The organism is Erwinia sp. GW821-FHT03D09 (genome assembly GCF_059420805.1).
On sequence record NZ_JBWKUK010000005.1, the window covers coordinates 61,564 to 119,234 of the forward strand.

At 55.8% G+C, this 57,671-nt stretch carries 46 protein-coding genes and 1 riboswitch (2 of these 47 only partly in view); of the genes, 26 read left to right on the forward strand and 20 right to left on the reverse strand.

The window, feature by feature from the left end:
* The 5 genes from AC07U6_RS06125 to nhaR all read left to right on the forward strand — a co-directional run.
* On the forward strand, positions 1-1,116 hold the 3' portion of the coding sequence (locus tag AC07U6_RS06125; protein WP_494761512.1) for an MFS transporter. It extends 189 nt beyond the left edge of the window; only the last 1,116 of its 1,305 coding nucleotides appear in the window; its start codon lies off the left edge, out of view; its stop codon occupies positions 1,114-1,116.
* A 235-nt stretch (positions 1,117-1,351) separates the two neighbouring features.
* Positions 1,352-3,259, forward strand: coding sequence for a molecular chaperone DnaK (gene dnaK, locus AC07U6_RS06130; RefSeq protein WP_494761513.1), 1,908 nt, complete (start codon positions 1,352-1,354; stop codon positions 3,257-3,259).
* Between the two features lie 110 nt (positions 3,260-3,369).
* The gene (gene dnaJ / locus AC07U6_RS06135; RefSeq protein WP_494761514.1) at positions 3,370-4,506 is read left to right on the forward strand and encodes a molecular chaperone DnaJ; all 1,137 of its coding nucleotides are present in this window, start codon (positions 3,370-3,372) and stop codon (positions 4,504-4,506) included.
* Between the two features lie 267 nt (positions 4,507-4,773).
* A complete protein-coding gene (gene nhaA, locus AC07U6_RS06140; RefSeq protein ID WP_494761515.1) occupies positions 4,774-5,934 on the forward strand; it encodes a Na+/H+ antiporter NhaA in 1,161 nt (386 codons plus the stop codon).
* A gap of 18 nt (positions 5,935-5,952) precedes the next feature.
* Positions 5,953-6,843 carry a transcriptional activator NhaR gene (gene nhaR / locus AC07U6_RS06145; RefSeq protein WP_494761516.1) on the forward strand — a complete coding sequence of 297 codons (891 nt, stop codon included), beginning with the start codon at positions 5,953-5,955 and terminating at the stop codon, positions 6,841-6,843.
* A gap of 57 nt (positions 6,844-6,900) precedes the next feature.
* Here the strand turns inward: nhaR and rpsT are convergent, their stop codons facing one another.
* Positions 6,901-7,164 carry a 30S ribosomal protein S20 gene (rpsT, locus tag AC07U6_RS06150; RefSeq protein ID WP_123336463.1) on the reverse strand — a complete coding sequence of 88 codons (264 nt, stop codon included), beginning with the start codon at positions 7,162-7,164 and terminating at the stop codon, positions 6,901-6,903.
* A 317-nt stretch (positions 7,165-7,481) separates the two neighbouring features.
* Between rpsT and ribF the strand changes: the two genes are divergently transcribed.
* The 10 genes from ribF to AC07U6_RS06200 all read left to right on the forward strand — a co-directional run bounded on the left by ribF (position 7,482) and on the right by AC07U6_RS06200 (position 21,830).
* On the forward strand, positions 7,482-8,420 hold the full coding sequence (gene ribF / locus AC07U6_RS06155; RefSeq protein WP_494761517.1) for a bifunctional riboflavin kinase/FAD synthetase: 939 nt from the start codon (positions 7,482-7,484) through the stop codon (positions 8,418-8,420).
* A 35-nt stretch (positions 8,421-8,455) separates the two neighbouring features.
* Complete coding sequence (gene ileS, locus AC07U6_RS06160; RefSeq protein WP_494761518.1) at positions 8,456-11,275, forward strand: isoleucine--tRNA ligase; 2,820 nt, start codon at positions 8,456-8,458, stop codon at positions 11,273-11,275.
* Positions 11,275-11,775 carry a signal peptidase II gene (gene lspA, locus AC07U6_RS06165; RefSeq protein WP_494761519.1) on the forward strand — a complete coding sequence of 167 codons (501 nt, stop codon included), beginning with the start codon at positions 11,275-11,277 and terminating at the stop codon, positions 11,773-11,775. The genes ileS and lspA overlap by 1 nt, the downstream gene beginning before the upstream one ends.
* Positions 11,776-11,784: 9 nt before the next feature.
* The gene (gene fkpB / locus AC07U6_RS06170; RefSeq protein ID WP_494761520.1) at positions 11,785-12,255 is read left to right on the forward strand and encodes an FKBP-type peptidyl-prolyl cis-trans isomerase; all 471 of its coding nucleotides are present in this window, start codon (positions 11,785-11,787) and stop codon (positions 12,253-12,255) included.
* The gene (gene ispH / locus AC07U6_RS06175) at positions 12,236-13,189 is read left to right on the forward strand and encodes a 4-hydroxy-3-methylbut-2-enyl diphosphate reductase (protein ID WP_494761521.1); all 954 of its coding nucleotides are present in this window, start codon (positions 12,236-12,238) and stop codon (positions 13,187-13,189) included. Before fkpB ends, ispH begins: the two co-directional genes overlap by 20 nt.
* Positions 13,190-14,180: 991 nt before the next feature.
* On the forward strand, positions 14,181-15,002 hold the full coding sequence (dapB, locus tag AC07U6_RS06180; RefSeq protein WP_494761522.1) for a 4-hydroxy-tetrahydrodipicolinate reductase: 822 nt from the start codon (positions 14,181-14,183) through the stop codon (positions 15,000-15,002).
* Positions 15,003-15,469: 467 nt separating this feature from the next.
* Entirely contained in the window at positions 15,470-16,618 is a 1,149-nt protein-coding gene (gene carA, locus AC07U6_RS06185; RefSeq protein ID WP_494761523.1) for a glutamine-hydrolyzing carbamoyl-phosphate synthase small subunit, read from the forward strand.
* Positions 16,619-16,635: 17 nt separating this feature from the next.
* Positions 16,636-19,860, forward strand: coding sequence for a carbamoyl-phosphate synthase large subunit (gene carB / locus AC07U6_RS06190; protein ID WP_494761524.1), 3,225 nt, complete (start codon positions 16,636-16,638; stop codon positions 19,858-19,860).
* A 204-nt stretch (positions 19,861-20,064) separates the two neighbouring features.
* Complete coding sequence (locus AC07U6_RS06195) at positions 20,065-20,808, forward strand: acid phosphatase (RefSeq protein ID WP_494761525.1); 744 nt, start codon at positions 20,065-20,067, stop codon at positions 20,806-20,808.
* Between the two features lie 419 nt (positions 20,809-21,227).
* The gene (locus AC07U6_RS06200) at positions 21,228-21,830 is read left to right on the forward strand and encodes a FadR/GntR family transcriptional regulator (RefSeq protein WP_494764592.1); all 603 of its coding nucleotides are present in this window, start codon (positions 21,228-21,230) and stop codon (positions 21,828-21,830) included.
* Between the two features lie 3 nt (positions 21,831-21,833).
* On the opposite strand, the gene AC07U6_RS06205 is transcribed toward AC07U6_RS06200, so the two are convergent.
* Positions 21,834-22,448 carry a LysE family translocator gene (locus AC07U6_RS06205; protein ID WP_494761526.1) on the reverse strand — a complete coding sequence of 205 codons (615 nt, stop codon included), beginning with the start codon at positions 22,446-22,448 and terminating at the stop codon, positions 21,834-21,836.
* A 189-nt stretch (positions 22,449-22,637) separates the two neighbouring features.
* On the opposite strand from AC07U6_RS06205, the gene folA reads away from it, so the two are divergent.
* Entirely contained in the window at positions 22,638-23,132 is a 495-nt protein-coding gene (gene folA, locus AC07U6_RS06210) for a type 3 dihydrofolate reductase (RefSeq protein WP_494761527.1), read from the forward strand.
* Between the two features lie 63 nt (positions 23,133-23,195).
* Here folA and apaH read toward each other — a convergent pair whose 3' ends face one another.
* From apaH to lptD, 6 genes are all read right to left on the reverse strand, one after another.
* Complete coding sequence (gene apaH / locus AC07U6_RS06215) at positions 23,196-24,023, reverse strand: bis(5'-nucleosyl)-tetraphosphatase (symmetrical) ApaH (protein WP_494761528.1); 828 nt, start codon at positions 24,021-24,023, stop codon at positions 23,196-23,198.
* Positions 24,024-24,096: 73 nt separating this feature from the next.
* A complete protein-coding gene (gene apaG / locus AC07U6_RS06220) occupies positions 24,097-24,474 on the reverse strand; it encodes a Co2+/Mg2+ efflux facilitator ApaG/CorD (RefSeq protein ID WP_494761529.1) in 378 nt (125 codons plus the stop codon).
* A gap of 2 nt (positions 24,475-24,476) precedes the next feature.
* Positions 24,477-25,298 (reverse strand): 16S rRNA (adenine(1518)-N(6)/adenine(1519)-N(6))-dimethyltransferase RsmA, encoded by an 822-nt coding sequence (gene rsmA / locus AC07U6_RS06225; protein WP_494761530.1) that lies wholly within the window; start codon positions 25,296-25,298, stop codon positions 24,477-24,479.
* The gene (pdxA, locus tag AC07U6_RS06230) at positions 25,291-26,283 is read right to left on the reverse strand and encodes a 4-hydroxythreonine-4-phosphate dehydrogenase PdxA (RefSeq protein ID WP_494761531.1); all 993 of its coding nucleotides are present in this window, start codon (positions 26,281-26,283) and stop codon (positions 25,291-25,293) included. The genes rsmA and pdxA overlap by 8 nt, the downstream gene beginning before the upstream one ends.
* Positions 26,273-27,568: a peptidylprolyl isomerase SurA gene (gene surA, locus AC07U6_RS06235; protein WP_494761532.1), complete on the reverse strand. Its 1,296-nt coding sequence runs from the start codon at positions 27,566-27,568 to the stop codon at positions 26,273-26,275. Before surA ends, pdxA begins: the two co-directional genes overlap by 11 nt.
* Before the next feature lie 55 nt (positions 27,569-27,623).
* Positions 27,624-30,002, reverse strand: a complete 2,379-nt coding sequence (gene lptD / locus AC07U6_RS06240) for an LPS assembly protein LptD (RefSeq protein WP_494761533.1) — start codon at positions 30,000-30,002, stop codon at positions 27,624-27,626.
* Positions 30,003-30,213: 211 nt separating this feature from the next.
* On the opposite strand from lptD, the gene djlA reads away from it, so the two are divergent.
* Positions 30,214-31,038 carry a co-chaperone DjlA gene (djlA, locus tag AC07U6_RS06245; protein ID WP_494761534.1) on the forward strand — a complete coding sequence of 275 codons (825 nt, stop codon included), beginning with the start codon at positions 30,214-30,216 and terminating at the stop codon, positions 31,036-31,038.
* A 65-nt stretch (positions 31,039-31,103) separates the two neighbouring features.
* On the opposite strand, the gene rluA is transcribed toward djlA, so the two are convergent.
* From rluA to polB, 3 genes are all read right to left on the reverse strand, one after another.
* Positions 31,104-31,763, reverse strand: coding sequence for a bifunctional tRNA pseudouridine(32) synthase/23S rRNA pseudouridine(746) synthase RluA (rluA, locus tag AC07U6_RS06250; RefSeq protein WP_494761535.1), 660 nt, complete (start codon positions 31,761-31,763; stop codon positions 31,104-31,106).
* A gap of 41 nt (positions 31,764-31,804) precedes the next feature.
* Positions 31,805-34,711 carry an RNA polymerase-associated protein RapA gene (rapA, locus tag AC07U6_RS06255; protein ID WP_494761536.1) on the reverse strand — a complete coding sequence of 969 codons (2,907 nt, stop codon included), beginning with the start codon at positions 34,709-34,711 and terminating at the stop codon, positions 31,805-31,807.
* Between the two features lie 139 nt (positions 34,712-34,850).
* Complete coding sequence (polB, locus tag AC07U6_RS06260; RefSeq protein WP_494761537.1) at positions 34,851-37,214, reverse strand: DNA polymerase II; 2,364 nt, start codon at positions 37,212-37,214, stop codon at positions 34,851-34,853.
* Between the two features lie 171 nt (positions 37,215-37,385).
* On the opposite strand from polB, the gene AC07U6_RS06265 reads away from it, so the two are divergent.
* The gene (locus AC07U6_RS06265; RefSeq protein WP_494761538.1) at positions 37,386-38,147 is read left to right on the forward strand and encodes a DedA family protein; all 762 of its coding nucleotides are present in this window, start codon (positions 37,386-37,388) and stop codon (positions 38,145-38,147) included.
* A gap of 12 nt (positions 38,148-38,159) precedes the next feature.
* Here the strand turns inward: AC07U6_RS06265 and thiQ are convergent, their stop codons facing one another.
* The 4 genes from thiQ to sgrR form a co-directional block, all read right to left on the reverse strand.
* The gene (gene thiQ / locus AC07U6_RS06270) at positions 38,160-38,861 is read right to left on the reverse strand and encodes a thiamine ABC transporter ATP-binding protein ThiQ (protein ID WP_494761539.1); all 702 of its coding nucleotides are present in this window, start codon (positions 38,859-38,861) and stop codon (positions 38,160-38,162) included.
* Positions 38,845-40,455, reverse strand: a complete 1,611-nt coding sequence (gene thiP / locus AC07U6_RS06275) for a thiamine/thiamine pyrophosphate ABC transporter permease ThiP (RefSeq protein WP_494761540.1) — start codon at positions 40,453-40,455, stop codon at positions 38,845-38,847. The genes thiQ and thiP overlap by 17 nt, the downstream gene beginning before the upstream one ends.
* Positions 40,431-41,414, reverse strand: coding sequence for a thiamine ABC transporter substrate binding subunit (gene thiB / locus AC07U6_RS06280; protein ID WP_494761541.1), 984 nt, complete (start codon positions 41,412-41,414; stop codon positions 40,431-40,433). Before thiB ends, thiP begins: the two co-directional genes overlap by 25 nt.
* Before the next feature lie 38 nt (positions 41,415-41,452).
* Positions 41,453-41,570, reverse strand: a riboswitch (TPP riboswitch).
* Positions 41,571-41,606: 36 nt separating this feature from the next.
* On the reverse strand, positions 41,607-43,271 hold the full coding sequence (gene sgrR, locus AC07U6_RS06285; RefSeq protein ID WP_494761542.1) for an HTH-type transcriptional regulator SgrR: 1,665 nt from the start codon (positions 43,269-43,271) through the stop codon (positions 41,607-41,609).
* Positions 43,272-43,521: 250 nt separating this feature from the next.
* Between sgrR and AC07U6_RS06290 the strand changes: the two genes are divergently transcribed.
* Positions 43,522-44,706: an MFS transporter gene (locus tag AC07U6_RS06290; protein WP_494761543.1), complete on the forward strand. Its 1,185-nt coding sequence runs from the start codon at positions 43,522-43,524 to the stop codon at positions 44,704-44,706.
* Between the two features lie 430 nt (positions 44,707-45,136).
* Here AC07U6_RS06290 and leuD read toward each other — a convergent pair whose 3' ends face one another.
* From leuD to leuL, 5 genes are all read right to left on the reverse strand, one after another.
* Entirely contained in the window at positions 45,137-45,742 is a 606-nt protein-coding gene (gene leuD, locus AC07U6_RS06295) for a 3-isopropylmalate dehydratase small subunit (protein ID WP_494761544.1), read from the reverse strand.
* Between the two features lie 9 nt (positions 45,743-45,751).
* The gene (gene leuC, locus AC07U6_RS06300) at positions 45,752-47,152 is read right to left on the reverse strand and encodes a 3-isopropylmalate dehydratase large subunit (RefSeq protein WP_494764434.1); all 1,401 of its coding nucleotides are present in this window, start codon (positions 47,150-47,152) and stop codon (positions 45,752-45,754) included.
* Positions 47,152-48,240: a 3-isopropylmalate dehydrogenase gene (gene leuB / locus AC07U6_RS06305; protein WP_494761545.1), complete on the reverse strand. Its 1,089-nt coding sequence runs from the start codon at positions 48,238-48,240 to the stop codon at positions 47,152-47,154. Before leuB ends, leuC begins: the two co-directional genes overlap by 1 nt.
* A gap of 2 nt (positions 48,241-48,242) precedes the next feature.
* Positions 48,243-49,811, reverse strand: a complete 1,569-nt coding sequence (gene leuA, locus AC07U6_RS06310) for a 2-isopropylmalate synthase (RefSeq protein WP_494761546.1) — start codon at positions 49,809-49,811, stop codon at positions 48,243-48,245.
* Between the two features lie 94 nt (positions 49,812-49,905).
* Positions 49,906-49,989, reverse strand: coding sequence for a leu operon leader peptide (gene leuL, locus AC07U6_RS06315; protein ID WP_105595400.1), 84 nt, complete (start codon positions 49,987-49,989; stop codon positions 49,906-49,908).
* A 731-nt stretch (positions 49,990-50,720) separates the two neighbouring features.
* Between leuL and ilvI the strand changes: the two genes are divergently transcribed.
* From ilvI to AC07U6_RS06350, 7 genes are all read left to right on the forward strand, one after another.
* Positions 50,721-52,445: an acetolactate synthase 3 large subunit gene (gene ilvI, locus AC07U6_RS06320; protein ID WP_494761547.1), complete on the forward strand. Its 1,725-nt coding sequence runs from the start codon at positions 50,721-50,723 to the stop codon at positions 52,443-52,445.
* Positions 52,446-52,447: 2 nt separating this feature from the next.
* Positions 52,448-52,939, forward strand: coding sequence for an acetolactate synthase small subunit (gene ilvN / locus AC07U6_RS06325; RefSeq protein WP_494761548.1), 492 nt, complete (start codon positions 52,448-52,450; stop codon positions 52,937-52,939).
* Between the two features lie 197 nt (positions 52,940-53,136).
* The gene (gene cra / locus AC07U6_RS06330; RefSeq protein WP_205066710.1) at positions 53,137-54,147 is read left to right on the forward strand and encodes a catabolite repressor/activator; all 1,011 of its coding nucleotides are present in this window, start codon (positions 53,137-53,139) and stop codon (positions 54,145-54,147) included.
* A 562-nt stretch (positions 54,148-54,709) separates the two neighbouring features.
* Complete coding sequence (mraZ, locus tag AC07U6_RS06335) at positions 54,710-55,168, forward strand: division/cell wall cluster transcriptional repressor MraZ (RefSeq protein ID WP_494761549.1); 459 nt, start codon at positions 54,710-54,712, stop codon at positions 55,166-55,168.
* Between the two features lie 2 nt (positions 55,169-55,170).
* On the forward strand, positions 55,171-56,112 hold the full coding sequence (gene rsmH / locus AC07U6_RS06340; protein ID WP_494761550.1) for a 16S rRNA (cytosine(1402)-N(4))-methyltransferase RsmH: 942 nt from the start codon (positions 55,171-55,173) through the stop codon (positions 56,110-56,112).
* Entirely contained in the window at positions 56,109-56,429 is a 321-nt protein-coding gene (ftsL, locus tag AC07U6_RS06345; protein ID WP_105595345.1) for a cell division protein FtsL, read from the forward strand. Before rsmH ends, ftsL begins: the two co-directional genes overlap by 4 nt.
* Positions 56,430-56,444: 15 nt before the next feature.
* On the forward strand, positions 56,445-57,671 hold the 5' portion of the coding sequence (locus AC07U6_RS06350; protein ID WP_494761551.1) for a peptidoglycan glycosyltransferase FtsI. The gene runs 540 nt beyond the window's last position; only the first 1,227 of its 1,767 coding nucleotides appear in the window; its start codon is at positions 56,445-56,447; the stop codon falls past the right edge of the window.

The window sequence follows — 57,671 nt, forward strand, 5'->3', positions numbered from 1 at the left end:
GCTGCCGGCTATCTTGCCCGCCCGTTAGGCGGCCTGATTATGGCCCACTTTGGTGACAGTAAAGGGCGCAAGAAAATGTTCAGCCTGAGCATTCTGCTGATGGCACTGCCAACGCTGGTGATGGGGCTTCTGCCCACCTACGCGACGCTGGGGATCGCTGCGCCTGTTCTGCTGCTGTTAATGCGTGTGCTGCAGGGAGCAGCTATCGGCGGTGAGGTTCCCGGTGCCTGGGTGTTTGTGGCCGAGCACGTGCCGCAAAAGCGCGTGGGCTTTGCCTGCGGCACGCTAACCGCCGGGCTGACCTTTGGTATTCTTCTTGGTTCATTGATTGCCACATTGATTAATACCAGCATGACCCCGCAGGCTATTGCTGAGAACGGCTGGCGTATCCCATTCCTGCTCGGTGGTGCCTTTGGCCTGCTGGCGATGTACCTGCGCCGCTGGCTGCATGAAACGCCGGTATTTACCCAAATGCAGCAGCGCAAGACCTTATCGGATGAGCTGCCGCTGAAAACGGTTATTGCCAGTCACCGCCAGAGCGTGGTGGTGTCCATGCTGCTGACATGGCTGCTCTCAGCCTGCATTGTGGTGGTTCTTTTAATGGCACCCGTGCTGCTGCAAAAACTCCACGGTCTGCCCGCGGCACTGACCTTACAGGCCAATAGCCTGGCGACGATAATGCTGATTTTCGGCTGCATTATCTCCGGCGCGTTGGTCGATCGCATTGGTGCAGCAACCACGCTGATTATCGGCAGCCTGCTGCTGGCGGTGGCCAGCTGGACGTTCTTCACCGTTGCCGCCGAGTTTCCCGCCTGGCTGTTCAGCGCCTATGCGCTGGCCGGTCTGTGCGTTGGCGTCGTGGGCGTGGTGCCTTTCGTGATGGTGTCGGCCTTTCCACCCGCGGTCCGTTTTACCGGTATCTCCTTCTCTTATAATCTCTCGTATGCCATTTTTGGCGGGCTGACGCCGATCATGGTCACGCTGATGATGAAGCTGACGCCGATGGCACCGGCTTATTACGTGCTGGGGCTGGCCGGTGTCGGTGTACTGGTGGGTTTATGGCTCAAACGGGAGTCGGTGCAGCGTGTCCTGTTAAAGCAGGTGAACGCGCAGTAACCGCTTTTTTACCGTAGTTAATGCGGACTGGCCTGCGCCGGTCCGTTTTTTTTCAATAAAAACGATTTTTTTTTGCTGTTGCCCCTTGATGCGGCGGCTGGCGGCCCCATCTTATTTGGCATCCGAGGCTACGGACCTGGAAAAAAGAGCGGGATGAGCAGTTGAAACTGTGAAAAATGCCCGCATTTAAGGTTCATAACCTGATTTGAAATGAATTTAAGTGGGAGACGTTTAGATGGGTAAGATTATTGGTATTGACCTGGGTACGACTAACTCTTGTGTAGCTATCATGGATGGCGGCAAGGCGCGTGTACTGGAGAATGCGGAAGGCGATCGCACCACGCCATCTATCATTGCTTACACTCAGGATGGTGAAACGCTGGTAGGTCAGCCTGCTAAACGTCAGGCTGTGACTAACCCGCAGAATACCCTGTTTGCGATTAAGCGCCTGATTGGCCGTCGCTTCCAGGATGAAGAAGTACAGCGTGATATTAAAATCATGCCGTTCAAAATCGTTGGTGCAGACAACGGTGACGCATGGCTGGACGTGAAAGGCCAGCGCGTAGCACCTCCGCAGATCTCTGCAGAAGTGCTGAAAAAAATGAAGAAAACGGCGGAAGACTATCTGGGTGAGCCAGTGACCGAAGCGGTCATTACCGTACCGGCTTACTTCAACGATGCGCAGCGTCAGGCAACCAAAGATGCCGGCCGTATCGCCGGTCTGGAAGTCAAACGTATCATCAACGAACCGACCGCAGCCGCGCTGGCATACGGCCTGGATAAAGGCCAGGGCAACCGCACCATCGCGGTGTACGACCTGGGTGGTGGTACTTTCGATATCTCTATCATCGAAATCGATGAAGTTGACGGTGAAAAAACCTTCGAAGTTCTGGCAACAAACGGTGATACTCACTTGGGTGGTGAAGACTTCGACAGCCGTATGATCAACTACCTGGTGGGTGAGTTTAAGAAAGATTCAGGTATCGATCTGCACAACGATCCGCTGGCGATGCAGCGCCTGAAAGAAGCCGCTGAAAAAGCGAAAATCGAACTGTCTTCTGCACAGCAGACCGACGTCAACCTGCCGTACATCACAGCGGATGCGACCGGTCCTAAGCACCTGAACATCAAAGTGACTCGTGCAAAACTGGAATCACTGGTAGAAGACCTGGTTGCTCGCTCTATCGAGCCGCTGAAAGTTGCGCTGCAGGATGCGGGTCTGTCCGTTTCTGATATCAACGACGTGATCCTCGTTGGTGGTCAGACTCGTATGCCAATGGTGCAGGCGAAAGTGGCCGAGTTCTTCGGTAAAGAGCCGCGTAAAGACGTTAACCCGGACGAAGCCGTTGCCGTGGGCGCAGCCGTTCAGGGTGGCGTTCTGGCCGGTGAGGTGAAAGACGTTCTGCTGCTGGATGTTACCCCGCTGTCGCTGGGTATCGAAACCATGGGCGGCGTGATGACTTCACTGATCGCTAAGAACACCACGATTCCAACCAAGCACAGCCAGGTGTTCTCTACTGCAGAAGACAACCAGTCTGCCGTAACCATCCATGTTGTGCAGGGTGAGCGTAAACGCGCTGCGGATAACAAGTCACTGGGCCAGTTCAACCTTGATGGTATCCAGGGTGCACCGCGCGGTATGCCGCAGATCGAAGTCACCTTTGACATTGATGCTGACGGTATTCTGCACGTATCCGCTAAAGACAAAAACAGCGGTAAAGAGCAGAAAATTACCATTAAGGCCTCCTCCGGTCTGAACGACGAAGAGATCGAAAAAATGGTGCGTGATGCGGAAGCCAACGCTGAGTCTGACCGCAAGTTCGAAGAGCTGGTGCAGACCCGTAACCAGGGTGACCAGGTTGCGCACAGCACCCGCAAGCAGCTGACTGATGCCGGTGACCAACTGCCAGCAGACGTGAAAGCGCCAATCGAAGCGGCTCTGGCCGAGCTGGATACTGCGCTGAAAGGCGAAGACAAAACTGAAATTGAAGCGAAAATCCAGGCGCTGATGGAAGTGTCCGGCAAGCTGATGGAATTTGCTCAGCAGCAGCAGGCCGCTGGCGGCGCAGCAGATGCAGCCGAAGGTAAAAAAGATGACGACGCCGTAGACGCCGAATTCGAAGAAGTTAAAGACAAGAAATAATCGCCCTTGAGCGGGCATGATGCTCCCCCGGTGGAGCATCGTATTAACCAGCACGGGCGTGGAGATTTCTCCCCGCCCGTGCACGCATGTTAAGGGCAGGATCAATAACAATGGCGAAGAAAGACTATTACGAGGTTTTAGGCGTTTCCAAATCTGCGGAAGAGCGTGAAATCAAAAAGGCTTATAAACGTCTTGCGATGAAGTTCCACCCTGACCGCAACCAGGGCGATAAAGAAGCCGAAGGGAAATTCAAAGAGATCAAAGAAGCGTACGAAATTCTGACCGATGCGCAGAAACGTGCGGCTTACGATCAGTACGGCCATGCTGCCTTTGAACAGGGCGGAATGGGCGGCGGCGGTGGTTTCGGCGGTGGCGGTGCAGATTTTAGCGATATCTTTGGCGACGTATTCGGCGATATCTTCGGCGGAGGACGCCGTCAGCAGCGCGCCGCACGTGGAGCTGATTTGCGCTACAACATGGAACTGACGCTGGAAGAAGCGGTACGCGGCGTGACCAAAGAGATCCGCATTCCAACGCTGGAAGAGTGTGAAGTTTGCCACGGCAGCGGAGCGAAAGCGGGAACCAAGCCGCAGACCTGTTCAACCTGTCATGGTGCAGGCCAGGTGCAGATGCGCCAGGGCTTCTTCACCGTTCAGCAGGCGTGTCCGACCTGTCACGGTCGCGGTTCAGTCATTAAAGATCCGTGCAACGCCTGTCACGGCCACGGCCGCGTAGAGAAGTCTAAAACGCTGTCGGTGAAAATTCCGGCTGGCGTGGATACCGGCGATCGCATTCGTCTGAGTGGCGAAGGTGAAGCGGGCGAGCATGGCGCACCGTCGGGCGATTTGTACGTTCAGGTGCAGGTGAAAAAACACCGCATCTTCGAACGTGAAGAGAACAACCTGTACTGCGAAGTGCCGATCAACTTCGCGATGGCAGCCCTGGGCGGCGAGATTGAAGTGCCGACCCTTGATGGCCGCGTGAAGCTGAAAGTGCCTGCGGAAACGCAGACCGGCAAGCTGTTCCGCATGCGCGGTAAAGGCGTGAAATCCGTACGCGGTGGCGCGCAGGGCGACCTGCTGTGCCGCGTGGTGGTGGAAACCCCGGTCAGCCTGAACGAGAAGCAGAAAACATTACTGCGCGAACTTGAAGAGAGCTTTGGTGGGCCGAGCGGCGATCAGAACAGCCCTCGCTCTAAAAGCTTCTTTGACGGCGTGAAAAAGTTTTTTGACGATCTGACGCGCTAATCTGGTTTACCCTTTACGGCGCAGTATTCGATGGGCGGTCTCAACAGGACCGCCCATTTTATTTATTCGGTAGCTCGTATTCATCTACACATTTTCTTCCACTTAACGGTATTTTCCGCCTCAGATTACGTACGGATTCATTGTAGCGGATATCCATGCTTCGGAAATTCCGATCGGTTAACCATTTATAATCTGTTTTTTACGAAGAGTTAAAGCGGGTATGCTGTGTGTCTCGTTACGCTCACACTCGAATTAATGGAATCTTCGATGAAAACAGCTCTTAAGCGTCTGCTTAACAATGACGCCACCGGCGGTGTGGTACTGATCGTGGCTGCGGCCATTGCGATGTTTCTGGCGAACAGTAGCGCTACCCAGCAGGGATATCAGGCGCTGCTGACGATGCCGGTGCAGTTCCGTTTTGGGGAACTCGACATCAACAAAGATCTGCTGCTGTGGATCAATGATGCGCTGATGGCACTGTTCTTCCTGCTGATTGGTCTTGAGGTGAAACGCGAACTGGTCACCGGCTCGCTGAACAGCCGCGAGCGGGCGATGTTCCCGCTTATCGCCGCATTGGGCGGGATGCTGGCTCCGGCCCTGATCTTCACCGCCTTTAACCATAGCGATCCTCTGGCGATCCACGGCTGGGCAATCCCTACTGCCACGGACATTGCCTTTGCGCTGGGTATCCTCGCGCTGCTGGGTAGTCGGGTACCGGTACAGTTAAAAATGTTCCTGATGGCGCTGGCGGTCATTGACGATCTCGGGGCGATCGTGATTATCGCCTTCTTCTACACCAGCAACCTTTCGCTGCTCTCGCTGAGCGTGGCTGCTGCTTGTGTTGTCGCGTTGGCGCTGTTGAATCTGTGCGGTGTACGTAAGACCTCGCTGTATCTGCTGGTCGGCGTCGTGCTGTGGGTGGCCGTGCTGAAGTCCGGTGTTCATGCCACGCTGGCCGGGGTGATCGTCGGCTTCTTTATCCCGTTGAAGGGAGAGGGAGACGTTTCACCGTCTATCGATCTGGCGCACGGGTTACAGCCCTGGGTCAGCTGGATCATCCTGCCGCTGTTCGCTTTTGCTAACGCCGGTGTGTCGCTGAGTGGCGTTTCACTTAACGGTCTGTACTCCGCCGTGCCGCTGGGGATTATCCTTGGCCTGTTTATCGGCAAACCACTGGGCATTACGCTGATCTGCTGGCTGTCGGTAAAGCTGAAAATTGCCGCGCTGCCCGAGCGTACCAAAATGGTTGATATTGCCGCCGTCGGCATGCTGTGCGGGATTGGTTTTACCATGTCGATTTTTATCGCTTCACTGGCCTTTGATGCGCAGCATGAAGAGATGGTCACGCTGGCGAAACTGGGTATCCTGACCGGCTCGGTGGTTTCCGCCGTGGTGGGCTATCTGCTGCTGCGGGTTAAGCTGAAGTAGCGCGTTGCGGGGGATGAAATGTCGCAGATGAACTTTAACCACCTCTATTACTTCTGGCAGGTCTGTAAAACCGGCTCGGTGGTTAAAGCCGCTGAGGTACTCAACCTCACGCCGCAAACCATTACGGGCCAGCTGAAGGCGCTGGAGGAGCGTCTGCAGGGCCGCCTGTTCAAACGACAGGGAAGGGGGCTGGTGCCTTCAGAACTGGGACAGCTGGTGTTCCGCTACGCCGACCGAATGTTTACCCTGAGTCAGGAAATGCTGGATATCGTTAACTACCGCAAAGAAGCGAGCCTGCTGTTTGACGTTGGCGTGGCCGATGCGCTGTCCAAAAAGCTGGTCAGCCAGATTCTGGCCACCGCCGTACGGGAAGCGGAGCCTATTCATCTGCGCTGCTTTGAATCCACCCATGAGCTGCTGCTGGAGCAGCTCAGCGAGCACAAGCTGGATATGATCCTCTCCGACTGCCCGGTGGATTCCTCGCAGCAGGCGGGGTTGTTTTCCATCAAGCTGGGTGAATGCGGCGTCAGCTTCTGGTGCCACGATGTCCTGGCCGATAGCGGATTTCCGACCTGTCTGACCGCGCATAATCTGCTGGTCCCCGGCCGGCGTTCAATGTTGGGGCGTAGGCTACTAAACTGGTTCCAGTCGCAAAACCTGGACGTGACCATTCTCGGTGAGTTCGATGATGCGGCGTTGATGAAGGCTTTTGGTGCCGCGAATCGGGCTATTTTTGTGGCGCCTACGCTGTACGGTAAGGAAAGCTATTATGATGAAGGGATTGTCGAACTGGGACGACCGGAAGCGGTGGTGGAAGAGTACCATGTGATTTTTGCTGAACGGATGATCCAGCATCCTGCGGTGCAGCGTATCTGCAATAAGGATTTCAGCGCGCTGTTTGCCGTTTAACAGGCATAAAAAAACCGCCGTAAGGCGGTCTTTTTAACGCGGATCAACAAGCAGGCATTACGCCAGGTTGCCGATCTGTGCAGCCAGGTTTGCTTTATGACGAGCAGCCTTGTTTTTGTGGATCAGGCCTTTAGCTGCCTGGCGGTCCACGATAGGTTGCATTTCATTGAATGCAGCCTGTGCAGCTGCTTTATCGCCAGTAGCGATAGCTGCGTATACTTTCTTAACAAAGGTACGCATCATTGAACGACGGCTAGCGTTGTGCTTACGACGCTTCTCAGACGTTACGGCGCGTTTCTTAGCTGATTTGATATTAGCCAAGGTCCAACTCCCAAATAGTTCTATGAGGACAATTCAAAGGCCGAGGAATATGCCCTTTTCGCCTTCGGTTGTCAATGGATTTGTGCAAATAAGCGCCGATGAAACTTTGGCACTTGGTTACGTTTCGATGGCGCAAGATTCTACCAGCATAAGCCTGGCGAATACAGCTTATTCACAAGAAAAAATATAATCCCATGGCCAGCGAGTACCATACAGAATGAAATGGTAGTAAGAAAGCGCGAAAGCCCGCAATCGCGGGTTAACCTTCATCGCTGTACAAGGTATAATCCGCCGATTTCCACAAATTTGAGCCAGCCATGAAGTTTATCCGCGGTATACATAACCTGAGAGAGCAGCATCGCGGCTGCGTACTGGCTATCGGTAATTTCGATGGCGTACACCGCGGTCACCAGGCGCTGCTGGCGCGCTTGTGCGAGGAAGGGCGACAGCGCAATCTGCCGGTGATGGTAATGCTGTTTGAACCCCAGCCGCTGGAGCTGTTCGCGGCTGCCGGTGCCCCGGCGCGGCTGACCCGCCTGCGCGAAAAAGTCCGTTATCTGGAACAGGCCGGTATCGATAACGTGCTGTGCGTGCGCTTCGACAGGCGTTTTGCTGCCCACACGGCACAAAGTTTCATTGCCGATCTGCTGGTCGGTAAGCTGGGCGTGCAGTTCCTTGTCGTTGGTGATGATTTCCGCTTTGGCGCTGGTCGCCAGGGCGATTTCCTGTTATTACAGAAGGCTGGCATCGAATACGGTTTCGATGTCATCAGCACCCAGACATTTTGCGATAACGGCAAACGTATCAGCAGCACGGCGGTACGTCAGGCACTCGCAGACGACGACCTGTCGCAGGCAGCCGTTTTGCTGGGGCATCCCTTCAGCATTTCTGGTCGCGTGGTCCACGGCGATGCACTGGGCCGGACTATCGGTTTCCCCACCGCTAACCTGCCGCTGCGTCGTACCGTTTCCCCGGTGAAAGGGGTGTACGCCGTTGAGGTGTTGGGCTTGGGGGAACATCCACTGCCGGGCGTGGCCAATATTGGCACCCGGCCGACCGTTGCCGGGCTGCGTCAGCAGCTGGAAGTGCATCTGCTGGATGTCGCTATCGACCTTTACGGGCGCCATATTGACGTGGTGCTACGTAAAAAAATTCGCAACGAGCGGCGCTTTGCCTCGCTCGATGCACTGAAAGAGCAAATTGCTAAAGATGTGGTGACTGCCCGCGACTTTTTCGGGCTACAGACACCGGTTTAAACAGAACTGAAGCGAAATACGGAATCGAGAATCTGATGAGTGACTATAAATCTACCCTGAATTTGCCGGAAACGGGGTTCCCGATGCGTGGCGATCTGGCCAAACGCGAACCGGGAATGCTGCAACGTTGGTATGATGACAAACTGTACGGCATCATCCGCGAAGCCAAAAAAGGGAAAAAAACCTTTATCCTTCATGATGGCCCTCCTTATGCGAACGGCAGCATTCATATTGGTCACTCAGTAAACAAGATTCTGAAAGATATTATCGTTAAGTCGAAAGGCATGGCGGGTTACGATTCGCCGTATGTCCCGGGTTGGGACTGCCACGGTCTGCCTATCGAACACAAAGTCGAGCAGATGATCGGCAAGCCGGGCGAGAAAGTGACTCCGGCTGAGTTCCGCGCCGCCTGCCGTAAATACGCGGCCGAGCAGGTTGAAGGGCAGAAAGTTGACTTCATCCGCCTGGGCGTGCTGGGCGACTGGGATCGCCCGTACCTGACGATGAACTTCAAAACCGAAGCCAACATCATCCGTGCGTTGGGTAAAATCATCGGTAACGGCCACCTGCACAAAGGCGCTAAGCCGGTGCACTGGTGCCTGGACTGCCGTTCCGCGCTGGCGGAAGCCGAAGTTGAGTATTACGACAAAACCTCGCCATCCATCGACGTGATGTTTAACGCGCTGGATGCCGATGCTGTGCGCGCGAAGTTTGGCGTTGCCGCTTCAGAAGGCCCGGTTTCTCTGGTTATCTGGACCACCACCCCGTGGACCATGCCGGCTAACCGCGGTATCTCCCTGCATCCGGAATTCGAGTACCAGCTGGTGCAGATCGAAGGCCGCAGCCTGATCCTGGCGAAAGAGCTGGTGGAAAGCGTAATGAAACGCGCGGGCGTTGCCGAGTGGACCGTGCTGGGCGAATGCAAAGGTGAAGCGCTGGAGCTTCAGCTATTCCAGCATCCGTTCCTTGAGCAGATCCAGTCGAAAGTCGTGCTGGGTGAACACGTTACGCTGGAAGCCGGTACCGGTGCCGTGCATACCGCACCGGGCCACGGCCCGGATGACTATGTCATCGGTCAGAAATACGGTCTGGAAACCGCTAACCCGGTTGGCCCGGACGGCACCTATCTGCCGGGTACCTATCCGACGCTGGACGGCGTTAACGTCTTTAAAGCCAATGATATGATCGTTGAGCTGCTGAAAGAGAAGGGTGCCCTGCTGCACGCTGAAAAACTGCAGCACAGCTACCCGCACTGCTGGCGTCACAAAACGCCGATTATCTTCCGTGCAACTCCGCAGTGGTTTATCAGTATGGATCAGAAAGGCCTGCGTGCGCAGTCGCTGAAAGAGATCAAAGGCGTGCAGTGGATACCGGACTGGGGCCAGGCGCGTATCGAAGCGATGGTGGCGAACCGCCCTGACTGGTGTATCTCACGCCAGCGTACCTGGGGTGTGCCGATGGCGCTGTTTGTGCACAAAGACACCGAGCAGCTGCATCCGGACAGCCTGGCGCTGATGGAAAAAGTGGCTCTGCGCGTTGAAGAGGAAGGTATTCAGGCGTGGTGGGATCTTGACCCGCGTGACCTGATGGGTGATGACGCCGACAACTATGTGAAAGTGCCGGATACGCTGGACGTATGGTTTGACTCCGGTTCAACCAGCTACTCTGTTGTGGATGCGCGCCCTGAGTTCGGCGGCCACACCCCGGATATGTATCTGGAAGGGTCTGACCAGCATCGCGGCTGGTTTATGTCTTCACTGATGATCTCGACGGCGATGAAGGGCAAAGCGCCTTACCGTCAGGTACTGACCCACGGTTTCACCGTTGATGGTCAGGGCCGTAAGATGTCGAAATCGCTGGGCAACACCGTTTCACCGCAGGACGTGATGAACAAGCTGGGCGCGGATATTCTGCGTCTGTGGGTGGCTTCTACCGACTACTCCGGTGAAATCGCCGTTTCCGACGAAATTCTTAAGCGTTCCGCCGACAGCTATCGCCGTATTCGAAACACCGCGCGCTTCCTGCTGGCCAACCTGGCGGGCTTTAATCCGGAAACCGACCTGGTGAAACCGGAAGATATGGTGGTCGTGGATCGCTGGGCTGTGGGCCGTGCGCTGGCAGCACAGAACGATATCGTTGCCTCTTATGAAGCCTACGACTTCCACGAAGTGGTTCAGCGCCTGATGCAGTTCTGCTCGGTAGAAATGGGCTCCTTCTACCTCGACATCATCAAAGACCGTCAGTACACCGCGAAGGCCGATGGCCTGGCACGCCGCAGCTGCCAGACCGCGCTGTGGTACATCGCTGAAGCGCTGGTGCGCTGGATGGCACCGATCATGTCGTTTACCGCCGATGAGATCTGGGACTACCTGCCGGGTAAACGCAGCCAGTACGTGTTTACCGAAGAGTGGTTCGATGGCCTGTTCAGTCTGGCGGCGGATGAATCTATGAACGACGCCTACTGGGCGGATCTGCTGAAAGTACGTACTGAAGTCAACAAGGTGCTTGAGCAGGCGCGTGCAGATAAGCTTATTGGTGGTTCACTGGAAGCCAGCGTAACCCTGTATGCCGATGCTGAGCTGGCCGCGAAGCTGAACAGTCTGGGTGAAGAGCTGCGCTTTGTGCTGCTGACCTCCGGTGCTGATGTGGCGGATTACGCCCAGGCGACGGACGATGCGCAGCAGAGCGAGGTTATCAAAGGCCTGAAGATTACTCTGCATAAAGCAGACGGTGAGAAGTGTCCGCGCTGCTGGCATTACACTACCGATATCGGTCAAAACGCTGCGCATGCAGACGTTTGTGGCCGCTGTGCCACCAACGTCGCGGGCAGCGGCGAACTGCGTAAGTTTGCATAATGAGCCGCCCCGTTCTCTCTACCGGATTGCGCTGGCTGTGGCTGGTGCTCGTGGTGATTGGCATCGATTTCGCCAGTAAACAGTGGATTATGAATACGCTGATGCTGCACGAGTCGATGCCGGTGATGCCATTTTTTAACTTCTTTTATGCTCACAACTACGGCGCGGCGTTCAGCTTCCTCGCCGATAAAGGTGGCTGGCAGCGCTGGTTCTTCGCCGGTATTGCCATTGCTATCGTTGTCGTGCTGCTGGTGATGATGTACCGCAGCCCGGCGAGCAATAGACTGAATAACATCGCCTATGCGCTGATCGTGGGAGGCGCATTGGGCAACCTGTTTGACCGGTCATATCATGGCTTCGTGGTGGACTTCATCGATTTTTACGTTGGAGACTGGCACTTCGCGACGTTCAATATCGCTGACTGCGCTATCTGTATTGGCGCTGCGCTGGTCGTACTGGAAGGGTTTATCAGCCCGGCCGGTAAACAGGCTAAGAATTAAGGGTAGGGTATGATCGATACTGTAAAGCGCGACAGCTCACTGCTGGTGCATTTCACCTTAAAACTGGCGGATGGATCGACCGCAGAATCCACGCGCAATAACGGTAAGCCGGCGCTTTTTTGCCTTGGTGACGGCAGCCTGTCCGAAGGGCTGGAGAACCAGCTGATCGGACTGAAGGTCGGTGACAAGCATGCTTTTGCGCTGGAGTCTGAAGACGCTTTTGGCGGCATCAGCCCGGATCTGATTCAGTACTTCTCGCGCCGTGACTTTATGCAGGCAGGCGAACCGGAGGTCGGCGCAATTATGCTGTTCTCCGGCATGGACGGTAACGAAATGCCCGGTGTGATCCGTGAGATTTCCGGTGACTCGATCACCGTTGATTTCAACCATCCGCTGGCCGGGCAGACCATTCATTTTGACGTAGAAGTACTGGAGATCGATCCGGTACTGGAGGCGGCTAATGCAGATCCTGTTGGCTAACCCACGCGGTTTTTGTGCGGGTGTTGATCGCGCCATCAGCATTGTCGAGCGTGCGCTGGAGATGTACGGCGCACCGATTTACGTGCGCCATGAAGTGGTGCACAACCGCTACGTGGTTAACAGCCTGCGTGAACGCGGGGCGATTTTTATTGAGGAAATCAGTGAGGTGCCGGATGGCTGCATTCTGATTTTCTCCGCCCACGGCGTTTCACAGGCGGTGCGAGCAGAAGCGAAGGCGCGTGATTTAACCATGCTGTTCGATGCCACCTGCCCGCTGGTGACCAAAGTGCATATGGAAGTCGCGCGTGCCAGCCGTAAGGGCACCGAGGCGATCCTGATTGGCCACGCCGGGCACCCGGAAGTGGAGGGCACCATGGGCCAGTACAATAACCCGAAAGGGGGCATGTACCTGGTGGAGGAGCCCGCTGATGTGTGGAAGCTGCAGGTTAAGGATGAAGAGAATCTGTGCTTTATGACGCAGACCACGCTGTCGGTTGATGATACGTATGAAGTGATCGATGCTCTGCGTGCCCGCTTCCCGAAAATTGTGGGCCCGCGCAAAGACGACATCTGCTACGCCACCACCAACCGCCAGGAAGCGGTGCGAACGCTGTCGAAGGATGCGGACGTGGTGCTGGTCGTTGGCTCGAAGAACTCGTCCAACTCCAATCGCCTGGCCGAACTGGCGCAGCGTGCCGGTAAGCTGGCGCGGCTGATTGACTCTGCCGATGATATTCAGGAAGAGTGGCTTCAGGGCGCGCGTTGCGTTGGCGTGACCGCGGGGGCTTCCGCTCCTGACGTGCTGGTGCAGGAAGTTATCCAGCGGCTGAACCAGCTTGGCGGTGTGGATGCCATTGAGCTGATTGGTCGCGAAGAGAATATCGTGTTTGAAGTGCCGAAAGAGCTGCGCGTTGAGGTTCGGCAGGTCGAATAAGTCGCTGAGATTTGCGGTTGCCGGATAGAAGCTATCGGATAGATGGTTGTTGAATTAGTCGCTGCCGGATAGATAGCTTTTGTCTCAAGGGCTGTTGTTCGGGTAGTAGCAAGGACGGGTGGGGTTTGGCCTGGCGGTCCTCGCGCCGGGTTTCACCCGGTCCCCTCACTGCGTTCGTCAGCCTTTTGGAGCGGTGAAGATGGCGCGTCCCTGCGCCAGCTTCACCTCTCGCCAACGTCCTGTTGGCGAGTCCAGTCTTCCTTTCTCCGTTCCGCGCTGCGGATTGCCCTGCCAAAGCCCACCCGTCCTCGCCTCACTTACCGTGTTGCCTGTTGAAAGCGGCCTCTTTCCGTTCCGTGCTGCCTGTTGAAAACAACCATATACATGGCCGCCTCGCCTGACGTTGTTTTTGAACCGCGACGATATTGATAAAAGGGGAGACAGCCTCTGCGGCTGCAGGGCATTCCGCAGCGCTGAGGTGGAGGCAGCAGGCCAGGAGACGGCAACAGGGATGTTGCCGTCAGGAGAAGCTGGTGCAGGGATGCGCCATCTTCTCCGATCCGACAGGCCGGATGCCGTAGACGAAGGCACCGCGCAGCGGCACGAGGACCGCCCGGAAGCCGCAGAGGCTGTCTCCCCAACCCAAAGCCATCAGCGGTATAAATATCAGCCACACTATGATTCAGGCTGTCCCCCCCAACCCAAAGCCATCAGCGGCATAAATACCAGCCACACTACGATCCAGGTTGTCCCCCCAACCCAAAGCCATCAGCGGCATAAATACCAGCCACACTACGATCCAAGTTGTCCCCCCAACCCAAAGCCACCCGCGACAAATCCTCCCTCACCCGCCATAAATCTGTTTTACTGATAATCTGCGCCAGCTGGCGTAAAATTCTAATTATGTGGTTTTAATTGTGGCGCAGAGGTTAACGCGTGGTTAATCTGTATGCGCTTTGCATGCATAGAAATCTTTCAGGAATGAATAATTATGAGTAACGCAGAAATCCGTATCGCCGTTGTGGGAGCCGCAGGGCGTATGGGGCGTCAGCTGATTCAGGCTGCTGTTCAGGCTGAAGGTGCACGTCTGGGGGCCGCCGTAGTGCGTGCCGGATCATCCCTGGTGGGCAGCGATGCCGGTGAACTGGCCGGCTGTGGCGTACAGGGCGTGAAGATTAGCGACAGCCTGGACGCGGTAGTGAATGACTTCGACGTGCTGATCGACTTCACCCGCCCGGAAGCAACGTTGAGCTATCTGGAATTTTGCCGCCAGCATAAAAAAGCGATGGTGATTGGCACCACCGGTTTTGATGACGCAGGAAAAGCCGCAATCAAGGCGGCGGCGGAAGACATTGGTATCGTGTTTGCCGCTAACTTTAGCGTTGGCGTGAACCTGGTACTTAAGCTGCTGGAGAAAGCGGCTAAAGTGATGGGTGAGTACGCGGATATCGAAATTGTTGAAGCTCACCACCGCCACAAAGTTGATGCCCCTTCCGGCACGGCGCTGGCGATGGGTGAAGCGATTGCCGATGCGATGGACTGGGATCTGAATGAGCACGCGGTTTACGCCCGTGAAGGTATCACCGGGGAACGCAAGGCGCAGACCATTGGTTTTGCCACCGTTCGTGCGGGCGATATTGTGGGTGAGCATACCGCTATGTTTGCAGATATCGGCGAGCGTGTAGAGATTACCCACAAGGCTTCCAGTCGCATGACCTTTGCTAATGGTGCGGTTAAAGCCGGATTATGGTTGAGTTCGCATAAATCAGGTCTTTTTGATATGAGAAATGTGCTTAATCTTGATGATTTTTAAGCGTTGTAAACCATCGTAATGTGGTTATTTCAATCATAAGTTTATGATTGGCTGGGCAATAATTTTATTGCCCTTTTTATTTTTTTTAAAATGATATCTTTACGAAATTTTTAACATGTAGCTCTTATAAAGTAACTTTTATCCCTTCCTGTATCCCATTTTCATAAGATTTTTGACCATTTGGTCCACTTTTTCACGCTTTGATATTCGTTTTTATGCATTCGCTGGTAAGCAACCGATTTTATTGCCAGGATATGTGGTGTTTTCAGCGTTAATCTTCTGATAAATCGACCAGTGAGTTAAAAAGTGAAGAAAAAGTGCCTCGCAGGGTAGACATTCGCAAGGGCGATCATTAGAATGCGCGCAATTTGCCAAAAACTGAGCAGTCAGGCAGTTTTTGCATTGATTCGGCGCTATTTCTGAATTAATATGCAGATATTATGACTGTTTATTCCCTGGAGGATGTTTTGATTAAGTCAGCGCTCTTGGTTCTGGAAGACGGAACCCAATTCCACGGTCGGGCCATCGGGGCAACCGGATCGGCAGTGGGAGAAGTTGTTTTCAACACTTCAATGACCGGTTATCAAGAAATCCTCACTGATCCTTCCTATTCCCGCCAAATTGTTACTCTTACTTATCCCCATATCGGCAATGTCGGCACCAACTCCGCTGACGCAGAATCTACTCAGGTACATGCACAGGGTCTGGTGATCCGTGACTTACCGCTGATTGCCAGCAACTACCGCAATGAAGAAGGGCTGACCGGCTATCTGGTTCGCAACAACATTGTCGCTATTGCCGATATCGATACGCGTAAGCTGACTCGCCTGCTGCGCGAAAAAGGGGCGCAGAACGGCTGCATTATTGCCGGAGATGCACCGGATGCTACCGTAGCACTGGAAAAAGCGAAAGCCTTCCCTGGCCTGAAAGGCATGGACCTGGCGAAAGAAGTGACCACCCCGGAAGCCTACAGCTGGCTGCAGGGTAGCTGGACGCTGGAAGGCGACCTGCCTGCGGTGAAAGCGGAAAGCGAACTGCCGTTCCACGTCGTGGCTTACGATTACGGCGTGAAGCGTAATATTCTGCGCATGCTGGTGGATCGCGGCTGCCGCCTGACCGTGGTGCCTGCACAGACCCCTGCTGAAGAGGTACTGAAGCTGAACCCGGACGGTATTTTCCTCTCCAACGGTCCTGGTGACCCGGAGCCGTGTGACTACGCCATCAGCGCGATTAAGCGCTTCCTGGAAACCGACATCCCGGTATTCGGCATCTGCCTTGGCCACCAGCTGCTGGCGCTGGCCAGCGGTGCAAAAACCGTGAAGATGAAACTCGGCCACCACGGCGGCAACCACCCGGTGAAAGATCACGACAAAAACACCGTGATGATCACCGCTCAGAACCACGGCTTCGCCGTTGATAACAGCAATCTGCCGGCGAATCTGCGCGTGACCCATACCTCACTGTTTGACCACACGGTACAGGGCATCCACCGCACGGATAAAGCGGCTTTCAGCTTCCAGGGGCACCCTGAAGCCAGCCCGGGTCCGCACGATGCAGCCCCCCTGTTCGATCACTTTATCGAACTGATTGAAGCTTACCGTTCCAGCGCGAAATAAGGTCAGGAGAGAGAGAAATGCCAAAACGTACAGACATAAAAAGTATCCTGATCATTGGCGCAGGTCCTATCGTTATCGGTCAGGCCTGTGAGTTCGACTATTCCGGTGCGCAGGCGTGTAAGGCGCTGCGTGAAGAGGGCTACCGCGTTATCCTGGTGAACTCTAACCCGGCGACCATTATGACCGACCCGGATATGGCCGATGCGACCTACATCGAGCCGATTAACTGGGAAGTGGTGCGTAAAATCATCGAAAAAGAGCGCCCGGATGCGGTACTGCCAACCATGGGCGGCCAGACTGCGCTGAACTGTGCGCTGGAGCTGGAGCGCCGTGGCGTGCTGGAAGAGTTCGGCGTGACCATGATTGGTGCCACTGCTGACGCGATTGATAAAGCGGAAGACCGTCGCCGTTTCGACGTAGCGATGAAAAGCATCGGCCTGGACACCGCGCGTTCCGGTATCGCACACAATATGGAAGAAGCGCTGGCGGTTGCCGCCGACGTGGGCTTCCCGTGCATTATCCGCCCTTCCTTTACTATGGGCGGCACCGGTGGCGGTATCGCCTATAACCGGGAAGAGTTCGAAGAGATCTGCGAGCGCGGTCTGGATCTGTCGCCAACCAACGAGCTGCTGATTGATGAGTCGCTGATTGGCTGGAAAGAGTACGAGATGGAAGTGGTGCGTGATAAAAACGACAACTGCATCATCGTCTGCTCGATTGAAAACTTCGATGCCATGGGCATCCACACCGGTGACTCGATTACCGTTGCGCCAGCCCAGACGCTGACCGACAAAGAGTACCAGATCATGCGTAACGCCTCGCTGGCGGTTCTGCGTGAAATCGGCGTGGAAACCGGGGGCTCCAACGTGCAGTTCTCCGTTAACCCGGAAAACGGCCGCCTGATCGTTATCGAAATGAACCCGCGCGTATCACGCTCTTCCGCGCTGGCATCGAAAGCGACCGGCTTCCCGATTGCAAAAATCGCCGCCAAGCTGGCGGTGGGCTTCACCCTCGATGAGCTGACCAACGATATCACCGGCGGCCTGACCCCGGCCTCGTTCGAACCGTCTATCGACTACGTGGTTACCAAGATCCCACGCTTCAACTTCGAGAAATTTGCCGGTGCTAACGACCGTCTGACCACACAGATGAAATCCGTGGGTGAAGTGATGGCGATTGGCCGCACGCTGCAGGAATCGATGCAGAAAGCACTGCGCGGTCTGGAAGTGGGCGCGAACGGCTTCGACCCGAAAGTTGACCTTAACGATGCGGAAGCGCTGACCATCATTCGCCGCGAGTTGAAAGATGCCGGTTCAGACCGTATCTGGTACATCGCCGACGCCTTCCGTGCCGGAATGACCGTGGAAGATGTCTTCGCGCTGACCAACGTGGATCGCTGGTTCCTGGTGCAGATTGAAGAGCTGGTTCAGCTGGAGCAGCAGGTAGCGAAAGTCGGTCTGAACGGCCTGACCTACGACTTCCTGCGCACCCTGAAGCGTAAAGGCTTTGCCGATGCGCGCCTGGCAGCGGTTGCTGGTGTGACAGAGTCTGAGATTCGTAAACTGCGCGAGCAGCACAATCTGCATCCGGTGTACAAACGTGTGGATACCTGTGCGGCCGAATTCTCGACCGATACTGCCTACATGTACTCCACCTATGAAGAAGAGTGCGAAGCGAACCCGAATCAGGATCGCGACAAAATCATGGTGCTGGGCGGTGGTCCAAACCGTATCGGCCAGGGTATCGAATTCGACTACTGCTGCGTTCACGCCTCGCTGGCGCTACGCGAAGACGGTTTCGAAACCATCATGGTGAACTGTAACCCGGAAACCGTCTCCACCGATTACGACACTTCAGACCGCCTGTACTTTGAACCCGTAACGCTGGAAGACGTGCTGGAAATCGTGCGCATCGAGAAGCCGAAAGGTGTGATCGTGCAGTACGGCGGCCAGACTCCGCTGAAGCTGGCGCGTGCGCTGGAAGCCGCAGGCGTGCCGGTTATCGGCACCAGCCCGGACGCGATTGACCGTGCCGAAGACCGTGAGCGTTTCCAGCAGGCGGTTGACCGCCTGGCGCTGAAACAGCCTGCCAACGCCACCGTCACCACCATCGAAATGGCGGTAGAGAAAGCGGCAACCATCGGCTATCCGCTGGTGGTGCGTCCTTCCTACGTGCTGGGCGGTCGGGCGATGGAAATCGTTTACGACGAAATCGACCTGAAGCGCTACTTCACCACGGCGGTTTCCGTCTCTAACGACGCACCGGTGCTGCTGGATCGCTTCCTCGACGACGCAGTTGAGGTGGACGTGGATGCGATCTGCGACGGCGAGCAGGTGCTGATTGGCGGCATCATGGAACACATCGAACAAGCTGGCGTTCACTCCGGTGACTCCGCCTGCTCCCTGCCGGCCTACACGCTGAGCAAGGAAATCCAGGATGTGATGCGTCAGCAGGTTGAGAAGCTGGCCTTCGAACTGGGCGTTCGCGGTCTGATGAACGTGCAGTTTGCGGTGAAGGATAACGAAGTTTACCTGATTGAGGTGAACCCACGTGCCGCCCGTACCGTACCGTTCGTCTCCAAAGCTACAGGCGTGCCGCTGGCGAAAGTGGCAGCGCGCGTGATGGCCGGTAAAACGCTGGCGGAGCAGGGTGTCACTGAAGAGGTTATCCCGCCGTACTACTCGGTGAAAGAAGTGGTGCTGCCGTTCAATAAGTTCCAGGGCGTGGACCCAATCCTTGGCCCTGAAATGCGCTCTACCGGCGAAGTGATGGGCGTGGGCCGCACCTTCGCTGAAGCCTTCAGCAAAGCGATGCTGGGCGCGCAGAGCAACATGAAGAAGAGCGGCCGTGCGCTGCTGTCAGTGCGTGAAGGCGATAAGAAACGTATCGTTGAGCTGGCGCGTCGCCTGCTGGGCTTTGGCTTTGAGCTGGATGCCACCGACGGCACCGCAGCGGTGTTGAAGGCTGCCGGTATCGAAGTGCGTCGCGTCAACAAGGTGCATGAAGGCCGTCCGCACATTCAGGACCGCGTGAAGAACGGTGAGTACGTTTACATCGTCAACACTACCGCAGGCCGCCAGGCGATTGAGGACTCCAAGCTGATCCGCCGCAGTGCACTGCAGTACAAAGTGCACTACGACACCACGCTGAACGGTGCTTTCGCCACGGCGAACTCGCTGAACGCCAGCGCGATCGACCAGGTTATCTCGGTGCAGGAAATGCACGCGCAGATTAACAGCTGATCCCGACTGCCGTGACCACAACCCCTCGCTCCGGCGAGGGTTTTTTTTTCTCTGCCCGATGATTTTCCTGGAGATGGCGGGTTTTGTGATCTCGTGGGTTGCAACAATCTCCCTGCGTTATAGGATTGCCCGGGGTGGTTGGTTAGATTGTTAGGTGCTGAATGAACAGCCTGTTGTATATCAAGAGTAATAGGGAAATTAATAATGAATAAAATCGTCCTGGGGACGTTAATTGCTGCTGTTATGTCTCCACTGGCCCTGGCTGCAAAAGATGTCACCACCAAACCTGATGTTTACTTCCTGAAAGAGTCACAATCCATTGACAGCCTGGCGCTGCTTCCTCCTCCACCTGCGGTGGACAGCATTGAGTTTCTGAATGACAAAACCCAGTATGACGCGGGAAAAATGCTGCGTAACACTCCACGAGGTAAGCAGGCGTGGAAAGATGCGAACGTTGAGGGAGACGGCGTGGCAGAAGCGTTTTCAGACGCGTATGGCATGCCCATCAGCGAAGAAAAAACGCCCGAATTAAACCGGCTGGTAAAAAAAATGCGTGAGGATGCGGGCGATCTTGCCACCCGCAGCGCCAAAGAGCACTACATGCGTATCCGTCCGTTCGCCTTTTACCATGAGGCGACCTGCCGCTCAGACGAGGAAGGAAAACTGTCAACCAACGGGTCTTATCCTTCCGGGCATACCACCATCGGCTGGGCTACCGCGCTGGTGCTGTCCGAAATTAATCCTGACCGGCAGGGCCAGATCCTGCAGCGGGGCTATGAGATGGGACAGAGCCGGGTGATCTGCGGATATCACTGGCAAAGCGATGTTACGGCCGCCCGCGTAGTGGCGTCAGCCATTGTCGCGCGTCTGCATGCGGAACCGGCTTTTGTCAGCCAGCTGCAGAAAGCCAAAGATGAATTCACGCGTCTGCAGGGCAGTACCCACTAATTCACCTCCCCCTTTTGCATCCCACTGTTTACCAGCGGCCCCGTCTGTAGGGGCCGCTGCCTGCGCATTCTCTGCGCAACTCACACGAAATTTGCACTCTTGCCGATCAGAGGATTTGCTTATTCCTCATCTCTTTCCTTATAAATCATCACGTTAATTTTTGGCATCGAAATTGCCTTATCTGAATCAGGTTGAGTTGTTGGACCAATTTCAGGGGGCAGCATGTCATTACTTCCCGCCACACTGGCACCGATAGCCGTACAGCACAGCGACGTGCTGGTGTTCGATGCGCTGACGCGCTACGTGGCGCAGTCAGGTATGCAGATTGGCGAGCGCCTTCCGCCGGAGCGGGTGCTGGCAGAGCAGCTTGCCGTCAGCCGTAACACGGTACGTGAAGCGCTGAAACGCTGGGCATTATCGTGCGGCGTAAGGGCAGCGGCACCTTTCTGCAGGCCGAAGTCACCAGCAATGACAGCTTTCTGTCGCTGCGCTTCAAAAACGACTCACAAAACATGCTGCACGCGCTGGAGGTCCGCCGGATTATCGAGGCCGAATCCTGTTCGCTGGCGGCGGTGCGTGCTACTGCGGATGACCTGCTGCTGATTGAACGGCGGCTTCAGGAAATGGAGCGCGTCCATCTGGCGATGGCACGCGCCGCCAACGGTAAAGCAACGATGATCCCTTACGGCTTCTATCTGCGGGCGATGTTCTGGAACAAGAAACTGTTCCAGCAGGCGGGTCTGAGCGAAGCGCCGAAACCATGGATGAGTTTGTTGCCGATGCGAAGAAAATCAGCGTGCTGGGCAACGGCATCAGCGGCTACTGCATGCGCGCTGCCGCTGCAGGTGTCGCTGCTGGAACCGACCGGACTGTCCGAGCTGGGCCACGGTACGCTGCACGGCATACCGCTGATGATCTACAGTACGCTGCGCTCGGGCGCACAGGCCGGGGATATCATCGGTATCACGCTGGACGTGGCGCGCGTGCAGCTGTTTGATGCGGACAGCCAGAGCCGCCTGTAGCGGTCAGGAAAGTGCGACCTTGATACCCAGCGCGATAAGTACGCCACCCAGTAACTTATCAACAATGCGCTGGGCTTTAGCCAGCCCGCGACGCACCGGGGCGCTCTGGATCAGCACCACCAGCAGCGGCCACCACAGCGCCGACAGGCCAAGGATGATACCGGCATACAGCAGTTTTTCGCTGATGTCGGAATTCACACTCAGTACCTGGGTAAAAATCGACAGGAAGAACAGCGTGGCCTTGGGATTCAGCAGATTACACAGATAGCCCTGCAGGAAGGCTTTCTTCAGCGATGTTTGTTCCGGAGCAACGTGGCTGAGATCCATCTTGCTGCCGCTGCGAGAAATCAGCGCCTGAATGCCGATGTAAATCAGATAGGCTGCACCGGCATATTTCAGCAGCATAAACAGCCATGGCGTAGTAGTGATCACCACTGCCAGCCCGGCGACGCAGTAGGCCATATGGGTGGCGACGGCACAGTTTACGCCGAGCGCGCTCATCAGCGCCGCACTGCGACGATAGCGAGCAGCGTTCTTAATAATCAGGAAAAAATCGGGTCCGGGAGAGAGCATCCCCAATGCCACAATGGTGGCGACAAATAAACTGGTTTCTAACATAGTGGTAGTCTGCATCTTAACGAAAGTGGAATTTTAGCACGCTTCAGAGGAATTTTATGGCGAAAATGTCGGGGATAGTGACGCAACCGATAACCTGATAAACCTTTACTGAATAAGCTACGCTTTGCTATCGACGAAACTTTTGCCTTTCCGTATGATGGCGCCAATTTTACCCGTGTTGAGTTTTATATGATGATTAGCCTGATTGCGGCCCTGGCGGCCGAGCGTGTAATTGGGATGGAAAATGCCATGCCGTGGCAGCTGCCAGCGGATCTGGCCTGGTTTAAGCGCCATACCCTGAACAAGCCGGTGGTGATGGGGCGTCGTACCTGGGAATCAATTGGTCGCCCGCTGCCGGGACGCCTGAATATCGTAATTAGCAGAAAAAAAGGCAATGCGGAAGGGGTGACCTGGGTGACTTCTATCGAAGACGCGCTGAAAGCTGCCGGTGAAGTTGATGAGCTGATGGTGATTGGCGGTGGGCGTATTTACGAACAGCTGCTGCCGCGTGCCGATCGCCTGTATCTGACCCACATTGATGCGGAAGTGGAAGGGGATACCCATTTCCCGGACTATGAGCCGGACGAGTGGCAGTCAACCTTCAGCGAGTTTCACGATGCCGACGACAAAAATTCCCACAGCTTCTGCTTTGAGATTTTAGACCGCCGTAACGATCGCCGTTAATCGTGAGAAGTAAAAAAGGGCGGACAATGATGTCCGCCCTTTTGCTTTAAACAAGGTCCGTGCTTACAGGATTTCGCTTTCGCGGCTGGAAACCTGGGTAAATACCCGCTTATCTTCCCAGCGCAGCATAGTCAGCGTGCCACCCCAGCAGCAGCCTGTATCCAGACCGATGATTCCTTCGGGAGTCCCTTTCCCTTCCAGCGATGCCCAGTGGCCGAATACGATGGTGTAGTCACGCAATACCGGACCCGAAATGTTAAACCACGGTTTCAGCGGAGGTGGTGCGCTTTCCGGCGATTCTTTACTGATCATATCCAACTGACCGTTGGGAAAGCAGAAGCGCATCCGCGTCAGCGCATTACTGCTGAAACGCAGACGCGCAAGGCCGCTCAGCTCCGGCGACCAGTTGTTGGGCATATCACCGTACATCGCATCAAGGAACAAAGGGTAGGAATCGCTGCTCAGCACCGATTCCACCTCTCGCGCGCACATTTTCGCGGTTTCAATATCCCACTGCGGCGTAATACCGGCATGCGCCATCACCAGCTTTTTCTCTTCATCGACCTGCAGCAGCGGCTGACGACGCAGCCAGTTGATCAGCTCGTCGGCATCCTCCGCCTGTAGCAGGGGAGAAATGCGATCCTTGGGCTTATTGCGGCTGATGCCGGCATACACTGCCAGCAGGTGCAGATCGTGGTTGCCCAACACCAGCCTGACGCTGTCTCCCAGCGAACGCACAAAACGCAGTACTTCCAGCGAGTCCGGGCCGCGCGCGACTAAATCACCGGTCAGCCATAGCTGGTCCTGCAGCGGGTTAAAGGCAACCTGGCCCAGCAGCGATTGCAGCTCGTCATAGCAGCCGTGAACATCCCCGATTAGATAAGTACTCATGCATCTATCCTGAAAATATAAAAGCAGCCCAGGCGATGAGCAGGGCAGTAGAGGCTAAAGGGAAAAGAGCGGATTAATGAATATGGCTGGCGATGGCCAGACGAAATACCGGAATATCCACCCGTAGTTTTTCGCCTTCGCTGTCCACCATCTGATAGTGGCCCTGCATGGTGCCCATTGGTGTTTCCAGTACCGCACCGCTGGTATACTGGTATTCGCCGCCGGGCTCAATATGCGGCTGTTCACCGATAACGCCTTCGCCCTGAACTTCGGTTTCACGACCGTTACCGTTGGTAATCAGCCAGTAGCGGCCAAGAAGCTGAACAGAAACACGCCCCAGATTACGGATGGTGATGGTGTAGGCAAAAACATAGCGATCTTCATCAGGTGCGGACTGCGACTCGATATAGATACTCCGTACATGTACACAAACACGGGGCGTATCGTTCATATTCAGCTCTCCTGCGGCTGTGGATTCGCAGACAACCAGTTAGCCAGCTGGCAATACTGGGCTACCGTAATGTTCTCGGCGCGCAGCGTGGGATCGATATTCATCTCTTCGAGTGCTTCCGGCGTGAACAGATGGCCCAGACTGTTGCGCAGCGTTTTACGGCGTTTACCGAAGGCTTCGGTCGTAATGCGGCTCAGCACTCGAACGCTCTCTACCGGGTTAGGCAGCGTGGCATAAGGCACCAGACGCACTACGGCGGAATCAACTTTCGGTGCCGGGGTGAAGGACTCCGGCGGGACTTCCAGCACCGGGATTACCTGGCAGTAGTACTGCGCCATCACCGTCAGACGACCATACGCCTTACTGCCCGGACCGGCAACCAGACGATTCACCACTTCCTTTTGTAGCATAAAGTGCATGTCGCGGATCGAACCGACGTAGCTGAACAGGTGGAACATCAGCGGCGTGGAAATATTATACGGCAGGTTGCCGAACACGCGCAGCGGCTGACCTTTTTCTGCGGCGAGGGCCGCAAAATCAAAGGTCATCGCATCCTGCTGGAAGATAGTGAGCTTCGGGCCCAGGAACGGATGGGTTTGCAGGCGGGCCGCAAGATCGCGATCAAGCTCCACGACGGTCATTTCGTCAATGCGCTCGCCAACCGGCTCGGTCAGTGCGCCAAGGCCGGGACCGATTTCGACAATCGCCTCACCCCGCTGTGGGTGGATGGCATTGACAATACTGTCGATAATATACTGATCGTTAAGGAAGTTCTGGCCAAAACGTTTGCGGGCAAAATGGCCCTGATGGACGCGACTATTCATTACTGCTCTTAATCATGGTGATGGCGAGGTTAAGCGCCGTTTTAAAGCTGCCCGCATCGGCCTGACCGCTCCCGGCCAGCTCAAGAGCCGTACCGTGATCGACAGACGTGCGGATAAATGGCAGACCGAGGGTGATATTCACCGCGCGGCCGAAGCCCTGATATTTTAGCACCGGAAGGCCCTGATCGTGATACATCGCGAGCACTGCGTCTGCATGCTGCAGATATTTGGGCTGGAACAGCGTATCGGCAGGAAGTGGGCCGGTCAGGTTGAGCCCACGCTGACGCAGTTCGTTCAGCGCCGGGATAATGGTATCAATTTCTTCTCGCCCCATGTGGCCACCTTCCCCGGCGTGGGGATTCAGCCCGCAGACCAGGATATGCGGCTCCCGGCTGCCAAATTTACTTTGCAGATCGGCATGCAGAATCGTAATCACTTCATGCAGGCTTTCACGGGTAATGGCGGCGGAAACATCCTTCAGCGGCAGATGCGTGGTGGCCAGCGCCACGCGCAGCTCTTCCGTTGCCAGCATCATGACCACGCGATCGCAACCCGCGCGTTCGGCAAAGAATTCGGTATGGCCGCTGAAGGGAATGCCTGCATCGTTAATCACACCCTTGTGGACCGGTCCGGTGATCAGCGCGGCAAACTCGCCGTTCAGGCAGCCGTCACAGGCGCGGGCGAGTGAAGCCAGCACGTAATGGCTGTTCTCCACGCACAGCTCACCGGCGGTCACCGGCTGCGCCAGCGGCAGCGGCAGTACTGTCAACGTACCCGCACTTTGTGGCTGGGCGGGCGTATCCGGCTGGTATTCACGAAGGGTCAGGGGTAAATGCAAAGCTGCCGCGCGGGTGCGCAGCAGCTCGGAGTCGGCACAGATAACCAGTTCAACCGGCCAGGCCTGTTGGGCTAGCTGAACGATTAAATCAGGACCAATCCCGGCGGGTTCGCCGGGTGTGATAACGACGCGAAAGTTATTGCGCATTGGCATCCAGAATCTTCACGTAGGCACCGGCGCGCTCTTCCTGCATCCAGGTCTGCGCTTCTTCCGCAAACTTGCGGTTGAACAGCAGGCGGTAAGCGCGTTCTTTCTTCGCCGCGTCGGTCTTATCAACCTGGCGTGTGTCCAGCAGCTGAATTAAATGCCAGCCGAACGAAGAGTGAACCGGGGCGCTCATCTGGCCTTTTTGCAGGCGCAGCAGGGCATCACGGAAGGCCGGGTCGAAGGTTTCCGGAGAAGCCCATCCCAGGTCGCCGCCCTGATTCGCCGAACCAGGGTCCTGTGACAGCTGCTTAGCCGCATTGGCAAAGCTCAGCTTGCCGCTGTTGATCTCATTGGCGACTTCCTGCAGCTTCTGGCGAGCCTGGTCATCGGTCATAATCGGCGACGGCTTCAGCAGAATATGGCGGGCATGTACTTCGGTTACGGAGATGCTCTGGCTGTCGCCGCGCATGTCGTTCACTTTCAGAATATGGAAGCCCACACCGGAACGGATTGGGCCGATAACGTCGCCTTTTTTGGCAGTAATCAGCGCCTGGCCGAACAGTGACGGCAGCTCCTGAATACGGCCCCAGCCCATGTTACCGCCCTTCAGCGCCTGAGGATCGGCGGAGTAAGTGATGGCCATTTTACTGAAGTCGGCGCCGCTTTTGGCTTCTTCAACCAGTTTACGCGCCAGCGCTTCCTGATCGTCAACCTGCTGCTGGGAAGGATTTTCCGGCAGCGGCAGCAGAATGTGGCTGAGGTTCAGCTCGGTGCCTGCGTCGTTCTGCGAGGCCATCTGCGTTGCCAGGGAGTCCACTTCCTGCGGCAGAATAGTGACACGACGGCGAACTTCGTTATTGCGCACTTCTGAGGTCAGCATCTCTTTACGGATTTGCTCACGGTAGGTGGCGTAGTTGATACCGTCGTAGGCCAGGCGGCTACGCAGCTGATCGGCGCTCATTTTATTCTGCGCGGCGATATTGCCAATCGCCTGATCCAGCTGAGCATCGCTGATCTGAATGCCGGCCTGTTTCGCCATTTGCAGGAGAATGTTGTCCATAATCAGACGTTCAATAATCTGATGGCGTAACGTTTTATCATCGGGTAGCTGCTGTCCTGCCTGCTGTGCCTGACCTTTAACGGATTGCATCATGCCGTTCACATCACTTTCTAACACCACGCCGTTGTTAACAATAGCGGCGACTTTATCAACTACCTGCGGGGCTGCGAACGCGGTGCTGGCTGTCAGAGCTGCACCGAGGATCAGCATTCTCCAGTTCTTCATACTTTTTCCATTCTTCCTATCCGCAATGCGGGTTGGCATATCAAACATTACAACATCAGAAAGCGCGTTGATAAGGCAGGATGCCCTGACGCAGCATTTGACCGGTACCTAAGCCATAACTTGGGCTGAGGCCACGCAGTTCAATGTTGAACGAGACTTTATTGTCATACTTACTGTTGTCGTCTTCCCAGCTGGTGATTTTACGTTCATAGCCAAGGCGAATCGCATAACAGCATGAGCTGTACTGGATACCCACCAACTGATCGGCGGGTTGATTCGCTTTAGTATCGTAATACCACGCACCGACTACGGACCAGGCATCAGCAATAGGCCAGCTTGCTGTGGCGCCAACCTGAGAAATACCTTTCTGATACAGCGGGTTAGTATACTGAGTCAGCGTCTGCTGAATATACTCTTCGCTGGTGTAGCGGTAGTTCAACTGCACCATGCGGTCTGCATCACGACGCCACTCCAGCACGGCGTTACCCTGCGAAACGTTGTCAAGGCGGGTGTCATACTGCAGTCCACCGCGCGCTGCCCAACGATCGCTGATTTTCCAGTAGGTATCGCCAGCCCACACCAGGCTGCCTCGATCGCCATCGTCCGTATTGTTTAATCCGGTGCGTGCCGGGGTAAACGAGTAGATTTGACCAATGGAAGCGTTAAAACGTTCAACCAAATCGTTATCAAATATTCGTGTGGTCACACCGGTGGTCACCTGGTTCGCCGAAGCGATGCGATCCAGGCCACTGTAAGTCTTGTCACGGAACAGGCCGGTATAGTCGCTCTGCAACAGCGTGGAGTCATAGGCGTTGATATTGCTCTGGTTACGATACGGAATGTACAGATACTGCATCCGTGGTTCCAGGGTCTGCGTATAGCCCGGCGACCAGTTCATATCACGGTCAAAGACCATCTTGCCGTCAATTTTAAACTGCGGCATCACGCGGTTAACCGAGTTCTTTAGCTGGTTATCCTTGTTCTGACTCAACGAGTTGAAGTATTCAACGTCATTCTGCTCGTAATGGGTTGCCAGCAGTTTGGCTTCGGTGTTCAGGCTACCCCAACCGTTAGAAAGCGGCAGATCGATTGTGGGTTCCAGATGTAAACGCGTGGCGTCCGGAAGATCGCCGTTGACGTTGGTGAACTTCACTGCCTGCGCATAAAGATGCGTATCGAACGGACCGATGTCATTTTTATAGTAGTTGAAGTCAAACTGCGGTTCTGCGCGATAAACATTACGCGTGGAGTTATTGGCGAAGATCTGGAACTGTTTGGTTGACAGTGTGGCATCCCAGTTCTTTTCCGCGTAGCCCACGCTGAATTTCTGCGTGACATAGCCATCCGTTGTCGAACCGTAAGTTGAGTCAAGGTCGGTGAAGTAATACGGATCGCTGACTTTGGTGTAGTCCGCGTTGAAACGCCAGTTCTGCTCGTAGATGCCGGAATGACGCCAGTGGAACAGCCAGCGGTTCGAATCTTTATCGTCCGCATGCTCACGATTGTAAACGTCATCAGACTTCATGTAGTCGAATTCCATCAGGCCGGTACCCACACCGGTCAGATAGCGGAACTCGTTCTGCCACTGCATACCGCGGCGGCTGATGTAATGCGGTGTCAGCGTGGCATCGGCCTGTGGCGCGATATTCCAGTAGTACGGCAGCATAAATTCAAAGCCGCTGCTGCTGCCGTATTTTGCATTCGGGATCAGGAAGCCTGAGCGGCGCTTATCGCCTACCGGCAGCTGTAGGTAAGGGCTGTAAAACACCGGCACCGGGCCGATTTTAAAGCGGGCGTTCCAGATTTCAGCCAGCTGCTCGTCGCGGTCGTGGATCACTTCGGAACCCACCACGCTCCAGCTATTCTGGCCCGGAAGGCAAGAAGTAAACGTACCGTTTTCCAGAATGGTATAGCGGTTGTCACCGCGCAGTTTCATCTGGTCGGCATCACCGCGCCCCTGACGACCCACCATCTGGTAGTTACCGTTCCAGACGTTGGTGTCTTTAGTATTCAGATTTGACCAGGCTTTCGGCCCTTTCAGGATCACCTGGTTATCGTCGTAGCGCACATTGCCGAGTGCATCCACGGTACGGGTTGGCGTGGTCTGACCCTGCACTGTTTTCTGGTGCAGTTGAACTTCGTCGGACTGCAGGCGGCTGTTGCCCTGCTGAATATCGACGTTGCCGGTAAATACCGCGTTATCGGGGTAGTTTCCCTGCGCTTTGTCGGCATCAATGGTGACAGGCAGCTCGTTGGTTTTTTTTCCCTGTACCAGAGGACGGTCGTAACTAGGTACACCCAGCATACATTGAGATGCGAGGTCATCGGCCAGTCCTTGCTGGCTGTACAGCGCTGAACCGATTAAGGTTGCCAGCAATGTAGGTAGACTTTTTTTCATACGCGGTATCGAAAATTCCGTGGTCACTGGCATCATGCCGACAAACCGTCAGAGACTAACGTACTCAACTGGATTGCGCCAGTCATACCCACCATCTTTCAGGAGGATTCAGTTGACTCTTTGTCTGTCTGCATCAACCAAACAGGGATACTTCTGGTTGTTTGACCGTGTTGCCAATAGGCTATGGGATGAATGACAGGTATGATAATGCAATTTTTAGCCTTCAGCATGGCGAATTGAGGAGTATATGCGCTATTGGGGAAAAGTATTGGGTCTTGTGCTCGGTTTGTTATCCGGCGGGGGGTTTTGGGGGCTGGTTATCGGCCTGCTGGTGGGGCATCTGGTTGACCGTGCGAGCGTCACAAGGCAGCAGGGCTATTTTGCCAATCAGCAGACCCGCCAGGCGCTGTTTTTCCGCACCACCTTCCAGGTTATGGGGCATTTGACCAAGTCAAAAGGGCGGGTAACCGACGCGGATATTCAGATGGCCTCGCAGCTGATGGATCGCATGCAGCTGCATGGCGAAGCCCGAACCGCCGCCCAGCGCGCATTTCGTGAAGGGAAAGAGGGCGATTACCCGTTAAGGGATAAGCTACGCGAGCTGCGCAGCGCCTGTTTTGGCCGCTTTGATTTGATTCGGATGTTTCTGGAAATTCAGATCCAGGCCGCCTTTGCCGACGGGTCGTTGCATCCCAATGAACGTCAGGTGCTGTATGTGATCGCAGAAGAGCTGGGGATTTCCCGCGTTCAGTTCGATCAGTTCTTACGCATGATGGAGAGCGGCCAGCAGTTTGGCGGCGGTGGCTATCAGGGCGGCGGTTCTTCTCAGGGCGGTTATACTCCCGGCAGCCGTGGTCCAACGCTGGAAGACGCCTGCAGCGTTCTTGGGGTTAAAAGCAGCGATGAAGCCACAACTATCAAGCGTGCCTACCGTAAGCTGATGAGTGAGCATCATCCCGACAAGCTGGTGGCAAAAGGATTGCCGCCGCAGATGATGGAAATGGCCAAGCAGAAAGCGCAGGAGATTCAGGCCGCGTACGACCTGATTAAACGTGAGAAAGGATTTAAATAGTTGCCAGGCTAGCTTACGGGGTATTTCAGGCTTGAGCAGCGCTCAACGTCCTCACGTACTCCATATCAAAAATCGGCAGGCTGGCGGAAGGTCATCGGCGTGCCGAACAGCGGATGCGTGATACTCAGGCTTTCCGCATGCAGCTGCAGGCGTGGTGCCATTGCCCGCGCTTCATCATGTGCGTAAAACCGATCGCCAAGAATAGGATGCCCCAGCGCCAGCATATGCACGCGAAGCTGGTGGGAGCGCCCGGTGATCGGTTTTAACTGCACGCGCGCGCTGTTGTCAGCGGCATAGTCCAGCACCTGATACTCGGTCTGCGCCGATTTCCCGGTTTCAAAACACACCTTCTGCTTAGGCCGGTTAGGCCAGTCACAAATCAGCGGTAAATCCACCAGGCCCTTTTCCGGCTGCGGATGCCCCCAAACGCGGGCGACGTAGGTCTTCTGCGGCTCGCGTTCGCGGAACTGGCGTTTCAGCTCACGTTCGGCGGCCTTATTGAGCGCCACGACGATTACGCCACTGGTGGCCATATCCAGACGATGCACGGATTCAGCTGCCGGAAAATCACGCTGAACGCGCGTCATGACGCTGTCCTTGTGTTCTTCCTGGCGTCCGGGAACCGACAGCAGGCCGCTGGGCTTATTCACCACCATAATATGCTGATCCTGATAGAGGATATGCAGCCAGGGTTCAAGCGGCGGATTGTAGGGTTCCATTATCATTTCTCTGCCTGGGGCCTGCCGGGCTGGCCCACTATTAAGACTTACTGGTGGGTGACAACAATCAAACGCAACGCATCCAGACGCCAGCCGGCCTGATCCAGATTCGCCAGCACCTGCTCACGATTACTTTCCAGCGCATCAATCTCATCCTGACGGATGTTCGGGTTGACCGCGCTCAACGCTTCCAGACGCGACAGCTCGGCGCCCAGCTTCTCATTGGCTTCCACGCGGGCGGCTTCGATCAGCTTGCAGGCTTCCACTTCGGCCTGCTCTTCAGAAAGCTTGATGATCTCGTGCACGTTCTGCTGTACCGCATTCACCAGCTTGCTGCCGGTGTGGCGGTTTACCGCGTTCAGCTGACGGTTAAAGCTTTCAAACTCCACCTTGCTGGCGAGGTTGTTGCCTTTGCTGTCCACCAGCATACGCACCGGCGTTGGTGGCAGGAAGCGGGTCAGCTGCAGATGCTTAGGTGCCTGAGCTTCCACCACGTAGATAAGCTCCAGCAGCAGCGTACCCACCGGCAGCGCCTTGTTTTTCAGCAGAGACAGCGCGCAGCTGCCGGTATCGCCGGAGAGGATAAGATCCAGACCGTTGCGGATGATCGGGTGTTCCCAACTGACGTACTGCGCATCTTCACGTGACAGCGCCTGGCTACGATCAAAGGTAATGGTGCAGCCATCTTCCGGCAGGCCCGGGAAGTCCGGTACCAGCATGTGATCGCTGGGGGTCAGCACGATCAGATTGTCGCTGCGATCTTCCTGATTGATACCGACGATGTCGAACAGGTTCAGCGCGAAGTTGACCAGCTCAACGTCATTATCCTGCTCGGAGATCAGGTCGGCGAGCGCCTGCGCCTGCTCGCCGCCGTTAGAGTTCAGCTCCAGCAGGCGGTCGCGTCCCTGTTCCAGCTGGGCTTTCAGCGCGTCGTGCTGTTTGCGGCACTCGTGGATAAAGTCATCCATGCCTTCCTGATTTTCCGGTGAGGCCAGATAGGCGATCAGCTGCTCATAGGCGCTGTCATAGATCGTGCGGCCGGTCGGGCAGGTGTGCTCAAAGGCATCCAGCCCTTCGTGATACCACTGGACCAGCACCGACTGCGCGGTTTTTTCCAGGTACGGAACGTGGATTTCGATGTCGTGCGCCTGGCCGATACGGTCGAGACGACCAATACGCTGTTCCAGCAGATCCGGGTTAAACGGCAGATCGAACATCACCAGCTGGCTGGCGAACTGGAAGTTACGGCCTTCTGAACCGATTTCGGAGCACAGCAGAACCTGAGCGCCATCTTCTTCCGAGGCAAACCACGCCGCCGCACGGTCGCGTTCAATGATCGACAGACCTTCGTGGAAGACGGCCGCGCGAATACCTTCCCGCTCGCGCAGCACCTGCTCCAGCTGCAGCGCGGTGGCGGCTTTGGCGCAGATCACCAGCACTTTCTGATCGCGGTTGCTGGTGAGGTAGCCCATCAGCCATTCAACGCGCGGATCGAAGTTCCACCAGGTGCCGCTGTCGCCTTCAAATTCCTGATAAATCTGCTCCGGGTAGAGCATATCCCGGGCGCGTTCGTCGGCGGATTTGCGTGCGCCCATAATGCCGGACACTTTGATCGCCGTCTGATACTGGGTTGGCAGCGGCAGGCGGATCTGGTGCAGTTCGCGTTTCGGGAAGCCTTTTACACCGTTACGGGTATTACGGAACAGCACGCGGCTGGTACCGTGGCGGTCCATCAGCATGCTGATCAACTCTTTACGAGCGGCCTGTTTGCCTTCGCGATCGCTGTTAGCGACCTGCAGCAGCGGTTCGATATCCTGCTCGCCCATCAGGTCGTTGATCAGGTTCATCTCATCGTTGCCGATGGACTTATCCGTCAGCAGCATTGCTACCGCATCGGCAATCGGGCGGAAGTGCTTCTGCTCTTCGGCAAACTGCGCGAAATCGTGGAAGCGATTCGGGTCCAGCAGACGCAGACGGGCGAAGTGGCTCTCCATACCCAGCTGTTCCGGCGTGGCGGTTAGCAGCAGCACGCCCGGGATACGCTCGGCCAGCAGCTCAATCACCTGGTATTCACGGCTCGGCGCCTCTTCCGACCAGACCAGGTGATGAGCCTCATCGACCACCATCAGGTCCCATTCGGCATCGGCCAGCTTCTCAAGGCGCTGCTTGTTGCGGCGCACGAAGTCCAGCGAACAGATAATCATCTGCTCGGTATCAAACGGGTTATCGCTGTCGAGCTGGGCTTCGGCATAGCGGGCATCGTCAAACAGCGCGAAACGCAGGTTAAAGCGGCGCAGCATTTCAACGAGCCACTGGTGCTGTAGGGTTTCCGGTACAACGATCAGGATGCGTTCGGCGCGGCCGGCCAGCAGCTGCTGATGGATAATCATCCCGGCTTCAATGGTTTTCCCTAACCCCACTTCGTCTGCCAGCAGTACGCGCGGCGCATGGCGGCGACCGACATCGTGAGCAATATGCAACTGGTGCGGGATCAGGCTGGTACGCATACCGCGCAGGCCGCTGGTGGCCAGGCGATACTGCTCGCTCTGATATTTACGCGCGCGGAAGCGCAGCGCGAAACGATCCATGCGGTCTAACTGACCGGCGAACAGGCGATCCTGCGGTTTACCAAATACCAGCTTGCTGTCCAGCATCACTTCACGCAGGCGCACACCGATTTCACCGGTGTCGAGGCGGGTACCAAAATAACTCACCACGCCGTTATCGGTTTGCACTTCGTCAACGTCCAGCTGCCAGCCTTCGTGGCTGGTAATGGTATCGCCCGGATTAAAAACGACACGAGTGATCGGCGAATCATTTTTAGCATAAAGACGGTTTTCGCCCGTAGCGGGGAATAATAGCGTCACCATTCGGGTATCAACGGCAACAACAGTTCCTAATCCCAGTTCGCTTTCCGTATCGCTTATCCAGCGTTGACCAAGTGTAAAAGGCATAAATATTCGGCTCGATTTTCGTGTAGTCAGTTTCAGGCAATAGTATAACGCCCCGGCAGAATTTGCCCGGCGTGCATGTCAGAACGAGTTATTTGAGGAAGGGCGCTATGGTACTGGAAGGTGGCCCGTTCGTCACCTGTCAAAAAAGCCCCAGTTGTCCGGTTATCAGTGTCGAGAAGTCATCTTCCAGGAACGGCAGGATACCATCGGCCACCGGCTGCAGCTGGCGCGTCAGGTAGTGATCGTAGTCCAGCGGCGTACTGCGCGCTTCGAGCGGCTCCGGGCCGGAGGTGGCAATCACGTAGCGAATTTTCCCGCCGTTCTGATACTGCAAAGGGTGCCCGAGCTTCTGATTCACGTCGTCGGCAATGCGTGCGGCGCGCACGTGCGGTGGCACATTTCGCTGGTAATCGTCGAGCGGGCGACGAAGCCGTTTGCCGTAAACCAGCTGATCGTCCAGCTCGCCGTCCAGTAGTTTCCTGACGGTTTCACGGATGTAATCCTGATAGGGCTGCTGTTTAAAGATTTTCAGATACAGCTCCTGCTGGAATTTTTGCGCCAGCGGCGTCCAGTCGGTGCGTACCGTTTCCAGGCCTTTGAAAATCATTTTTTCACCGCTGCTGCCGTTAACCATTCCGGCATAGCGTTTTTTGCTGCCCTGTTCCGCCCCGCGAATGGTGGGCATCAGAAAGCGGCTGAAGTGAGTTTCATACTCCAGCTCCAGCGCGCTGGTGATACCGTACTGCTGGTGTAAATGTTGCTGCCACCACCGATTGACCTTTGCCACCAGCTTCTGGCCAATAGCGCTGGCCTGCGCCTCATCGTGCGGGGATTTCAGCCAGACGAAGGTTGAGTCGGTATCGCCGTAAATCACGTCATAGCCTTCCGCTTCAATAAGCTCCCGGGTCTGGCGCATGATCTCGTGGCCGCGCAGCGTAATAGAAGAGGCGAGACGTGGATCGAAGAAGCGGCAGGCGCTGGTACCCAGCACGCCGTAAAACGCATTCATAATGATTTTCAGCGCCTGCGACAGCGGCTTGTTGCCCTGTTTTTTTGCCGTCTCTCGCCCGGCCCAAATCTGACTGACGATGTCCGGCAGGCAGTGAGTCGTGCGGGAGAAACGCGCGCCGCGAAAGCCGGGTACGGAATCTGCCTCATCGGGATGCGCTATCCCCTCCACCAGCCCTACCGGGTCGATCAGAAAGGTGCGGATAATTGAGGGGTACAGACTTTTATAATCCAGCACGAGTACCGAATCGTATAAGCCGGGGCGCGAGTCCATCACGTAGCCGCCGGGGCTGGCCTCCGGGGCAATCTCACCGAGATTAGGCGCAACGAATCCGGCGCGATGCATTCTAGGCAGATAGAGGTGGCCGAAGGCGGCGACCGATCCGCCGTGGCGATCGACGGCCAGGCCATTGATCGATGCCCGCTCCAGTAAAAACGGTATCAGCTCGGTGTGCTGAAAAATGCGCGTCACCAGCTCGCAGTCCTTGAGGTTGTAGTGCGCCAGCGCCGGTTTATCTTCGGCAAAGCGCTGATTGATCTCTTCCATGCGCTGCCAGGGATGATTAATCGCCTTACCCTCGCCGAGCAGCTCGCGGGAAACAGACTCCAGGCTGAAGGAATCGAAATTCCAGAAGGCCGATTTCAGCGCTTCAATGCCGTCGATAATCAGCCGCCCGCTGGCCTGAGCAAAGAAAATGCCGGGCTTAAAGCCGTGCTCGCGCCACTCCAGCACGTTACTGCTGCCGCGTCCCAGACGCAGCGGAATGCCGTAACGGTCGGCGTGCTTTTGCAGTACTCGCAGGTCAAACTGTACGACGTTCCAGCCGATCAGCACGTCGGGATCGTGGCGAGCAAACCAGTCGTTGAGTTTTTCTAACAGCTGCGGACGGCTGGAAACGTATTCCAGATTGAAATCGATACTGCTGGCATCACCGTTCTCCGGGCCGAGCATATACACATCGCGCTGGCCGCAGCCTTCCAGGCCGATGCAGTACAGCTCGCCGTGCTGGGTCGTTTCGATATCCAGCGATACCCATTTCAACGGAGGTCGATAGCCGGGGTGAGGTTTTAAGCGCGTATTCACCTGCCTTGCGCCGGCTGGCTGGCCGCTGAACCAGACGGCGGCGGTGATAAAGCGCTCCATCAAAAAACGCTCCGGCGGGCGGACATCGGCCTCGAACAGGACAATGCCGTTTTCACGCAGCAGTTTTTCCAGCTTCTGCAGCTGGCGATACTGTTTGCAGTACAGACCCACCACCGGACGCTGGCGGAAATCTTTCAAGTTCAGGGGGGCAAAGCGCCAGTCGCGTTCGCCGGCCAGCAGCGCGGTGGCGGCAGCCTGTTGTTCAGCGGGGAGAAAGGCTACCGACTCCTGTGGCGGCAGTACCACGCACTGCGGGCCGCTGTCGGTCGCCAGCCACAGGGTGATTTCGCTGCCTGAAGGGGTATCGCGCCAGTGGCGGGTTAACAGAAATCCTGCTTGTGCGTTATTCACCCTGACCTCGTTATGCTGTTCATTAGACTATAATAACATGTTTATTTATACAGTATTCATTGGGCGGGTGTCTAATCTCTCGCCGCTATGCATTCGTATACAAATCTGGCCTTGACGCTTTTTAACTCTCTCAGGACAATCCGAGGTCCTGAAAATCGTTTTGGAACATTAATGGAAGCCTGGCTGCAACACATCATTACTCAATCGCTGGCGTGGTCGCTGCTGGCCGTTGGGCTGGTGACCTTTTTAGAATCTCTTGCGTTGGTGGGGCTGCTGCTTCCCGGTACCGTGTTGATGGCTTCCTTTGGTGCGCTGATTGGTAGCGGGCAGGTGGCGCTGTATCCCGCCTGGCTGGCGGGGATAATTGGCTGCCTGCTGGGGGACTGGATCTCCTATTTCATCGGCTGGCAGTTTAAGGGGCCGCTGCACCGCTGGTCGTTTATCAAACGGCACCAGAAACTGATGGATAAAACCGAGCATGCCCTGCACGAGCACAGCATGTTTACCATTATCGTTGGGCGCTTTATCGGACCGACGCGTCCGCTCATCCCACTGGTTGCCGGCATGCTTGAGCTGCCGGTGCGCAAGTTTTTGCCGCCGAATATTATCGGCTGCCTGCTGTGGCCACTGCTCTATCTGCTGCCGGGTATTCTCGCCGGGGTGGCGATTGACGTGCCGAAAGATGCCAGCAGCGGCCTGTTTAAATGGTTGCTGTTACTGGTGGCTATCCTGGTCTGGCTGGGCTTCTGGCTAAGCTGGCGCCTGCTGCGGGCCAGGAAGCAGCAGGACTGGGCAACGCCGTATCTGCCCGCATCGCGCCTGCGCTGGCTGGCACCGGTGATGCTGATCGTGGCGATTGGCAGCTTTACGGCTATTCAGTTCCATCCGCTAATGCCGGTGTTCCGTCATCTGCTTTGGCAGGTCTTCTTCTGATTGATGCGGAGATTAGCGGCGAGTAATCCCCAGAATCGCCGCTTCATCGACTTCGCCCTGCTGTAACTGTGTGGTGCTGCCGTCCCAGTAAACCCTGCCGTCAACAATCAGCAGGCTACGTGGGGCAATACGCGCCGCATCTTCAATGCTGTGCGACACCATCAGCAGCGTCATATTTCGCTCGCTGCATACCTCGTCAACCAGCCCCAGCATCTCTTTTCGCAGCGCCGGATCGAGCGCGGAAAAAGGCTCATCGAGTAACAGGATCGGCTGCTGCCTGACCAGACAGCGGGCGAGGGCGGTGCGCTGGCGCTGGCCGCCGGAAAGCTGATGCGGCAGTCGCTGGAGCTGTTCTTCCAGCCCGACGCGGCGGGTAATATCCTGCAGGATCTGTTTTTGCTGGTGGCTGAGTTTCAGGCCCAGGTGCAGCCCCAGCCCGATATTTTGTGCCACCGTCAAATGTGGAAACAGATTGTTTTCCTGAAACAGCATCGATACCGGGCGTCTGGCCGGGGGAGAGTCACGATGATCCTGACCACCCAGCAGAAGGCTGCCGCTGCTGGCAGGCAGAAAACCGGCAATCAGGCTCAGCAGCGTACTTTTCCCGGCTCCGCTGGGGCCAAGAATCGCCAGCCGTTCACCGGCCTGTGCGCTAAAGGTAAAGCGCATCGGCAGATGGTTATAGAGGTAGGTCAGATTAGTCAGGCTTAGCATGGCGCCCCGGCAGTTTTTCAATCAGGGTGAACAACAGGAAGCAGAGCAGCAGCAGCAGCAGCGCAGTGACCGCACCCTCGCTGCTGCGGTAGGAACCGATCTGCTGATGAAGATAAAACGGCAGCGTGCGGAAGCTTTCATTCCCGAACAATGCGACGACGCCAAAATCACCAATCGACAGCACGCAGGCAAACGCCAGCGCCTGGGCCAGCGGCCGCTTCAGCGCGCGCAGCTCAATCAGCCTCAGGCGGTTCCAGCCGCGAATATCCAACGAAAGACACAGGCGGTTATAGCGTTCGGCCATGTCGCGCAGCGGGTTTTCCAGCACCTTCATTGCGTAGGGAATGGCCATCAGCGCGTTGGTAAAAATCACAATGCCGTCCGCCGACTGCGGCAGGCCCACCGTAGCGTTGAGAAGTAGGAAAAATCCGGTCGCCAGTACGATGCCGGGCATGGCGAGGATCAGCATACCGCTCAGCTCCAACGTCTGCCCCCAGCGGGGATGCTGGCGCAGGCGCAGCTCGCGGCTGCTCCATAGCAGCATCACCGTCAGTATGACGCTCAGCACTCCGGCACCCAGCGCAATGCGCAGTGAGGTAAACGTGGCCTGCCAGAGCGCGGGCTGAATCAGTACGCCGCTCAGCCCCTGGCGCAGCCCGTCAACGACGACCGCCAGCAGCGGTGGCAGGATCAGCAGCAGCGCCAGCGTAATTAACAGGCCGTCCAGCAGCCGGGCACGCCAGCTGTCTTCCGGATTCCGCCAGCCGCCGAGGCTGTCGCTTCCTGCGGGTAGCGCCTTATTCAGCCGCTGGCTCAGCAGCACCAGGCCCAGGCAGCAGGCCATCTGCAGCAGCGCCAGAAGCGCAGCCCGGCTGGGATCGTAATCAAAGCTCAGCGCCTGAAAGATGGCCAGCTCGATCGTGGTGGCACGCGGCCCGCCGCCCAGCGACAGCACGGTGGCAAAGCTGGCAAAGCAAAGCATGAAAATCAGCGCCCCGGCGGGCAGGATCTGGCGACGAAGCCACGGCCATTCCACAATGCGGAAGTGTGACCAGCCGTGCAGACCAAGCTGGGCCGCGAGCTGGCGCTGCTCGCCGGGAATGTGTTGCAGCGCCTGGAGCAGCAGCCGACTGGCCAGCGGCAGATTAAAGAAAATATGCGCCAGCAGAATGCCCTGCAGGCCGTAGGGGGTAAAGGTATAGTCGATGCCGATCAGCGAACAGAACTCCGCCAGCCAGCCGCTGCGGCCATACACACTGAGGATGCCGAAGACGGCAACCAGCACCGGCAGTACCAGCGTCATGGCGCACAGGCGCAGAAGGGTGCTGCGGCCGGGAAAGCGGCGGCGATAAAGCGCTCGCGCCAGCGGGATCGCGGGCAGTACGGACAGTAGCGCTGAGAGCAGTGCCTGCCAGAACGAAAAGCGCAGTACGTGCCAGATATAGCTGTCTGACATGACGCTGCGCCAGTCGCTCTCCGGCGCATTAAACCACAGCGACAGAAACGCCAGCAGGGCGATTCCGGTCAGCAGCAGCGCCGTCAGACCGCCCGGAATCATCCAGCCGGGGATCAGCGGCTGACGGCGCGTTGCCATTCACTGATCCACTGGCTGCGCTGGCTGGCGACGTCCTGAGCGCTGTATTGCAACGTCGTCGTCGGCACGGTCAGGGTATCGAACCCCGCCGGTAATGTTGTTTTAATGGCCGGATACATCCAGTTGCCGGTGGCAATGGTGTTCTGGAAAGCCGGAGTCAGCAGGAACTGCATAAACTCCTGCGCCAGTTTCGGTTGCTTGCTGGCTTTCAGCTGACCGGCCACTTCCACCTGCAGGTAATGGCCTTCGCTGAAGTTGGCAGCGGCGTACTGGTCTTTCTTCTCTTCGATGAGATGGTAAGCAGGGGACGTGGTGTAGCTCAGCACCATATCGCTTTCACCTTTGAGGAACAGGCCGTAGGCTTCACTCCAGCCTTTGGTGACGGTGACGGTTTTCTGAGCCAGTTTCTGCCAGGCTGCCGGTGCCTGCTCACCATACACCTTCTGCATCCACAGCAGCAGACCCAGGCCCGGCGTGCTGGTGCGCGGATCTTCGTAGATCACTTTGATTGGGCGGTCGCTCTCGACCAGCTCTTTCAGGCTTTTTGGCGGATTTTGCAGGCGGGTTTTGTCGTAAACGAAGGCGAACCAACCGTAGTCGTAGGGCACGAAGGTGCTATTTTTCCAGCCGCCGGGCACGTTGCTGCTTTCGGTATTGACCTGGCTGGCGGCGAACAGGCCGGTTTTTTCTGCCGCATCCAGCAGGTTATTGTCCAGCCCCAGAACGACGTCGGCCTGGCTGTTTTTTCCTTCCATTCGCAGGCGGTTGAGTAACGATACGCCATCGGCCAACGCAACAAACTTCAGCTCGCAGTTACACTGCGCTTCAAAAGCTTTTTTGATTGCCGGGCCGGGGCCCCAGTCGGCGGAGAACGAGTCGTAGGTATAGACGGTCAGCGCGTCTTTCGCTGCGACGGGCAGCGAGAACAGCACCAGCAGAGGTAAGATTTTTTTTAACACTTTGCGTTCCTTGAAAAGAAGATGCGCAAAGGATCTGAGTAAACAGCACTCTCAAATCCCTACGCCGGTATGAGCCGGATCAGGTTCGACGGGTTTTCTCTCAGCGATATACCCTGCTACCGCGCAGCAGGGTATATCGCACCCCGTTGAGAACGGCCTATTCTAGTGAGATCGTTCCGCTAACGAAAGCACTCATGACTCATCCGGCGGTGCAAACCAGGCGGATTTGAAATCGAACCAGCCCAGGGTATTCATTCTCACCCCGCGCATGCTGCGCTGGCCATGCAGCTGCAGCCAGTGGTGAAACAGCGGATGCAGGTAATGATTGTCGATTAGCTGTTTACTCCAGTCGGCCAGCGGAAGCTTCTGCTCCCGCCACTGCTGCGCATCCTGCTGCCAGTCGATGGGAATGCAGTGATGCATCAGCGGAACTTCATACAGTAGCGAGAACAGGGAGAACTCCAGCGGCAGCGTAAAGTTGGCGCTACCCAGCCAGATATCGCTCTCGGCGTTACCCTGATGCCAGCTTTCATAATCCAGTTCCTGGGTTATCAGCGCCACACCGTGCGCGGCAAGAACAGGGCCCAGGGCGTTGGCGATGCCCTGGTGTTCAATCTGATCGCTGTACCAGGTGATCGTCAGCGAATCTAACCCCTCTGGCTTGTTGCTCATTTCCATATCATGGCGATGATGCCAGCGCGGCAGCAGGCCCCATGCCGGGAACCAGTAGCGCTGATAGGCAATCCCGCTGTGGTTAAGCAGGGCGATCGGGTTGAAGATTGAACTTAGCCAGCGGCGAACAGCTTCGTTCCGGCCCAGCTCGGAACGCTGGTCAAACAGCAGAAAGTAGCAGCCTTCCTCCAGGCGACTCTCTTCCGGCTGCTCATCGGTATCATGACTTTGCAGCTTCACGCCGGAGTAAACCAGCTCGTCGCTGATCTCGGGCAGGACCCAGATATTGACCTCGTCGATCAGTGCGCGATAGCCAAAGTAGTCATCGAAGGCGCTGATACGCAGCTGGCTCTGCTGGTTGTGCTCGACGGCATAGGGACCGGTTCCCGACGGCTGACGGGCGAAGTTGCGCATAAACGGCCACTCTTTTGGCAGGATCATCGCGTTGACGCTGGCCAGCAGCCACGGAAGCCAGCTGTCGGTATGTTTGAGGTGGATGTCCAGCATCCACGGACTGTTGGATTCAATGTGTTCAAAGTGGCTAAACAGCGGCTGCTCTTTTAAGCGCTGCAGGCTGGCGATCACGTCTTCCATGTCCAGCTCGCGACCATGGTGGAAACGAATGGCCGGACGCAGAAAGAAGCGCCAGTGTAACGGGCTAAGCTGTTGCCAGTGATGGGCGATATCCGGTTCCACTTCCCCATTTTCCTCATTTATTCGCGCCAGACCACTGAAAATCTGGCGGGCCAGATGGGTTTCCGATCGCCGCAGCGGCGTGCCTGGCAGCAGGTTGAGGAGCGGACGGTAATAAAGGACGCGCAGAATATGTTTTCCCTGCCGGAAGCTGCGGCCCAGATGGGACAGCAGCATTTGCCGTATGCGGTTTTTATCCCCCACCAGTTGAACCAGCTGATCGATGCGGTCCTGTTCCAGCAGATCCTCCGCGCGCTGCTGCTGTAGGGCCAGCCCGGTATACAGAAAGATGAGCCGTGAACGCTTACCGCGCCCGGCCTCCGACTGCCACTCCAGCCAGCCCGCCTCCTGCATGGCATTCAGCAGATTACGCATATGACGCCGCGAGCAGCTGAGCCGTACCGCAAGATCGTTGAGAGTCGTCTCCTGCGGCTGGCCGTCGCAGTATTGCCAGAGACGGATAAATTGCTGCTGCAAACGCGGTGAGGACATAAAAGAGGAACTCCGTAGTGAAAGCGGTCAGTTTTTCCTGCCGTATATTATGGCGATAATGGCAACAGATGGAAGAGCGGGAGGCACTCTGCGGAGTGGCGCTTGGCCATCTTTAGTGGCTGAGGTCACTGATTTCTGAGTATGGTGCTGTTCACCAGCCAGCGGACAAAAATGTCGCTGGCTTTTTTCGTTGTTTCTCTTCTAAGCTTTTGCATTATTTTCCCTCTATTTATGCCAGTGAGGCATTGCTATGAAATCGCTGTTGGCGCGTCATCGTTTTAATCCGGTCTATCTGGCGTTTATGGCGATTACGTTTATGGTCGGCATTGCCGGTGCGCTTCAGGCACCGACGCTGAGCCTGTTCCTCAGCCGTGAGGTGGACGTACGGCCATTTTGGGTGGGGCTGTTTTATACGGTGAACGCGGTGGCGGGGATTGTGGTCAGCCTGCTGTTGGCGAAGCGTTCCGATAATCGCGGCGACCGCCGTATGCTGATTCTGTTTTGCTGCCTGATTGCCGTGGCAAACGCCGTCCTGTTTGCTTTCAATCGTCACTACCTGACGTTGATTACGCTTGGCGTGTTGCTTTCCGCGATTGCCAGCGTGGCGATGCCGCAGATTTTTGCTCTGGCGCGTGAGTATGCCGACAGTTCGGCGCGCGAGGCGGTGATGTTCAGCTCGGTAATGCGTGCGCAGATGTCGCTGGCCTGGGTAATTGGTCCGCCGCTCTCCTTCTCGCTGGTACTGAATTTTGGTTTCACTCTCATGTTTAGCATCGCTGCACTGCTGTTTGTGGTCTGCATCGCGATGATCTGGTTTACTCTGCCGTCGGTACCCAGAGTGCTGCCGACTGCAGCGACGCCGGTGGCTGAGATGAGCGGTTTAAAGAACACTGATGTCCGGCTGCTGTTTATCGCTTCGGTGCTGATGTGGTCCTGCAACAGTATGTACATCATTGATATGCCGCTGTATATCAGCAGCACGCTCGGATTGCCGGATTCGCTGGCGGGCCTCCTGATGGGGACTGCTGCGGGGCTGGAGATCCCGGTGATGCTGCTGGCCGGGCGCTACGTCAGGCGTACCGGTAAGCGCAATATGATGCTGCTGGCGGTTGGCTGCGGAGCGCTGTTTTACCTTGGATTGGTGCTGTTGCAGAATCGTGCGGCGCTGATGGTGTTGCAGCTGTTCAACGCGGTATTTATCGGCATTATCGCCGGAATTGGGATGATCTGGTTCCAGGATTTAATGCCGGGGCGGCCGGGGGCGGCGACCACGCTGTTCACTAACAGTATTTCGACCGGGGTGATCCTGGCCGGGATTTTCCAGGGGACCGTGGCGGAAAACTTTGGTCATCACGCGGTGTATATGCTGGCGTTTGCCCTGGTGCTGGTGTCGTTTGTGCTGTCGTGGCGGATTCGGGAAGCGCAGACGGTATAACAATGTTCGGTGCCTGGTTTATTTCGCTGAGAACCCGGTGCCCGGGCTGACCATTACGGGCAGATCGCCGGGTCGCCGTGAATCCTCCCTGGAGGCTTGGCTGCCGCATCCCTGCGGCAGACACCCGGCTAACCTGTCCCGTAATGGTCGGCCTTTCAGACAGCGATGTTGCTGCGAGAAATATCTGCTTTAACTACCAGATCAGTTTTAACAGACAGAGAACGGAAGGGCAGTGAAGAAAGACTCTGGTTTTACCTTTGCAGCAACGCATTGATTAGCAGGCAATCGGTGTGGGGCGGGTTCGCAGACCGTCGGGCGCATGGACGCGCCCGTCGAGGCTACAGGGACGTATTCACGCCGAGTCGGCGAACCCGCCCCACACCGATACGCCAGACACCAGGCTATCCGCGACCTCAAACCCACACCGCAATCAGCGTAAAAAAACCGGCTGCTTCTCTTCATAAGCACTAATCGCTGCATCGTGCTGCAACGTCAAACCAATCGCATCCAGACCGTGCAGCAGACAGTGACGGCGGAAGCTGTCGATCTCAAAACGATACGCTTTGCTACCCGCCCGCACCTGCTGATTCTCCAGGTCAACGGTCATCTGCATCCCCGGATCGGCGGCAACCATGCGGAACAACTCATCCACTTCGTCTTCCGCCAGCGACACCAGCAGCAGCTGATTATTGAAGGAGTTGTTGGCAAAAATATCGGCAAAATCAGAACCGACAATCGCCTGAATACCATAATCGGTCAGCGCCCAGGGCGCATGCTCGCGCGATGAACCGCAGCCAAAGTTTTCACGCGTCAGCATAATGCTGGCCCCGCTGAACTCCGGCTTGTTCAGAATGAAATCCGGGTTATCAATCTTGCCTTCTGCATCGCTGTAGCGCCAGTCGAAGAACAGATTGCGGCCAAAACCAGTACGGGTCACCATCTGCAAAAACTGCTTAGGGATAATTGCATCGGTATCGACGTTGGCCAGATCCATCGGCACCGCAACGCCGGTGTGTTGGGTAAATTTCTTTGCCATAATAATTCCTTACGCCAGCTCGCGAATATCTGCAAAGTGGCCGGCTACCGCCGCCGCCGCCGCCATCGCCGGACTGACCAGATGGGTACGCCCGCCGCGGCCCTGGCGGCCTTCAAAGTTACGGTTGCTGGTGGATGCGCAACGTTCTCCGGGGCTTAACCGATCGTTGTTCATCGCGAGGCACATTGAACAGCCCGGTAAGCGCCACTCAAAACCAGCATCGATAAAGATCTTATCCAGTCCTTCCGCTTCGGCCTGTGCTTTTACCGGACCAGAACCTGGTACCACGTAACCCTGCACGCCCTCGGCAATTTTATGGCCTTTCACCACTGCGGCTGCCGCACGCAGATCTTCAATGCGTGAGTTGGTGCAGGAGCCAATAAAGACCTTATCAATACGCACATCGGTCAGGCGAATACCGGGTTTCAGATCCATATAGGCCAGCGCTTTTTCAGCGGAGGCGCGCTCCACCGGATCGCTGAATGAAACCGGATCGGGGATCGGATCGCTAACGGCAATGACTTGTCCGGGGTTGGTTCCCCAGGTGACCTGCGGTGCGATATCCGCCGCTTCCAGCGTGATCACTTTGTCAAAGTGCGCGCCGTCATCAGACTTCAGCGTACGCCAGTAATCCACTGCCTGCTGCCACTGGTCATCTTTTGGCGCAAAACGGCGACCCTTCACATAGTTAAAGGTGGTGTCATCAGGCGCAACCAGGCCCGCTTTCGCACCCAGTTCGATGGCCATGTTGCACAGCGTCATACGGCCTTCCATGCTCAGCGATGCGACCGCCTCACCGCAGAACTCCACGACGTGGCCGTTGCCGCCGCCGCTACCGGTTTTACCGATAATCGCCAGCGCGATATCTTTGGCGGTAATCCCCGGTGCCGTTTTACCGCGAACTTCCACCTTCATGGTTTTTGCGCGCGCCTGCTTCAGCGTCTGCGTTGCCAGCACGTGCTCCACTTCGGAGGTGCCGATACCAAACGCCAGCGCGCCCAGCGCGCCGTGGGTCGAGGTGTGTGAATCGCCGCAGACGATGGTCATACCCGGCAGCGACAGGCCCTGTTCCGGGCCCATCACGTGAACGATACCCTGAAACTGATGGCTGAGATCGAACAGCTGCACGCCAAAGGCTTCACAGTTTTTGATCAGCATCGACATCTGAATACGCGCCATCTCACCACTGGCGTTAATATCCCGGCTCTGGGTAGAAACGTTGTGATCCATGGTGGCGAAGGTTTTTGACGGCTGGCGCACCGGGCGTCCGTGTGCACGCAGGCCGTCAAAGGCCTGTGCTGACGTCACCTCATGAACGAGGTGACGGTCGATATAAATCAGCGGTGTTTCATTGGGTGCTTCGTGCACGACATGCGCATCAAACAGCTTCTCGTACAGTGTTTTCATAATTATGCTTCGCGAATAAACCGGGCAATGATGTCGCCCATTTTATCGGTGCCGATAGCCTTGCCGTTGCCGGCTAAGTCACCGGTGCGATAACCCTCTTCCAACGCACGGCTGATGGCCTGCTCAATGGCATCAGCGGCGTTGCCTGCATCCAGGCTGTAGCGCAGCAGCAGCGCCAGCGACAGGATTTGAGCGATCGGGTTAGCGATATTTTTACCAGCAATGTCCGGTGCTGAACCGCCCGCCGGTTCAAACAGGCCAAAGCCCTGTTCGTTGAGGCTGGCTGAGGGCAGCATACCCATTGAGCCGGTAATCATCGCGCACTCGTCGGAAAGGATGTCACCAAACAGGTTAGAGCACAGCATCACGTCAAACTGCGACGGCGCTTTGATCAGCTGCATGGTGGCGTTGTCGATATACATATGGCTCAGCTCAACGTCCGGGTAGTCCTGCGCGACTTCGGTCACGATCTGGCGCCAGAGGATGGAAGACTGCAGCACGTTGGCTTTATCGATTGAGGTCACTTTTTTGCGGCGCTTACGCGCTGACTCGAAGGCGATACGGGCAATGCGTTCGATCTCGAAACGGTGATAAACCTCGGTATCGAAGGCGCGTTCGTGCATGCCGCTGCCTTCGCGGCCTTTCGGCTGGCCGAAGTAGATCCCACCGGTCAGTTCACGCACCACCAGAATATCGAAACCTTTGTCGGCAATGTCGCGGCGCAGCGGGCAGAACTCTTCCAGGCCCTGATACAGGCTTGCCGGGCGCAGGTTGCTGAACAGTTTAAAATGCTTACGCAGCGGCAGCAGTGCACCGCGCTCAGGCTGCTCTGCCGGAGGCAGATGTTCCCACTTCGGGCCACCCACGGAACCAAACAGAATCGCATCCGCCTGCTCACAGCCTTTTACCGTGGTTTCCGGCAGAGGTACACCGTGACGGTCAATGGCGATGCCGCCAACATCATATTCACTGGTGGTAATACGCAGGTCAAAACGCTGACGGATAGCATCCAGCACCTTACCTGCCTGTGCCATCACTTCCGGGCCGATACCGTCACCGGGTAAAACTGCGAGATGAAAGGTTGTGGACATGGTTACACGGTTTCCTTTTGATCCTGTTGAGTCAACTTACGTTGCAGTTCCTGCTCGACCTGGCGGGCGCGCCAGATATTGTTCAACGCATGCACCATGGCTTTGGCGGAGGATTCGACGATATCGGTCGCCAGACCAACGCCGTGGAATTTGCGTCCATTATATTTCACGACGATATCTACCTGGCCCAGCGCGTCTTTACCGTGACCTTTTGCGGTCAGCTGATAGTTGATCAGTTCAGCGTCAAAATCGGTAATGCGGTTGATGGCCTGGTACACGGCATCGACCGGGCCGTTGCCGGTTGCGGCTTCGGTTTTCTGTTCTTCACCGCACAGCAGTTGCACGGTGGCGGTAGCAATGACGCTTGAACCGGACTGCACATTGAAGGTATCCAGCGAGAAGAACTCCGGCTCTTCCGACTGTTTGTTGATAAATGCCATGGCTTCCAGATCGTAATCAAAGACCTGGCCTTTCTTATCCGCCAGCGCTTTGAAGTCTTCGTACAGCGTATCCAGATTATAATCCGATTCGCTGTAGCCCATCTCTTCCATACGGTGCTTAACGGCTGCGCGACCGGAACGTGAGGTCAGGTTCAACTGTACCTGCTTCAGGCCAATGGATTCCGGGGTCAGGATCTCGTAGTTTTCACGATTCTTCAGCACGCCGTCCTGGTGAATACCGGAGGAGTGAGCGAAGGCATTGGAACCAATTACCGCTTTATGCGCCGGGATTGGCATGTTGCAAATCTGGCTAACGGTCTGGCAGGTACGATAGATTTCCTGGTGGTTGATGCGGGTATGCACATTCATCAGCTGGCCGCGAGTTTTAATCGCCATAATGGTTTCTTCCAGCGCACAGTTACCGGCACGCTCGCCCAGGCCATTCATCGCACCTTCAATCTGGCGCGCACCGGCATTGACGGCGGCCAGCGCGTTGCCAACGGCCATGCCCAGATCGTCATGGGTGTGTACGGACAAAATCGCTTTGTCGATGTTCGGCACGCGTTCGCGCAACTGGGTGAAGATGTTTGCGTATTCGTAAGGCAGGGTATAACCGACGGTATCCGGGATATTGATGGTAGTGGCACCGGCGTTAATCGCGGCTTCCACCACACGGCACAGATCGTCAATAGGGGTACGTCCGCCGTCTTCGCAGGAGAACTCTACGTCATCGGTGTAGTTACGCGCACGCTTAACCATCTTCACCGCACGCTCGATCACTTCCGGCAGGGTACTGCGCAGTTTGGTCGCGATGTGCATTGGCGATGTCGCCAGGAAGGTGTGGATGCGATAGGCCTCGGCCACGCGCAGTGCTTCATAGGCTGCGTCGATATCTTTTTCCACACAGCGTGCCAGCCCGCAGACGCGGCTGTTCTTAATCTGACGGGCAATAGTCTGGACGGATTCAAAATCACCGGGTGAAGAAACCGGGAAGCCGACCTCCATCACATCCACGCCCATACGCTCCAGTGCCAGGGCAATCTGCAGTTTTTCTTTCACACTCAGGCTGGCCTGTAATGCCTGCTCACCATCGCGCAGAGTGGTATCGAAAATAATGACTTGTTGGCTCATGGGTTAATTCCTTGTCTTGATTACGTCGGGCCTGGCCGCGAGCATAAAAAAACCCGCGCATTGGCGCGGGTTTCTTAGGTCTTGCAGGCCTGAATCAGTGATTGATTCCGCCCACTCGTCTACCGCGCAACGAAGATGCGTTTAGTAGTAGACCGAGTAGGCGGATGGAACGAATCATTGACCAGACCTCATAAATTCAAAGTGACATTATTGATACCTGATAACGGGGCGGGCTGTCAACTTTCGCTATGGGGTTATTAGCGAGTGACCCGCAATGCCTTAAGGAAAATATTCTGGCGGCCGGCTGCACTTCAGAAGAATAGCCTGCTGAAATGTGATTTCGATCGAGAAATGACGGGCTTAACGATGATTTACTGCGTTATTTTTATTTTTAAATTATTGATTTTTATTATTTTAGTTGGTTTTTTTATGGTAATGGTTTAGGGTGATGGTTTAAGTTTTTTTGGATAAAAAAATTATCTTTTCTTTAAAAACCAGCAGATATAACTAAAAAAAACCAACAGCCAGCGCGGCCCTCTGTTTTTTTTATCCTACACCGTTTTAATAACAAAACGATCGCGCTGATAGTTATCTAAACCACAGTACATTCCGCTTTTATAACGCTTTATATTCAGTGTTATTGTCGATAGCAGAGCCCAGGCGGCAGAGTCTTAATCATCCCTTTCCGCACCCAGTGTGTGGTTTGCCGTTTGCCTGCCAGGTTTTCTACGGTTATGGTAATCGGCATAACCTCAAACCAAAAAAATGACCAGGGTTCTTCCCTGTATCTGGATTTTGGAAATGACTTCCAATTTCTGAGCATATAAAACACAGGTTTTGAAGTTATCTGGCAGCGTCCTGACAGGGGAGATGTTGGATAACTCAGTACCTTAAAGCCTGGAGGCAAAGATGGAGATGTTGTCAGGAGCCGAGATGGTGGTCCGATCGTTAATCGATCAGGGCGTAAAACATGTATTCGGCTATCCCGGTGGAGCGGTCCTCGATATCTATGACGCTCTGCAAACCGTTGGTGGTGTTGACCACATCCTGGTCCGCCACGAGCAGGGCGCAGTGCATATGGCGGATGGTTATGCGCGCGCAACCGGCGATGTCGGTGTAGTGCTGGTGACCTCCGGCCCGGGCGCGACTAATGCGATTACCGGTATCGCTACGGCCTATATGGATTCGATTCCAATGGTTGTGCTTTCCGGCCAGGTGATGTCCTCTCTGATTGGCTACGATGCTTTCCAGGAGTGCGACATGGTGGGAATTTCGCGCCCGGTTGTGAAGCACAGCTTCATGGTGAAGAGCGTCGAAGAGATTCCGACCATCATGAAGAAAGCCTTCTGGCTGGCAGCGAGCGGTCGTCCTGGTCCGGTTGTCGTCGATCTGCCAAAAGATATGATGAACCCGGCGAATAAACTGCCTTATGTCTGGCCGGAAGAAGTCAGCATGCGTTCTTATAACCCGACGACTCAGGGTCATAAAGGGCAGATTAAACGTGCGCTGCAAACGCTGTTAGCGGCGAAGCAGCCGGTGATCTATGCCGGTGGCGGCGTGATTAACGCAGCCTGCCATGAAGAGCTGCGTCAGCTGGCTGAAAAACTTAACGTACCGGTCACCACGTCGCTGATGGGGCTGGGGGCCTTCCCCGGTACTCATCGCCAGTGCGTGGGCATGCTGGGCATGCACGGCACCTACGAAGCCAACATGACCATGCACCACTCGGACGTGATCTTTGCCGTGGGTGTACGCTTCGATGACCGTACAACCAATAACCTGGCAAAATACTGCCCGAATGCCACCGTGCTGCATGTTGATATCGATCCGACATCAATTTCCAAAACCGTGTCCGCGGACGTGCCGATTGTTGGCGATGCGAAACAGGTACTGCAACAGATGCTGGAGCTGCTGGCGCAAAGCGATGCGCAGCAGAACTATGACAATCTGCGCGACTGGTGGCAGCGTATTGAACAGTGGCGCGCGCGTCATTGCCTGGAGTTCGATCGCACCAGCGATAAGATCAAGCCGCAGGCGGTTATTGAAACCATTTGCCGCCTGACCAAAGGCGATGCTTACGTTACCTCCGACGTGGGGCAGCATCAGATGTTTGCTGCGCTTTACTACCAGTTCGACAAACCGCGCCGTTGGATCAACTCGGGTGGTCTGGGTACGATGGGCTTCGGCCTGCCTGCTGCGCTGGGCGTGAAGCTGGCACTGCCGCAGGAAACCGTGGTGTGTGTGACCGGTGACGGCAGTATCCAGATGAACATTCAGGAGCTGTCTACCGCGTTGCAGTACGGCATTCCGGTGCTGGTGCTGAACCTTAATAACCGTTTCCTCGGCATGGTGAAACAGTGGCAGGATATGATTTATTCTGGCCGCCACTCACAGTCGTATATGGAATCGCTGCCTGACTTCGTCCGTCTGGCGGAAGCGTACGGCCACGTGGGCATCTCTATCAACCGTCCGGAAGAGCTGGAGTCGAAGCTGGCCGAGGCGCTTGAGCAGGTGCGTAATGAGCGTCTGGTGTTTGTGGATGTGAATGTGGATGGCACCGAACACGTCTACCCGATGCATATTCGCGGTGGCGCTATGGATGAAATGTGGTTGAGCAAAACGGAGAGGACTTAATTATGCGTCGTGTATTATCGGTTCTGCTGGAAAACGAATCCGGCGCATTGTCCCGCGTGGTTGGGCTGTTTTCCCAGCGCGGCTACAACATTGAAAGCCTGACGGTTGCACCTACTGACGATCCAACGCTGTCGCGCATGACGATTCAAACCGTCGGCGATGAAAAGGTGCTGGAGCAGATTGAGAAGCAGCTGCACAAACTGGTTGATGTACTGCGCGTCAGCGAGCTGGGGCAGGGCGCATTTGTTGAGCGCGAGATCATGCTGGTGAAAATCCAGGCGACCGGTTACGGCCGCGAAGAGGTCAAACGCAGTGCGGAAATTTTCCGTGGTCAGATCGTTGATGTGACGCCATTGCTTTACACGGTTCAGCTCGCCGGCACCAGTGATAAGCTCGACGCCTTCCTCAATACCGTACGCGAAGTTGCGGAAATTGTTGAAGTTGCGCGTTCAGGTATCGTTGGCGTGGCACGCGGCGAGCGCATCATGCGCTAATCCTCCCTGACGATTTTACAGACAGTCTGCTAACCCGGCGTAATGCCGGGTTTTTTTATTTTTTGCTCAATTGCCCCCGCCGCCGATGAAAAGCTGTTGCCCGCTAAACTATTCTGCGGTTAGATGTTATAAACGACTTATCCATAGATGTGCTGTGGCTATTGGCCGCAGTTACGCGACAGAAGTGTGGGGTTATTGTGAAACTGGATGAAATTGCCCGCCTGGCCGGTGTATCACGCACGACAGCAAGCTATGTCATCAATGGCAAAGCAAAGCAGTATCGTGTCAGCGATAAAACCGTCGAGAAGGTGATGGCGGTGGTGCGTGAGCATAATTACCATCCGAACGCGGTGGCGGCGGGGCTTCGTGCTGGCCGTACCCGATCAATAGGACTGGTTATTCCTGATTTGGAGAATACCAGCTATACCCGAATAGCGAATTATCTGGAACGCCAGGCGCGCCAGCGTGGCTACCAGCTGCTGATCGCCTGTTCTGAAGATCAGCCGGATAACGAAATGCGCTGTGTGGAGCACCTGCTTCAGCGCCAGGTTGATGCGATTATCGTTTCAACCTCCCTGCCGCCGGAGCATCCGTTCTATCAGCGCTGGATCAACGATCCGTTACCGATTATCGCTCTGGACCGTGCGCTGGATCGCGAGCACTTTACCAGCGTGGTCGGGGCCGATCAGGACGATGCCCAGGCGCTGGCTGCTGAACTGCGCAAGCTGCCGGTTAAATCGGTGCTGTTCCTCGGCGCGCTACCGGAACTGTCGGTTAGCTTCCTGCGTGAGCTGGGTTTCCGCGATGCGTGGAAGGGCGATGAACGACAGATCGACTTCGTCTATGCCAATAGCTTTGAGCGCCATGCCGCCGCCGCGCTATTTGAAAAGTATCTCGAAACGCATGACATGCCAGAGGCGCTGTTCACCACCTCTTTCGGCCTGCTGCAGGGGGTAATGGACGTGACGCTGAAATCGGAAGGGCGACTGCCGCAGGATCTGGCGATTGCCACCTTTGGCGATCACGAACTGCTCGATTTCCTGGAATGTCCGGTACTGGCCGTGGGCCAGCGGCATCGTGACGTTGCGGAGCGCGTTCTGGAGTTAGTATTAGCCAGCCTTGATGAGCCGCGCAAACCGAAACCCGGTCTGACGCGTATTCGGCGCAATCTTTATCGTCGTGGGCGTTTAAATCGTAAAGCGATCTAACTATTCAGATGGAAAAAGGCAGCTAAGGCTGCCTTTTTCATATCCATGCATTTACTCTGAGTTACTCTCTGAGGGCGTAGCATAAGATGGCAAATTTATCTTGTATTTGAGATTCATCTTATAGGCATTTAGTAAATATAAGTAAATGAGACAAAAAATGTTGCACCGCTGATTAAATGAGCTAGCGAATAATAATAATCCTGTGAACGTCCGATGCTGTTAGCAGCGCCATGTCTGCGCCGTGCTGGGAAAAGCCTCGGAAATACCCTAAAATGCAGCCCGCGTCGCAAAGCTGAGCACTTATTTCCTTTTATCTCTGAGTGGTATATTTTTGAGCAATTTAAATGGCCAGGCAAATTTCCTGCCACTATTCATTAGTTTATTCTCCGGTGCTCTCTTCGGGTGGTTTGTTTTTAACTTCTCCGCATTTTATTCCTCTGAGAAATAATGCCTTTCTGCCATGACTGCGGCTTGACAATGTTTTCCTTCGCTCCGTAAACTCTTTTAGTGGGAATTTGTGGTGTAAAGTGGTGTTTTGGGGTAACTGGAGGGGCAGACTGGCATGTTCCGCGGGGCAACGTTAGTTAATCTCGACAGCAAAGGTCGGCTTGCCGTACCAACGCGCTATCGCGATACGCTGATCGAGGAGTCTCAGGGGCAAATGGTTTGTACCATTGACCTCCACCAGCCATGCCTGCTGCTTTACACGCTACCCGAATGGGAAATTATCGAACAAAAGCTGTCTCGTTTATCCAGCATGATCCCGGCAGAGCGGCGCGTGCAGCGCCTGTTACTGGGGCATGCCAGTGAATGCCAGATGGACAGTGCAGGCCGCTTATTGTTGGCGAATACCCTTCGTCAGCATGCGGGCCTGACTAAAGAAGTGATGCTGGTTGGGCAGTTCAACAAGTTTGAGCTGTGGGATGAACAGACCTGGTATCAACAAGTCAAGGATGATATAGACACAGAGCATTCCTCTCAGCAGGCTTTGTCTGAGCGGTTGCAGGATTTGTCGTTATAGCTATGCAGGATACTTTTAATCACACCACGGTGCTGTTGGATGAGGCGGTTAACGGCCTCAATATCAAATCTGACGGCATTTATATTGATGGTACCTTCGGGCGCGGCGGGCACTCACGCCTGATCCTCTCCCGGTTAGGCGATCATGGACGTCTCTATGCTATCGATCGCGATCCGCAAGCTATAGCAGCCGCTGCTGAGATTAACGATCCGCGTTTCAGCATCATCCATGGTCCGTTTTCGGCGCTGGCAGAATATATGGCCGAGCGCGGTTTGAGCGGTAAAATCGATGGTATTTTGCTCGATCTTGGCGTTTCTTCCCCGCAGCTGGATGACGCGGAGCGCGGTTTTTCGTTTATGCGTGACGGACCGCTGGATATGCGCATGGACCCAACGCGCGGCCAGTCAGCGGCAGAATGGCTGCTGCAGGCCGACGAGAGCGATATCGCTTTTGTGCTGAAAACCTTTGGTGAAGAACGCTTTGCCAAGCGCATCGCCCGGGCGATTGTAGAACGCAACCGCGTGGAGCCGATGACCCGGACAAAAGAGCTGGCCGATGTAATTTATGCCGCAACGCCGGTGAAAGATAAGTTCAAGCATCCGGCAACGCGCAGTTTCCAGGCCATTCGTATCTGGGTGAACAGCGAACTGGAAGAGATTGAGCAGGCGCTGAAAGGGGCGCTTAGCGCGCTGGCTCCGGGTGGGCGACTGTCGATTATCAGTTTCCACTCGCTGGAAGACCGTATCGTGAAGCGTTTTATGCGCGAGCAGAGTCGCGGACCTCAGGTACCACACGGCCTGCCGATGACCGAAGCGCAGCTGAGCAGCCTTGGCGGACGTCAGCTGAAGGCGCTGGGCAAAATGATGCCGGGTGAGGCGGAGACCGCTGAAAACCCACGCGCGCGTAGTTCCGTGCTGCGTATTGCGGAGAGAACGGCATCATGATTGGCAATGAGCGTCACAGTTTACCCGGTGTTATCGGTGGTGACCTGCTACGTCACGGCAAGATCCCACTGATCCTGCTGATTTCGGTGCTGGTTTCATCGGTACTGGTGGTGACGACCGCGCATAAAACGCGTTTGCTTACCGCTCAGCGTGAACAGTTGGTTCTGGAGCGAGACGCGCTGGATATTGAGTGGCGCAACCTGATCCTTGAAGAGAATGCACTGGGCGATCACAGTCGTGTGGAGCGGATAGCAACTGAGAAACTTCAACTGCAGCACGTTGATCCTTCTCAAGAAAATATTGTGGTACAGCAATAAGGAAACACGGACTCAATGAGAGCCGCAGGTAAAACGCAGAAACTGAAACGCACGGAAGATAAGGCCAGCTTTGTTAGCTGGCGTTTTGCGTTGCTGTGTGGCGGTATTTTCCTGGCGTTAATAGGGCTGCTGCTGCGTGTTGCCTATCTGCAGATCATTAATCCCGACAGACTGGTGCGTGAAGGTGATATGCGTTCCCTGCGCGTGCAGGCGATCCCCACCTCACGCGGTATGATCAGCGATCGTGCCGGTCGTCCTCTGGCAGTCAGCGTGCCGGTTAACGCGATCTGGGCCGATCCGAAAGAGCTGCACGACAAGGGTGGTATCACCCTCGACAGCCGCTGGAAGGCGCTCTCCGATGCGTTATCCATTCCACTTGACCAGATGGCCACACGCGTTAACGCGAATCCAAATGGCCGATTCGTTTATCTGGCGCGTCAGGTCAATCCGGCGATTGGCGATTACATCAAGAAACTTAAACTGCCGGGCATCTATCTGCGCGAAGAGTCCCGCCGTTACTACCCGGCAGGGCAGGTGACCTCCCATCTGATTGGTTTTACCAATATTGATGGCCAGGGCATTGAGGGTGTTGAAAAAAGTTTTGATAAATGGCTGACCGGCCAGCCCGGTGAGCGGACGGTGCGTAAAGACCGCAATGGGCGAGTCATTGAAGATATCTCCTCCGTAGATAGCCAGGCTGCCCATAACCTGGCGTTGAGCATTGACGAACGTCTTCAGGCGCTGGTGTATCGCGAGCTGAACAACGCGGTGGCGTTTAACAAGGCCGAATCAGGTACTGCGGTGCTGGTCGATGTGAACACCGGTGAAGTGCTGGCGATGGCCAATAGCCCGGCGTACAACCCTAATAACCTTTCCGGCACCACCAAAGATGTCATGCGTAACCGGGCGATTACCGACATCTTCGAACCGGGTTCCACCGTGAAGCCGATGGTGGTGATGACCGCGCTGCAGCGCGGTGTCGTGCGTGAAAACAGCGTGCTGAACACCATTCCTTATCGAATTAACGGCCACGAGATCAAAGATGTGGCGCGTTACAGTGAACTCACCCTGACCGGGGTGCTCCAGAAGTCGTCTAACGTTGGGGTTTCTCGACTGGCGTTGGCGATGCCATCCAATGCGCTGGTAGATACTTACGCGCGCTTTGGTTTTGGCAAAGCGACCAATTTGGGGTTGGTCGGAGAAAGCAGTGGCTTATATCCTCAAAAACAACGGTGGTCTGAC

Excerpts from the sequence above, each read along its gene's own strand:
- surA (WP_494761532.1), bottom strand. The coding sequence starts at position 27,568 with ATGAAGAACTGGAGAATGCTGATCCTCGGTGCAGCTCTGACAGCCAGC.
- mraZ (WP_494761549.1), top strand. The coding sequence starts at position 54,710 with ATGTTCCGCGGGGCAACGTTAGTTAATCTCGACAGCAAAGGTCGGCTT.
- thiQ (WP_494761539.1), bottom strand. The coding sequence starts at position 38,861 with ATGCTAAGCCTGACTAATCTGACCTACCTCTATAACCATCTGCCGATG.
- AC07U6_RS06195 (WP_494761525.1), top strand. The coding sequence starts at position 20,065 with ATGAATAAAATCGTCCTGGGGACGTTAATTGCTGCTGTTATGTCTCCA.
- leuD (WP_494761544.1), bottom strand. The coding sequence starts at position 45,742 with ATGGCAAAGAAATTTACCCAACACACCGGCGTTGCGGTGCCGATGGAT.
- leuA (WP_494761546.1), bottom strand. The coding sequence starts at position 49,811 with ATGAGCCAACAAGTCATTATTTTCGATACCACTCTGCGCGATGGTGAG.
- leuB (WP_494761545.1), bottom strand. The coding sequence starts at position 48,240 with ATGTCCACAACCTTTCATCTCGCAGTTTTACCCGGTGACGGTATCGGC.
- fkpB (WP_494761520.1), top strand. The coding sequence starts at position 11,785 with ATGATCGATACTGTAAAGCGCGACAGCTCACTGCTGGTGCATTTCACC.
- djlA (WP_494761534.1), top strand. The coding sequence starts at position 30,214 with ATGCGCTATTGGGGAAAAGTATTGGGTCTTGTGCTCGGTTTGTTATCC.
- dnaJ (WP_494761514.1), top strand. The coding sequence starts at position 3,370 with ATGGCGAAGAAAGACTATTACGAGGTTTTAGGCGTTTCCAAATCTGCG.
- ilvN (WP_494761548.1), top strand. The coding sequence starts at position 52,448 with ATGCGTCGTGTATTATCGGTTCTGCTGGAAAACGAATCCGGCGCATTG.
- ftsL (WP_105595345.1), top strand. The coding sequence starts at position 56,109 with ATGATTGGCAATGAGCGTCACAGTTTACCCGGTGTTATCGGTGGTGAC.
- carB (WP_494761524.1), top strand. The coding sequence starts at position 16,636 with ATGCCAAAACGTACAGACATAAAAAGTATCCTGATCATTGGCGCAGGT.
- leuL (WP_105595400.1), bottom strand. The coding sequence starts at position 49,989 with ATGATTCGTTCCATCCGCCTACTCGGTCTACTACTAAACGCATCTTCG.
- apaG (WP_494761529.1), bottom strand. The coding sequence starts at position 24,474 with ATGAACGATACGCCCCGTGTTTGTGTACATGTACGGAGTATCTATATC.
- ispH (WP_494761521.1), top strand. The coding sequence starts at position 12,236 with ATGCAGATCCTGTTGGCTAACCCACGCGGTTTTTGTGCGGGTGTTGAT.
- thiP (WP_494761540.1), bottom strand. The coding sequence starts at position 40,455 with ATGGCAACGCGCCGTCAGCCGCTGATCCCCGGCTGGATGATTCCGGGC.
- ileS (WP_494761518.1), top strand. The coding sequence starts at position 8,456 with ATGAGTGACTATAAATCTACCCTGAATTTGCCGGAAACGGGGTTCCCG.
- AC07U6_RS06265 (WP_494761538.1), top strand. The coding sequence starts at position 37,386 with ATGGAAGCCTGGCTGCAACACATCATTACTCAATCGCTGGCGTGGTCG.
- rapA (WP_494761536.1), bottom strand. The coding sequence starts at position 34,711 with ATGCCTTTTACACTTGGTCAACGCTGGATAAGCGATACGGAAAGCGAA.
- dapB (WP_494761522.1), top strand. The coding sequence starts at position 14,181 with ATGAGTAACGCAGAAATCCGTATCGCCGTTGTGGGAGCCGCAGGGCGT.
- lspA (WP_494761519.1), top strand. The coding sequence starts at position 11,275 with ATGAGCCGCCCCGTTCTCTCTACCGGATTGCGCTGGCTGTGGCTGGTG.
- rluA (WP_494761535.1), bottom strand. The coding sequence starts at position 31,763 with ATGATAATGGAACCCTACAATCCGCCGCTTGAACCCTGGCTGCATATC.
- ilvI (WP_494761547.1), top strand. The coding sequence starts at position 50,721 with ATGGAGATGTTGTCAGGAGCCGAGATGGTGGTCCGATCGTTAATCGAT.
- apaH (WP_494761528.1), bottom strand. The coding sequence starts at position 24,023 with ATGAGTACTTATCTAATCGGGGATGTTCACGGCTGCTATGACGAGCTG.
- sgrR (WP_494761542.1), bottom strand. The coding sequence starts at position 43,271 with ATGTCCTCACCGCGTTTGCAGCAGCAATTTATCCGTCTCTGGCAATAC.
- AC07U6_RS06290 (WP_494761543.1), top strand. The coding sequence starts at position 43,522 with ATGAAATCGCTGTTGGCGCGTCATCGTTTTAATCCGGTCTATCTGGCG.
- AC07U6_RS06205 (WP_494761526.1), bottom strand. The coding sequence starts at position 22,448 with ATGTTAGAAACCAGTTTATTTGTCGCCACCATTGTGGCATTGGGGATG.
- rsmH (WP_494761550.1), top strand. The coding sequence starts at position 55,171 with ATGCAGGATACTTTTAATCACACCACGGTGCTGTTGGATGAGGCGGTT.
- folA (WP_494761527.1), top strand. The coding sequence starts at position 22,638 with ATGATGATTAGCCTGATTGCGGCCCTGGCGGCCGAGCGTGTAATTGGG.
- rsmA (WP_494761530.1), bottom strand. The coding sequence starts at position 25,298 with ATGAATAGTCGCGTCCATCAGGGCCATTTTGCCCGCAAACGTTTTGGC.
- lptD (WP_494761533.1), bottom strand. The coding sequence starts at position 30,002 with ATGATGCCAGTGACCACGGAATTTTCGATACCGCGTATGAAAAAAAGT.
- pdxA (WP_494761531.1), bottom strand. The coding sequence starts at position 26,283 with ATGCGCAATAACTTTCGCGTCGTTATCACACCCGGCGAACCCGCCGGG.
- ribF (WP_494761517.1), top strand. The coding sequence starts at position 7,482 with ATGAAGTTTATCCGCGGTATACATAACCTGAGAGAGCAGCATCGCGGC.
- dnaK (WP_494761513.1), top strand. The coding sequence starts at position 1,352 with ATGGGTAAGATTATTGGTATTGACCTGGGTACGACTAACTCTTGTGTA.
- nhaA (WP_494761515.1), top strand. The coding sequence starts at position 4,774 with ATGAAAACAGCTCTTAAGCGTCTGCTTAACAATGACGCCACCGGCGGT.
- nhaR (WP_494761516.1), top strand. The coding sequence starts at position 5,953 with ATGTCGCAGATGAACTTTAACCACCTCTATTACTTCTGGCAGGTCTGT.